This is a genomic window from Burkholderia sp. A9 (assembly GCF_000801975.1).
The window spans coordinates 1-54,860 of record NZ_JSZN01000025.1; the positions used below are offsets into that span (position 1 = coordinate 1).

43 protein-coding genes and 1 pseudogene are annotated in these 54,860 nt (G+C 63.1%); 10 read left to right on the forward strand and 34 right to left on the reverse strand.

The annotated features are described in order from the left end of the window. Positions 1-153: 153 nt before the first annotated feature. The 9 genes from PI86_RS11865 to PI86_RS11905 all read right to left on the reverse strand — a co-directional run bounded on the left by PI86_RS11865 (position 154) and on the right by PI86_RS11905 (position 12,803). Positions 154-387 carry a flagellar transcriptional regulator FlhD gene (locus PI86_RS11865; protein WP_039322359.1) on the reverse strand — a complete coding sequence of 78 codons (234 nt, stop codon included), beginning with the start codon at positions 385-387 and terminating at the stop codon, positions 154-156. Between the two features lie 203 nt (positions 388-590). Beyond that, complete coding sequence (locus tag PI86_RS11870; RefSeq protein WP_039322362.1) at positions 591-5,054, reverse strand: cellulose synthase subunit BcsC-related outer membrane protein; 4,464 nt, start codon at positions 5,052-5,054, stop codon at positions 591-593. A gap of 1 nt (position 5,055) precedes the next feature. Beyond that, positions 5,056-7,425, reverse strand: coding sequence for a cellulose biosynthesis cyclic di-GMP-binding regulatory protein BcsB (gene bcsB, locus PI86_RS11875; RefSeq protein WP_442854576.1), 2,370 nt, complete (start codon positions 7,423-7,425; stop codon positions 5,056-5,058). A 125-nt stretch (positions 7,426-7,550) separates the two neighbouring features. Next, on the reverse strand, positions 7,551-9,734 hold the full coding sequence (gene bcsA / locus PI86_RS11880) for a UDP-forming cellulose synthase catalytic subunit (protein ID WP_052319434.1): 2,184 nt from the start codon (positions 9,732-9,734) through the stop codon (positions 7,551-7,553). After that, on the reverse strand, positions 9,731-10,510 hold the full coding sequence (gene bcsQ, locus PI86_RS11885; protein WP_039322369.1) for a cellulose biosynthesis protein BcsQ: 780 nt from the start codon (positions 10,508-10,510) through the stop codon (positions 9,731-9,733). The genes bcsA and bcsQ overlap by 4 nt, the downstream gene beginning before the upstream one ends. Beyond that, positions 10,507-10,926, reverse strand: coding sequence for a cellulose biosynthesis protein BcsP (gene bcsP / locus PI86_RS11890; protein WP_039322371.1), 420 nt, complete (start codon positions 10,924-10,926; stop codon positions 10,507-10,509). Before bcsP ends, bcsQ begins: the two co-directional genes overlap by 4 nt. A gap of 33 nt (positions 10,927-10,959) precedes the next feature. Then, positions 10,960-11,427: a cellulose biosynthesis protein BcsD gene (bcsD, locus tag PI86_RS11895; RefSeq protein WP_039322375.1), complete on the reverse strand. Its 468-nt coding sequence runs from the start codon at positions 11,425-11,427 to the stop codon at positions 10,960-10,962. A gap of 240 nt (positions 11,428-11,667) precedes the next feature. Further along, complete coding sequence (locus PI86_RS11900; protein WP_039322378.1) at positions 11,668-11,901, reverse strand: flagellar transcriptional regulator FlhD; 234 nt, start codon at positions 11,899-11,901, stop codon at positions 11,668-11,670. A gap of 707 nt (positions 11,902-12,608) precedes the next feature. Next, complete coding sequence (locus tag PI86_RS11905; RefSeq protein ID WP_039322448.1) at positions 12,609-12,803, reverse strand: flagellar transcriptional regulator FlhD; 195 nt, start codon at positions 12,801-12,803, stop codon at positions 12,609-12,611. A gap of 406 nt (positions 12,804-13,209) precedes the next feature. Between PI86_RS11905 and galU the strand changes: the two genes are divergently transcribed. Then, a complete protein-coding gene (gene galU / locus PI86_RS11910) occupies positions 13,210-14,094 on the forward strand; it encodes a UTP--glucose-1-phosphate uridylyltransferase GalU (protein WP_039322381.1) in 885 nt (294 codons plus the stop codon). 99 nt (positions 14,095-14,193) lie between these two features. Continuing rightward, a complete protein-coding gene (locus tag PI86_RS11915; RefSeq protein ID WP_039322384.1) occupies positions 14,194-14,775 on the forward strand; it encodes a phosphatase PAP2 family protein in 582 nt (193 codons plus the stop codon). Positions 14,776-14,839: 64 nt separating this feature from the next. On the opposite strand, the gene PI86_RS11920 is transcribed toward PI86_RS11915, so the two are convergent. Both PI86_RS11920 and PI86_RS11925 read right to left on the reverse strand, forming a co-directional pair. After that, the gene (locus PI86_RS11920; protein WP_235362744.1) at positions 14,840-16,297 is read right to left on the reverse strand and encodes a hypothetical protein; all 1,458 of its coding nucleotides are present in this window, start codon (positions 16,295-16,297) and stop codon (positions 14,840-14,842) included. A gap of 75 nt (positions 16,298-16,372) precedes the next feature. Further along, positions 16,373-17,395: an acyltransferase family protein gene (locus PI86_RS11925; RefSeq protein ID WP_052319435.1), complete on the reverse strand. Its 1,023-nt coding sequence runs from the start codon at positions 17,393-17,395 to the stop codon at positions 16,373-16,375. Between the two features lie 146 nt (positions 17,396-17,541). On the opposite strand from PI86_RS11925, the gene PI86_RS17125 reads away from it, so the two are divergent. Beyond that, positions 17,542-18,225 (forward strand): hypothetical protein, encoded by a 684-nt coding sequence (locus PI86_RS17125; protein WP_152608101.1) that lies wholly within the window; start codon positions 17,542-17,544, stop codon positions 18,223-18,225. Between the two features lie 58 nt (positions 18,226-18,283). Here PI86_RS17125 and PI86_RS11930 read toward each other — a convergent pair whose 3' ends face one another. The 13 genes from PI86_RS11930 to PI86_RS11985 form a co-directional block, all read right to left on the reverse strand. Continuing rightward, complete coding sequence (locus PI86_RS11930) at positions 18,284-19,648, reverse strand: glycoside hydrolase family 71 protein (RefSeq protein ID WP_039322390.1); 1,365 nt, start codon at positions 19,646-19,648, stop codon at positions 18,284-18,286. A 37-nt stretch (positions 19,649-19,685) separates the two neighbouring features. Next, on the reverse strand, positions 19,686-20,945 hold the full coding sequence (locus PI86_RS11935) for a hypothetical protein (RefSeq protein ID WP_052319436.1): 1,260 nt from the start codon (positions 20,943-20,945) through the stop codon (positions 19,686-19,688). Further along, positions 20,933-22,033 carry a glycosyltransferase family 4 protein gene (locus PI86_RS11940; protein WP_235362745.1) on the reverse strand — a complete coding sequence of 367 codons (1,101 nt, stop codon included), beginning with the start codon at positions 22,031-22,033 and terminating at the stop codon, positions 20,933-20,935. Before PI86_RS11940 ends, PI86_RS11935 begins: the two co-directional genes overlap by 13 nt. 37 nt (positions 22,034-22,070) lie before the next feature. Further along, entirely contained in the window at positions 22,071-23,165 is a 1,095-nt protein-coding gene (locus PI86_RS11945; RefSeq protein WP_039322396.1) for a polysaccharide pyruvyl transferase family protein, read from the reverse strand. Next, complete coding sequence (locus tag PI86_RS11950; protein ID WP_235362747.1) at positions 23,152-24,204, reverse strand: glycosyltransferase family 4 protein; 1,053 nt, start codon at positions 24,202-24,204, stop codon at positions 23,152-23,154. Before PI86_RS11950 ends, PI86_RS11945 begins: the two co-directional genes overlap by 14 nt. A gap of 181 nt (positions 24,205-24,385) precedes the next feature. Continuing rightward, positions 24,386-26,611 carry a polysaccharide biosynthesis tyrosine autokinase gene (locus PI86_RS11955; RefSeq protein WP_039322458.1) on the reverse strand — a complete coding sequence of 742 codons (2,226 nt, stop codon included), beginning with the start codon at positions 26,609-26,611 and terminating at the stop codon, positions 24,386-24,388. 27 nt (positions 26,612-26,638) lie between these two features. Then, positions 26,639-27,076 carry a low molecular weight protein-tyrosine-phosphatase gene (locus PI86_RS11960; RefSeq protein ID WP_039322399.1) on the reverse strand — a complete coding sequence of 146 codons (438 nt, stop codon included), beginning with the start codon at positions 27,074-27,076 and terminating at the stop codon, positions 26,639-26,641. Positions 27,077-27,127: 51 nt separating this feature from the next. Beyond that, positions 27,128-28,213 (reverse strand): polysaccharide biosynthesis/export family protein, encoded by a 1,086-nt coding sequence (locus PI86_RS11965; protein WP_152608102.1) that lies wholly within the window; start codon positions 28,211-28,213, stop codon positions 27,128-27,130. 167 nt (positions 28,214-28,380) lie between these two features. Beyond that, positions 28,381-29,760, reverse strand: coding sequence for an undecaprenyl-phosphate glucose phosphotransferase (locus tag PI86_RS11970; RefSeq protein ID WP_039322402.1), 1,380 nt, complete (start codon positions 29,758-29,760; stop codon positions 28,381-28,383). 372 nt (positions 29,761-30,132) lie between these two features. Further along, positions 30,133-31,107, reverse strand: coding sequence for a GlxA family transcriptional regulator (locus PI86_RS11975; RefSeq protein ID WP_039322405.1), 975 nt, complete (start codon positions 31,105-31,107; stop codon positions 30,133-30,135). 657 nt (positions 31,108-31,764) lie between these two features. Beyond that, on the reverse strand, positions 31,765-32,031 hold the full coding sequence (locus PI86_RS11980; protein ID WP_039322408.1) for a hypothetical protein: 267 nt from the start codon (positions 32,029-32,031) through the stop codon (positions 31,765-31,767). 347 nt (positions 32,032-32,378) lie between these two features. Next, positions 32,379-33,161: a hypothetical protein gene (locus tag PI86_RS17350; RefSeq protein WP_161792367.1), complete on the reverse strand. Its 783-nt coding sequence runs from the start codon at positions 33,159-33,161 to the stop codon at positions 32,379-32,381. Between the two features lie 81 nt (positions 33,162-33,242). After that, entirely contained in the window at positions 33,243-34,295 is a 1,053-nt protein-coding gene (locus PI86_RS11985; protein WP_052319437.1) for a helix-turn-helix domain-containing protein, read from the reverse strand. A gap of 2,157 nt (positions 34,296-36,452) precedes the next feature. Between PI86_RS11985 and PI86_RS17740 the strand changes: the two are divergent. After that, positions 36,453-36,650, forward strand: a pseudogene (locus tag PI86_RS17740) (DNA topoisomerase IB); the annotation flags it as partial. Positions 36,651-36,693: 43 nt separating this feature from the next. On the opposite strand, the gene pqqE reads toward PI86_RS17740, so the two are convergent. From pqqE to PI86_RS12015, 6 genes are all read right to left on the reverse strand, one after another. Continuing rightward, entirely contained in the window at positions 36,694-37,812 is a 1,119-nt protein-coding gene (gene pqqE, locus PI86_RS11995) for a pyrroloquinoline quinone biosynthesis protein PqqE (protein ID WP_039322467.1), read from the reverse strand. 7 nt (positions 37,813-37,819) lie between these two features. Continuing rightward, the gene (pqqD, locus tag PI86_RS12000) at positions 37,820-38,101 is read right to left on the reverse strand and encodes a pyrroloquinoline quinone biosynthesis peptide chaperone PqqD (protein ID WP_039322415.1); all 282 of its coding nucleotides are present in this window, start codon (positions 38,099-38,101) and stop codon (positions 37,820-37,822) included. Then, a complete protein-coding gene (gene pqqC, locus PI86_RS12005) occupies positions 38,098-38,817 on the reverse strand; it encodes a pyrroloquinoline-quinone synthase PqqC (protein ID WP_039322418.1) in 720 nt (239 codons plus the stop codon). The genes pqqD and pqqC overlap by 4 nt, the downstream gene beginning before the upstream one ends. A 2-nt stretch (positions 38,818-38,819) precedes the next feature. Further along, positions 38,820-39,743, reverse strand: a complete 924-nt coding sequence (gene pqqB / locus PI86_RS12010) for a pyrroloquinoline quinone biosynthesis protein PqqB (protein WP_039322470.1) — start codon at positions 39,741-39,743, stop codon at positions 38,820-38,822. Between the two features lie 64 nt (positions 39,744-39,807). Beyond that, on the reverse strand, positions 39,808-39,882 hold the full coding sequence (gene pqqA / locus PI86_RS16525; protein WP_006410019.1) for a pyrroloquinoline quinone precursor peptide PqqA: 75 nt from the start codon (positions 39,880-39,882) through the stop codon (positions 39,808-39,810). A 291-nt stretch (positions 39,883-40,173) separates the two neighbouring features. Continuing rightward, positions 40,174-42,192 carry a sigma-54-dependent Fis family transcriptional regulator gene (locus PI86_RS12015; RefSeq protein ID WP_039322421.1) on the reverse strand — a complete coding sequence of 673 codons (2,019 nt, stop codon included), beginning with the start codon at positions 42,190-42,192 and terminating at the stop codon, positions 40,174-40,176. Positions 42,193-42,536: 344 nt separating this feature from the next. Here PI86_RS12015 and PI86_RS12020 point away from each other — a divergent pair, with 344 nt between their 5' ends. Then, positions 42,537-43,529, forward strand: a complete 993-nt coding sequence (locus PI86_RS12020; RefSeq protein ID WP_039322423.1) for an alpha/beta fold hydrolase — start codon at positions 42,537-42,539, stop codon at positions 43,527-43,529. Here PI86_RS12020 and PI86_RS12025 read toward each other — a convergent pair. The 4 genes from PI86_RS12025 to PI86_RS15700 all read right to left on the reverse strand — a co-directional run bounded on the left by PI86_RS12025 (position 43,514) and on the right by PI86_RS15700 (position 47,934). Continuing rightward, positions 43,514-45,814 (reverse strand): TonB-dependent receptor, encoded by a 2,301-nt coding sequence (locus PI86_RS12025; RefSeq protein WP_039322473.1) that lies wholly within the window; start codon positions 45,812-45,814, stop codon positions 43,514-43,516. The genes PI86_RS12020 and PI86_RS12025 overlap by 16 nt on opposite strands. An 89-nt stretch (positions 45,815-45,903) precedes the next feature. After that, a complete protein-coding gene (locus PI86_RS12030) occupies positions 45,904-46,332 on the reverse strand; it encodes an ExbD/TolR family protein (RefSeq protein WP_039322427.1) in 429 nt (142 codons plus the stop codon). Further along, positions 46,329-47,048, reverse strand: coding sequence for a MotA/TolQ/ExbB proton channel family protein (locus PI86_RS12035; RefSeq protein ID WP_039322430.1), 720 nt, complete (start codon positions 47,046-47,048; stop codon positions 46,329-46,331). The genes PI86_RS12030 and PI86_RS12035 overlap by 4 nt, the downstream gene beginning before the upstream one ends. 10 nt (positions 47,049-47,058) lie before the next feature. Continuing rightward, positions 47,059-47,934, reverse strand: coding sequence for an energy transducer TonB (locus PI86_RS15700; RefSeq protein ID WP_235362748.1), 876 nt, complete (start codon positions 47,932-47,934; stop codon positions 47,059-47,061). A gap of 640 nt (positions 47,935-48,574) precedes the next feature. Here PI86_RS15700 and PI86_RS12045 point away from each other — a divergent pair. From PI86_RS12045 to PI86_RS12065, 5 genes are all read left to right on the forward strand, one after another. After that, positions 48,575-50,302, forward strand: a complete 1,728-nt coding sequence (locus tag PI86_RS12045; RefSeq protein WP_039322433.1) for a methanol/ethanol family PQQ-dependent dehydrogenase — start codon at positions 48,575-48,577, stop codon at positions 50,300-50,302. Between the two features lie 75 nt (positions 50,303-50,377). Then, a complete protein-coding gene (locus PI86_RS12050) occupies positions 50,378-51,646 on the forward strand; it encodes a c-type cytochrome (RefSeq protein ID WP_039322436.1) in 1,269 nt (422 codons plus the stop codon). A gap of 75 nt (positions 51,647-51,721) precedes the next feature. Beyond that, entirely contained in the window at positions 51,722-52,039 is a 318-nt protein-coding gene (locus tag PI86_RS12055) for a high-potential iron-sulfur protein (protein WP_039322439.1), read from the forward strand. Between the two features lie 16 nt (positions 52,040-52,055). Further along, positions 52,056-53,915 carry a sigma-70 family RNA polymerase sigma factor gene (locus tag PI86_RS12060; RefSeq protein WP_039322479.1) on the forward strand — a complete coding sequence of 620 codons (1,860 nt, stop codon included), beginning with the start codon at positions 52,056-52,058 and terminating at the stop codon, positions 53,913-53,915. A gap of 250 nt (positions 53,916-54,165) precedes the next feature. Then, positions 54,166-54,860 (forward strand): AMP-binding protein (locus PI86_RS12065; RefSeq protein ID WP_039322442.1); only part of this gene is annotated, 695 nt, incomplete at its 3' end.

Below are 54,860 nucleotides of genomic sequence, written 5' to 3' on the forward strand. Positions count from 1 at the left end.
TCGGTTGCGTGCATGGAAAACCGTCGGACTGTCGGGCCACCGCGTGACCGCGCACTTCGTCAGGGTTCAAGATGCCGTGAGGCTGCGAGTACGGACCTGCGATCGTTGACGAAGTCGTCCCGATGCCGTGGCGCGAACCGTCGCTCGGCGGATTCACGCGCAGCCTGGCGCGCACTCGTCGCGAAACTCGCAGAACAGTTTGCCGCGCGCGGCGAGGTGGTCGATCTGAGCCAGTGTCAGCGCGGCGATTCGCGATGCCGTCCTTTCCGAGATGCCCAGTTGTCGCGTGGCCTCGTCCCGGTTGGCGAGGAGCAACCACTTCGCAAGCATGAGATACGATCGATTGAATTCGGTGATCGCATCGGAAATATCGTGTAGTTCAGCCATGATTGGTTCTGAGTGGCCGGCGCGAACGCTTTGCCCGGACACGTTGGTTGGGCACCCGCCGGATCGTCGATGACACACTGTATGTCGCGAACGCGCCGACGGGCCGACAAAGCTCTGAACGGATCCGCCAGCACGTGTATCGGTGAGATCGCCGGCGTGCACTTGGTTTTGCATGGAACCGCCATCGCTGCATGCGAATCCGTTCAGTCGGCTTCCGCGAGATACGGCGACGTGAACACGCGCGGCGGGAACAACGGCACACCGCCTTGCGGCGTGAAGCTGTAACGGAGATAGACGGCCGCCGTCCACTCGCGATACTGATACGCGTTGCCGAACGATGCCGCCCCACCGACGACCAGCTGCGGGGCGACCTGGTATTCGCCGCGCGCGGCGAGCGCATAGGCAACGCCCGTCTTGCTGCGTGCCGGATACACGGCACCGGGGTCCAGCCCAACCGCTTGACTGGCGGCGGCGTTCGCTGCAGCTTGAGCCTGCATGCCAGGGTCGAGCGGGAAGTACAGCACCGCGTTCTGTCGGTAATGCTGCACGCCGAACGAACCGTTCAGATCATAGGAAAACGCACCCGTTCGTCCCGCATACTCGACCGGTATATTCAGGATCACGTATTGCTGAGGACTGAAATACCCGCCCTGGCCATACGTGAAATACGACTGGTTCTTGCTGAAGCGCATCCACGTCGCATTGACGCCCACCGTAAGCGTCCGGTCGGCGTCGCGCAACAGGCGCGTATAGGCGCCGCCGCTCCCCTTGCCGGCGACGTTGCGTTCTACGTGATGGCCGTCGTAGTAGTCGAACTCGCCCGCGACGTACGCGCCGCTGGTGCCGTCGTCCCAGCTCAGCGCGCCGCGTGCGCCGCTGCGCGTCACGCCGCCCCACTTGAGGCCGGCACTCGCATCGCGTGCGCCCGCGAACGAAAGCAGGCTGTCGGTCACCGCACGACGCGTGACGGCCAGTGAGTAGGCCGCCCGATCGGTTAGGGCACCGTTGTAGCGCACGCCACCAACCATATCCTGGTACGGGAATCCGACGGGCGTCGCGCCAATGTCGGCCTTCAATTGCTTGCCTTCGTAGCCCACGGAGAGACCGACGCCGCTCGCCGTTTGAGAACCCGGCGAGCCGCCGCCGGCCGCCGTCGCGAGCCCCGCGCCGAAACGCGCGAGGGTCGGCACATCGGTGCTCGCGTTGGCGCCGTCGAGCATGACGGGCGTGGCGGTCACGATAATGTGACCGTTGCCCGCCTTGATACGCCCTTCCAGTGGCGCCTCGATATCGGTGAGACCCGACAGCCCCGCTTCGCCCGTACGATTTCGGAACACGAGGCCGCCGGCCGCCGCGCTGGCCTGCTCGCGGTTCACCTGGGCAAGCTCCGACGCGACATCGAGCATCTGTCCGTTGGCGTCCGCGTCCGCACGCGGCTGCGGCGACCGGGCCGCGGTATCGCTGTTCGGATAGCCAGCCGGTGGTTGCGGGATATAGCGAGACGATACATCGGGCTGCCCGTATGACGATGCAAGAACGGACGATGGCGCAGCGGGGGCCTTCGGCCCGCCGCGCGACGGCCGGCTCGTCCTGGAGGCAGACGTGGACGCCGCTGGCAACCCGGTCGTCGCCGCGGCCCGCGACGCGGGCGACATCGGCCACGGCGTGGCGACGTAGCCGGCACAGTCGTCGTTCGAATCGGCCTGCGACACGCATTCCGTGGACGCCCCCGCCGGCGGTACGTAGGCGGCAGGCGCCCGGGGTCGATAGCGCCGCGCGGTCGCAGGCCCACCCGATTCGCCCGCGCCGCTGGCCTCCTGGCCGTAACCGCGGGGATCGCGCGCGACTGCCTGCAGCGGCATGGCGGCCGGCACCATGCGCGCTTCCGGCACGGCAGACGGTGTGACGTAGGTCGCGGGCGGCGCGGGAGGCATCGTATAGGGCACGGTGGGAGCAGAAGAAGACGGGGTGGGCCAGGAAGGCATGCCCGGCAGCGGCGGTACCGCGGCGCCGGCGCCGGCGCCGGAGCCGGGCGACGGACGCACGACATCGACGGCGGTCTTGCCTTCGAACGGATTGGTACCGGGCAGCGGGTTCGCGCCGATGCGCCGCATCGCGTCCTCCCAGCCGCGCGGAATGTTCGACCGCGCCGGCTTGCTGCTCGGGGGCGGCGTATTGGCGGCCAGCAGCGCACGCTGCAGATACTGCGCGGCGAGCGAAAGATTCCCCTCCTCGCGATACAGGCGGCCGGTCGCGGCAAGCAGCCCGGCGTCATCGGGCGCAATACGCAGCGCGGCGGCCGCGAACGCTTCACCGTCGCGCCATGCCTTCGCGCTGCTCGCCGCATAGATTGCCGCGACCAGCAATCCCGCATCGTCGGGTCGGCGAGCCAGCGCGACCCGATAGCATTTCAGCGCGTTCGGCGCGTCGCCGGCCGACATATACAGCCGCGCGAGCGCGGCCTGGAGCTCCGGACTGTCGGGCATCGCGGCCAGCCAGGGCGCGATGACGGCGTAGCCGCCGGCAAGGTCGCCACCCTGGCGTACCGCATCGGACTGGCGCACGACGATGTCGAGGTTCAGGCGATCGAAGTCGCCGCGCTGCGCCGGAGACAGCGGCATCGCGGCGAGCCGGCGCATCGCGTCGCCCAGCAGCGCATCGTCGCGGACGGCCAGCAGAATCCGCGCATATTGCAGCATCAAGCCGGCGTTGTCCGGTTCCCGGGCCAGCGCATGCTGCACGATCCGGAGCGCACGCGACATGTCGCCGGCTGCGGCATAGCCCGCCGACAGCTGCGCCGCGAGTGCCGGCACCGACTGACCGATTGCCTCTGCATCGTGCAGCACGCCGAGCGCCTGCGCGCGTCGGCCCTCGCGCACCATCCGTGTCGCAAGGGCAACCTGCTGGCCCACCCAGAGGCGGTGTTGCAACGTCGTCATCGCCGCTGTCCGTTGCGCGGGCGCGATGCGCTCGAGCCGCTGCAGCCCGATGCTCCAGTCTTGCGTCTGCTCGGCCAGCAGCGCACCGGCATAGAGTGCATCGGGCATGTCGGGCCGCTCGGCCAGCAATCCGTCCATCACGCTGCGTGCCGACGCGATCGCACCTTGCCGCACGTACACGCGTGCCAGATCCAGCCGCAGCCACGGATCGTCCGGGTTGCCCGCGAGCGCATCCTCGAACAGAGTGCGCGCCGCGCCCAGGTCACCGCGCGCTTCGGCCTGCCGTGCCTGCGCCGCCTCGGCCGTACGACGCAACCGGTCGAGGCCGCCGGCCTTCGATTGCTGCTCGGCGCTCAGTTGCGTCGCGAACTGCAACGCTTCGTCACCGCGCCCCTGCGCGGCCAGCGCGCCGACCAGGCCGCGTATCGCGTCCGGATTGTCGGACTGACGCCGCAGCGCCATCCGGTACGCCTGCTCGGCACCCCGCGCATCGCGATGCTCCAGCAGTGCGTCGCCGAGCAGCACCTGTGCCGTAACGTTCGACGGGTCGGCAAGAATCGCGCGCTCGAACAGCGCTTTCGCTTGCACGAAGTCACCGTTGCTTTGCGCACCGAGCGCCCCGCTCGTGTAGGACCAGTATGTCGCACTGTCGAGCGCCGAGCGCCAGCGCGCCGCATTCCCGCCTCGCGACGCGCGCTCCAGATCGCTGCGTGCCTGCGCGAAGCGCTCCTGCTTCAGTTCGACGATACCGCGACCGCCCAGCGCGTCGCTGTCGTTCGGCGACGTGTCGAGCACGGCATCGAAGCGGGCCCGCGCGGCATCGAGCTCGCCGCGCTCGAGTGCCGCGAAGCCATCCCCGATCGCGCGGCCGCGCGCTTCGTTCGACGCACCTCGCTGATCGCCCTCGCGCCCGGTTTGATCCTGTCTCACCATGCTGTCGTAGCGTGCCTTGACCGGCGGATCGTCAGGCACCACCTTCAGGTAGGCAAGATAGCGCGCCTGATCCGACGGCCTTGCCGCGAGCCAGAGCAGCGCCTGGCGCCAGCTCTGGCGCGCCGCTTTCCCGACGTTCCCGTCGGCGGACAACTGCTCGAGCCGCGCGACACCGTCGCGTCGCGTCGCGTCGCGATAGGTCAGGTGTTGCGCATACGCGAGTGCATAGCGCGGATCGTCGGGGTTGTCCCGCGCGAGACGTTCCAGGCCGCGCCGCGCTTCGCTCCATCCGCTCGGCGTGGCCGCGAGTGCCTGGAAGTACTCGAGCTGCAGCGCCGGCGAGGACGGCGCGCCTTGCAGCGCACGCTGATACTGTTGCGCAGCCAGGGTGCTCTGTCCGGTTTGCGCGAGGCGACGGGCGTCAGTGAGCTCGCCGCCCCGCACGCTCGTGTCGCCCAGGCGTTCGCCAAGCTCGTCGGTTCGCGCAAAGCCGGGGGCGACACGGCGCAACCGTTCCAGGTAGCCGCGCGCGCCGTCGACATCGTGGCGATCTGCAAGCACCATGCCCATGCCGAACAGCGCATCGGGCTGATCCGGATCGACGCCCAGCACCTTCTTCCAGGCCTGTGCCTCGAGGTCGCCTCGACCGTGCGCCCGCCAGTATCGGCCCTGATCGACGAGTACTTTCAGCGGGTCATTGCTGGCGGCAACCGCGTGCGGCAGTACAAGCGCGAACAACAGACTCGCGACACCGCCCGCGCGAGCGCCTCGTCCGCGTAACCGTCGGTCGCGCATGTCACTCCTTCAGCCGGCGCGCCGCACGCGCACGCAGCAAACGATAAAAGAGCGCCGCCGCAGCGATCGCGGCCAGCACGCTGAACAGCGCAAGCAGCAGCGGACGGGCCGACAGGACCCAGCGCAAGTAGGTGATCGGCGGCAGCGCACCGACGTGGTACGACGTTCTGTCCGACGCCACCGTGACGGTGCGATCGCGAATCACCACCATCGCGCCCTGGATCGCCGTGAGGAGGTCGTCGTCGAGCAGTGCGCGGCCGAGCACGTCGTCCGCATGCCCGGTCGCGCTGATCAACGCGACGGCGCTGCGTGTCTTGCGCAACGGCGACTCGAAGCCGGCAATCAGCGCGCTCGTGCCGTCCGAGACGATCGAGAGGCCGGCACGCACGCGTTCGCGCTCGGCGCCAGGCGAGTGCGCTACTTCGCCGCGGCCGAAGACGTCGCCGCCATGATCCGCGGCGAATGGCATGCGCGCTGCCCAGCGGGTCAGCAGAGGCTGTGTGTCCGGTGCACCGAGAATCAACAGGTCCTTGGACGCGAGCGCGCCGACGCCGCCGGCATCCGTCACCGTCACGCCGCTGACCGGATAACCCGTCGACGCGCCCATACGGCCCATTGCGAGCAGGTACAGCCCGTAGACATCCGGGGTCGGCTCGGCCGGAAGCACGACGGCCGTGTCCGACAGGTCGGCCATCCGCGTGAACGGGAAGCCGCTGTTTGCGAACGCGGCGAGGTCGGGCAGCGCCTTGTAATGCGGAAACGACGACACGTCGATCGTCGAGTCCGGGTCGATCGAACCCTCGACGTTCTGCAGCAGCCGCCCCGTGCATTTGCCCATATCCGGGATGTCATAGAAGAAGTGCAGCTTCAATTGCGTACGCGGCGTGAGCAGCGGCGGCGGTACGTGCAGCGTCGTGCGCTCGATGCCGCTGCCGACGAATGGCAGGTAGCGACTCAGGTTCCAGCGGGATCTATCCGCTGCCGGGATCGGCAGCGCCTTCACGAACGTGTCGCCGACACTCAGGTTGAGCGACGAACGGTCTGCGCGCAGAGTCGGCGTGTATCGATAACGCAGGCCGATCGGCGCGCCGCCCGTATCCCATGTGAACAGATCGGGGGCTACGCGCAGGTCGATCCGAACGGCGCCCGCATCGTACCCGGACACGGTGAGCGCGCGTTCCTCGGCCAGTTCGCCGATCCGCACCGGGCGGGTCGACGACAGCCAGTTCGGCGCGTCGTACGGCACGCGCGGCGCGACGTTCGCGAGTCGGCTCACCGCGGCGCGCGTGCCCGCAAGCGTCTTGCTGCCGAGCGCGAGCGCAAGCGCGGCCGCCTTCACTTCGCCCGGCGTTCGACCGAGCACCAGCAATAGCTGACCATGGGCAGGCGCCCGCCGCTCGGCGAGCGCCAGCATCGGTCCATCGATGGCCGGCACCGTCACGCCGTCCAGACGATCGTCGGCCGTCGCAAACACGACTGCATTGCCCGATTCGGGCAAGCCGCCTGGCCGGGCCGGGAACTGCGCGCCGCGATACGAGGCCAGCGCGCCGAACCACGAGGCGACGATGCCCGCCGCCTCCAGCGTCTCACGCGACGATCGCGCGGCGAATACGAACGGCAGCTCGAGCCGCCGTACGTCCCGCGAATCGAAGAACGGCGCGGGCAGGACGCCCAGCTCGGGCCGGCCGGGCAGCGCCGCATAGGTCAGGTCGAGCCGGCTCGCGTTGCTCACCGTCGACCAGAGCGAGGAGCTGGCAGGGTTCTCGCAGCCGTTCGTGTAATGACCGATCAGCTGAACATTCAGATGGTTGTATTCGGTGACGAAACGCGGATCGATCGACACGTCGCGCGCAACCGTCATCCCGGCTTGAGCGGCCGGCAACGGCAACGTCGCCGCCACTTCGCCGTTGACGAGCACCTTGAGCTGCGACAGATCCTGCAGCAGCGCGGGCGAGTAGCTGTAGACCAGATGCAGCGTCGCGCCCGTGACGACCTCGTCGCGACGCACCGAGAACGCGACGCCGTTCTGGCCGTCCGTGCCCCGCAACTGCAGGGGATCCCGCGCCCCAAGATCCGCGAACGTCAATGCCTGGCGTCGGCCGCCGGGCACGAGCGTGCCGGGGTCGGCCGTGGTCGGCAGCACGCCGAAGCGGCGGCGCTCGGCGTCGGCCGCCGGAACCGGCTCCGCGAGCAGCGGCGGTCGCGCCGTGGCAGGCCCGACGGGTACGGCCGGCGACGGCGGAGCCGCATCGCCCGACGACATCGCGCCATCCGCCGCTCGCGTCGCGCCGGGCGGCTCCATCACCGTGGCCGATGCCCCGTTGCCCGACGCGATGCCGGCCGCCATCGCCCAGAGCAGGATCGACAGCATCTTGCGCGGCAAGCGCGCGTACCCGCCGACAGGAACAGGGACCGCGGTGACCGCACCCCGCGAAATGCACGCCATGCGGCGCGTGCTGCCGCGCTGTCGCGACACCCACGTCATTCTGTCTGCCCTCACGTTATTGTTCTGTCGTTGTTTCGATCGCCGCGCCGGTGCGTGCGCATATCCGCGTACAGGCGCGCGGTCACGCGAAGCAGACCATGCACGCCGACCTTCGCAAGATGCAGGAACGCACGTGGCGGCGAATCGGACCGGCGGCCGTCCGTCCAGTCGACCCAAGCGTCCGCGCGGGCAAACGTCGAACTGACAAGATCGAACTCCTGCTGTTGCGACAGGCTCTCGAACCGGATGCCGACACGTCCCGGTTCGACATATTCGATCGTCCCGGGAAAGGCATATCCGTCGACGCCGCGAAACAGCGACACCGTCACCGCTTCGCCGCCCGCAATGCGGGCATCGCCGGGGACCGCCACGCCGACGCCACCCTCCGAGTAGTCATGTGTTTCGCATGCCAGGGTCCGGCCGTTGGCGAAGCGCAGCATGACCGGAATCCGCGCCGTGACGCGATGAGAAACGCGGACCTGCCGACGTTCGTTCGCCGCCGCGACGGCCAGGCCCAGAATCAGGATGTTGTAGGCCGTCCACGCCAGGTTGAACGCCATGGTCTGGACTTCACCGCCGCCATGACGGTTGAGCGAGAGATGCACGACGCCCATCGCGAGCCCCAGCACATTCAGGATCACCAGGCTCAGGTACGGTTTCGAAACGGCCCAATCGAAGTAGCCCCGATCGATTCGCCCGCCCTTGGCCGTCACATTGAACTTGCCCAGCCGGGGATTGATCAGCGCGAGCAACGTCGGCAAAGCGATGTAAGAGGCCAGGACCGCCTCGTAGACTTCGGCCCAGAACGAATGCCGGAACCGGCTTTGCATCCGAGAGTTCGTCACGTTCGCATGGACGACATGGGGCAGCGCATAGAGCGCAAGCATCGTCGCGGAAGCATGGATCACGTGTGCGTCGAACAACAGGAACGACAGCGGTGCAGTCAGGAACACGAGCCGCGGGATTCCGTAAAAGAAATGCATCATCGCGTTCAGGTAGCACAGCCGCTGGCCCAACGTCAGTCCGCGCCCGAACAACGGGTTGTCGATGCGGAATATCTGCGTCATGCCGCGCGCCCAGCGGATTCGCTGGCCGATGTGTCCGGTCAGGCTCTCGGTGGCCAGCCCCGCCGCCTGCGGGATCGCAAGATAAGCGGTCGTATAGCCGCGGCGATGCAGCTTGAGCGCGGTGTGCGCGTCCTCGGTCACGGTCTCCGTCGCGATGCCGCCGATCTCTTCCACCATCGAGCGGCGCAGCAGCGCACACGACCCGCAGAAAAACGTCGCGTTCCAAAGATCGTTTCCGTCCTGCACCAGGCCGTAGAACAGTTCGCCTTCGTTCGGCACCTCCCTGAAAATGCCGAGGTTGCGCTCGAACGGGTCCGCCGAAAAGAAGTGATGTGGCGTCTGAAGCATTGACAGCTTCGGATCCCGAATGAACCAGCCGAGACCGATCTGCAGGAACGAGCGCGTCGGCACATGATCGCAGTCGAATATCGCGACGTATTCCCCGTCGGTGATCTTCAACGCTTCGTTGAGGTTGCCCGCCTTTGCGTGGCGATTGTGATCGCGTGTCGTCCAGCGTACGCCGACGGACTCGCAGAATGCCCGGAATTCCGGACGACGCCCGTCGTCCAGCACGTGGATCGACAATTTGTCGGCCGGGTAGTCCAGCGCGAGCGCCGCATAGATGGTCGGCTTGACGACGCTCAATGGTTCGTTATACGTCGGAATGAGCACGTCGACACTCGGCCAGTGCACGCGCGACACGGGCAACGGCAGCGGCTTGCGCCCGAGCGGCCACGCGGTCTGGAAGTAGCCGAGGAGCAGCACCGCGGCCGCATAGACTTCGGCCGCCGCGAGCAGCGCGCCCCACACCGCTTCAAGCGGATGCGACCACACCAGGGTATCGGACAGTCTCCAGTACATGTACCGGCCGGTGGCCGCCACGGACAACACGATCATGACGAGCGTCGCATAGCGTCCGTCCAGACGCCGGAACACCAGGGAACACGCGATGCAGCAGGTCGCGAATACGAGTTGCCCGACGTTGTCGAGCGGCACGGTACACACGACGTACAGCGCCAGAAGTGTGCATGCCGCCACCGGCAGAACGACGAACCAGTTGCGCCCGGGCAACGCATCGACGAACCGATCAACCGCCGAGGGTCGCGCGGCATCCCCGCGGGCCCTCAAGCGGCGCTCCGCGCGGTGTCACGCCGATCGAGTGCGCGCTCGAGCCACGCGCCGCACGCGTTCAGATCGGCAGCAGCCTGCGAACGCGGGTCGTAGCGATTCACGGTCATCCGGCATGCGAGCGATTCCGCGACGCCTTCATCTGCGTGAATCACGCCACCGAACCGTGTCGTGCCGAGACTGTCGCGCAACACGCGCAGCACATCGCGGCCCAGTTCGCGGGACTGATCGACCTGATTGACCACATAGCCGTCGCCCGCGAAATCCGCGCGGGTCGCAGCATAGGCGTCGAGCATCCGCCGCATCTGCGGGATCGACGCGTACGAGGCCGCATCGGCGAGCACGACATTGAGCACGAAATGCGCGGCCGTCAGCGCGGCGCGCATGTACACCGACGTGCCCGGCGGCGTATCGACGATCACGATGTCGTCGTCGCCGAGCCCGCGCGCCGCGAGCCCGTGCGCGAGCCAGGACGGATCGCGGTCCAGCACTCGCTCGAAGCGGCGCTGATCCGTTTCGCTTACCACGCCGAACGGCAATACCGTGATCCCTTCCACGACTGCGGCCGGCCACGCCAGTCCGTCGAGCCCGGCGTGGGCTAGCCCCTCGGTCATTTCGAGCGGTACGCCGAAATGCAGCTTCAGCGCATTCTGCGGATCGAGATCCACCACGCTCACGCGCCGCCGTTGCGACGCCGCCATCACGGCCGCGAGGTTCGCCGCCAGCGTCGTCTTTCCGACGCCCCCCTTTGCCGAAGCGATCGTGACGATCTTCATGACCGGCCCATCCACGGCGACGGCTTCGTCGGCCCCTCTCCCGCCGCCTCGGTCCGCAGCCGCTCGAACAACCGAACCAGCGGCGCCGACGGACCCTGCACGCCCGTACCGTCAGGTGCCGCCCGCCTGCCGACCAGCTTTTTCAGCGAACCGGGCGGTTGATCTCGCCTGTCGGCGTCCGGCGCGGACACCGCACGCGTGTCGGTCATCTCGATACTGCGCAGGCCCAGCCCGTTGTCCGGCGGCCTCTGGTCCGGCTGCCCGTGCGGCTCGTTCGCGCGCAACTCGACACGGCCGAGCAGCGGCCAACGCGCGCGCGCCGCTTCTGCATCCGCTTCGGCACGTACTTCCTGATAGCGTCCGGCGTCACCGCCAAAGCGCTTGAACAACGATTCGATATCCCGTGAGGTCGACATAGCTTGCTCATTTGTTATCGCGAAAATGCCGGTCTACCGGGTCGCTCTGTTCTTTGCGCGCGCAACGCGCAGTTCGATCCGCGAGTCGTCCGACGGCGCAACGTCCTGCACCACGCGCAAGCCGGTCGCACCGACGCTATCGAACCAGCGCTGATAAGCGCCTTGCAGGAAGGCAGAGGACCATCCGAGATGACCGTCGCCGAGCGCGCGCAACGGCGCGGCGAAATGGACGATGCGCAGGAATTCGTGTTCGTCGGACAGTTCGGCGTAACCCCACTGCACGTCGCGCCAACGAGCATTCAATGCATCCGCGAGATCGTCTGTCGACTCGCAAGGGCCGAGCGGATGTGCGGCCGCGAAGCGCATGCCGACGCGCGACATCAATTGCCTCAACTCGTCTCGATCGAGCTGATCGGTGAATTCGCCTGCCAGTGCCTCCAGGAATCCGCGCCATTGATGCGACACCTGACGCTCAAGAAGATGCTCCAGAATTCCCTGCATGGACGACGTATTCCCGGTGAAAAACAATGATCGACGTGCCCGCATCGTGTGCTTCTCGTGCGGGCATCGTGGCAACGGCGATTTTGCGCATCGTATCGAATCCGGTCAGACGAATGGGACGCAATATCTAGCCGAAAAACGCCAAACTGGCAGACGTAACCGACAGTGCGAGCCCGCAACCTGATATCAGACAGTATTCGCGCGCAACGTGACGCATGAAACAATCGAAATGTCGCCGGATCAGGCCCGGCCGGGGGACGCCTCGGCGCGGAATTCGCAGAACAGTTCGCGGCGCTCGGCGAGCATCTCGATCTGTGCCGGCGTCAATGCCGCGACGAGCGATGCCGTCTCGTCCGACATGCCCAGTTGTTGTTTCGCTGCTGCGCGATCCACTCGCAGCAAGCGCTGTGCAAGCGTCAGGTATGAACGGTTGAATTCCGCAATCGCGTCGAAGATATCGTCCTGTTCGGGCATGGTCGTTCCTGTTTTGGGACGGCATTTGCATTCAACCGGCCGCAGGGCGCGTATTTGCAACGCCCGGAGATTTCGACCACGCACTTTACGTGTCGGGCACCTCGATGGGCGGACAAATCCTAGAAGTAATCCGCCAGATCGTCGGATTCTTATATTCCCGTTCGCGAAAACGCGGTAATTGGGCATACCTGTCCGGCCGTATTGCCAAAAACGGCGCGAGAAGACATCGATGTTCTGCTATGCAGCCCGCATCACGCGCTCGCGCCAGAAATCGCCGCGAGCGCCGAAAATCCTGCTGCACCATCCGGTGCCGCCCCAGCACACCGGAAACCCGTACGCATGTCCCGGCCATCGGCCTTCGCGCCACACGGGTTCCGCGGGAGGATCAGTACATGGAAGCCTGACACCGGCCCCGCCCGGGCGCTGCCGTTGTTCGGATATCGTCAGGATGTCTACGGTCAAATGCATCACGGTGGCTCCACTATCACCCTTCTCTTTGGCAATCGCGTTTCAACGCAAAACAATATCTCGTTCGACTCTTATTCTTTCTTCGCGTATAGCGGGACCGTGACACGCTTCCGTCCATGCATGCGGGAAATGTGACTGCCACCCGCCGCGGGCCACCGTCGCAATCGGCGGCCATGCCGCCGATCAGGGTTGCGATTTCACCGGCGGGGGTTGCGACGAAACGGCGCCGGCCTTGCCGACTAAGGCTGCGATCGGCGGCCGACCAGCGCTTCGATCTCACTTGGTGTCAGCGCGATGATCTGTAACGCGATCTGGTTCGAGATGCCCAACTCGCGTGCCGCCACCTCGCAATCGATCTTCAACATCTGCTGCATCAGTTCGAGATAAGCAGGATCGACTGCTCCCAACGCCCGGCAAATATCATCCTGTTCCATCGTCCCTCTCTCCCGATCACACGCCCGTGAACTCAAAGTATCGGCATACGCACGCATTCGCAAAATTCATTCGGATTCCGGGCTTTCCGCGTCACACCGTATACCAACCGAGCGATCGCCTGCCGACAAACGACAGCCATAATCCGCTATATAACGCCGAACCGGCCACATGCACACCGTTTCAAAATAATTCTTGCTGCAATGCGCGGTCTTGCAATCAACCTGTCGGATTCGCCCAAGATTCAGTCGCCGCTTCATTCCCGAATACACCTAGGATTTCCCGAATTGCACGCACGCGACCCTGCAATTGCGTCCTGTGCAACGTCGAATATTTTGTAGCGCCCGGACACCGACATCGGACATCGACGTTGTCCGCTTTTCATTCCGAACCCATGGAATTACCACTATGTTGAACGTGACGAAAGCCGTCTTTCCGGTCGCCGGCCTGGGCACCCGATTCCTGCCGGCCACCAAGGCGAGCCCCAAGGAAATGTTGCCGGTCGTGGACAAACCATTGATCCAGTATGCGGTCGAGGAAGCGATCGAAGCGGGCATCACGGAGATGATCTTCGTGACCGGCCGCAGCAAGCGCGCGATCGAGGATCACTTCGACAAGTCATATGAGATCGAGGCAGAGCTCGAAGCACGCGGCAAGGACAAGCTGCTCTCCCTGGTGCGCAGCATCAAGCCGAGCCATGTCGACTGCTTTTACGTGCGCCAGGCCGAAGCGCTCGGTCTGGGGCACGCCGTCCTGTGCGCGGAGAAACTCGTCGGCGACAATCCGTTCGCCGTGATTCTCGCCGACGACCTGCTCGATGGTCCGAAGCCGGTGCTACGCCAGATGATCGACGTCTTCGACCACTACCATGCGTCGGTCATCGGGGTCGAGGAGATCGCCCCTGAAGATTCAAAATCCTATGGCGTGATCGACGGCAAGCGCTGGGAAGACGATCTCTTCAAGCTGTCCGGCATCGTCGAGAAGCCCGAACCGGCGAATGCGCCGTCGAATTTCGGCGTGGTCGGCCGCTATGTGCTGAAGCCGAAGATCTTCGAGCATCTTCGCGGGCTCAAGCCCGGCGCGGGCGGCGAATTGCAACTGACCGACGCGATCCAGTCGCTGCTCACCGATGAACAGGTGCTGGCGTACCGCTACGACGGCACACGCTTCGATTGCGGCAGCAAGCTCGGGTACCTGAAAGCGTCGGTCGAGTTCGCGCTGCGGCATCCCGAAGTTGCGGCCGATTTCGAGCGGTATCTGCTCGCACGCATGTCGGAACAGCTCGTCGTCTGACGCCAATCGTGCGCTGCGGTGGCGCGCGGCGCGCCGTGTGGCTGGTTTTTCACGCCACGTGCGATCGAATACCTCCGTGTCGTCCAGCGAGGGCCGTAAATGTGGCTCGCCATCGGCAACCTCGGTGACGCGGCGCTGACGCTGCCGCTCGCCGCCGTCTGTTTCATGTGGCTCACGCGCTCGCTGTACGGCTGGCGTATAGCGCTGTGGTGGATCATGCTGCTCGCCGCCGCGATGTTCATCGTCGGACTGACGAAGATTCTTTATGCCGGATGCGGGTCGCCGATCCAGTCGATGAACTTCCGCGCGATCAGCGGGCATACGATGCTTGCCGCGACTGTCTGGCCGATGGCGTGTCTGGTGATGCTGCACGACGGGTGGAACGTTCGCCCCGGCCCCGCGCTGTTGCCGGGGCTCGCCCTCTCCGCGACGATCGGCTTTGCACGCGTACGCGAGGATGCGCATACCGCGTCGGAGGTGATCGCGGGCTGGATGCTCGGTGTGCTCGTTACCACCTTGTTGCTGAAACGGTGGACGGACGCACCGATCCTGCCGCCAGCGCTACGCCCGCTCGCACAGGCTTCAGTGCTTGCCGTATCGGCCATCGCCTACGGGTATCACGCACCGATTCAGACGGCTATCGAGATGGTTTCGCCAGCGCTCTGCGCCAGATTCATCTAGAATCCGGCGCCCTCCTCTTATCAAAACTCACTGGAAATCCATCATCGATTTTCACGTCCCGATTTCACGAGGCGGCTGCCGGCTCCGATGCGATCTCAGCCTGCGGCATTGCACGCGATTGACGGGACGATTGCAACGCATACGCCATCGGCAGACCGAATAGCAGAACCCATCGCACTACGTAATACACGATCACATTCGAATCGAACAGGAAAAATAGAAACGGTATCGGCCAAATCACTGCCCGAAGAGGCAACCATCTTTCCGCCTTCCGCCCGATCCTGTTGTGCAGCACCAGGAGCATGGCAGGAATGACGAATGACAACATGTAACCAACAATGCCGAAATTGACGAGAAATTCACCAGGCATCCCGAACAGGAGGGTCGTCTTTTCCATTGTCGTCCGCTCGACATTGCGCACGATGTCACTCTTCTCCTTCGCGAAAGTGTCTGGCCGGTCGCCCCACAGCGCACTCGGCACGACCGATGCGACCGCGCCGACGAAGCTTCGCCCCATCGCGAGTTCAAAGGACGGCTTTTCTACCGTATCGATCGCCAGAATCTGCACGTCGAATCGAGAGAGGTCCCGAAAGAAAAAGGAACTCAAAGGCCCCATGCTGAGCTCCAACCCCCGCTGCTCCGCAAACCGTTGTGGCAGCTTTGCGAGGTCGGAATAGCCGAGACCCAACTTCAGCGGAATCAACAGGATACCGGTCAGCGCGACGGCGATGCCGAACAGGCGCGCCTTCCGCGGGTTAATCCTGTTCACGAACTCGTGGTAGATGAACAGCGCGAAGACGAGCACGAACACGATCCCTTGGCGACTCCCCGCCACCCCCGAAGACAGCCACCCCAATACTCCGAGCTGGACGAAAGCGATCGTCGTGATCAGCACATTTCTGCGTCGGCGAAGCATCAGGCACACGAAGACCCATAGAGGAGACGTATTGGCGAGAGCCTGAATCACACCGAGCCCGCGAAACGGATCGTAGTCCGTTCCATTGCTTTCCACACGCGTGTCGTAGAGCTGTGCGATGTGCGAATAGCCGCCAAGCTTGACGTACATGAACGCCAGCGCGCTGAGAGATAGGCATGCGAACAAGTACGCGAGGCCACCCACTCGCATGACCGGCCTGACCACCCGGAACCATGGGGCGAGTTCTCGACGGCGCGCAATCAACATCAACTGGACGACGAGGACACCCCCGATGCTGAGAAAGAACCATAGCATGACCGCGACGCTGTCTTGCGGCAGCAGTTTGAGGTAGATTTCGTCACCGGCGAGCAACTGCCAGAGCGGGAAAATACCGAAAAAAAACAGCAGGAATATCCGGAACCAGCGCACCGTCTGATTGACCGGTCGGATCGATGCGATCGCCAGCAGCAGCGTGCAGTTCAGAACCACGATGAACCCATGTGCACGCTCCGTATAAACGATCGCAAAGATGACGGTAGCCAGCAGGCCGATCATCAATGTGATGCCGACAGCCCACAGTCCGCTGCCGTGTTCACGTGCAATCATGTTCGCCCTCGTCGATTTCATTCTTTCCGTCCTCTTCGCAGCAATCGCTCTCACGTTCCGGATTGCTTCATCCCATCAAACACGCGAACTGCTCGCACCGATCGATCTATCGAAGACCGATCGTGTGGCACTGTTCAAATTCAACTCAAGCACCCGATGGCAAGCATATCCAACCCCAATTGCAGTCAGAGAGAGAAACGCGCATGACGCCACCGTGCCGACATGCACGCCACTGAGCGCAAGCAGCTTCGACGTCGCTGCCAGCACGAACGGGTGTGACAGATACAGCGAGTACGATGAATCACCCAGTGCCTTGGCAACATGGCCGACGAACGTACCGGATACGCGCCGGCTGAAGCGCTCGAGCCCCATGAAACCGGCCGACATGAACATGTAGGGCAGGCCGTACACCAGAACTCGGTTTTCCACGCTCGCGATGCCATCGAAGTACGCCAGCAGTGCGGCACCCAACGCCATTACAGCCACATCCACCACGACACTTCCTGAATACCGCTTCACGTACTGGAATGCAAAGATGCCCATCATGAACTCGAGGAGCAGCGGATGCGTAGCGAATTGCACGAACGGATTCCCAGTCGGAAACAGCCTCCCGGCCAACGGCAACGAGACGAGCAAGCCGCACACCATCGGCAACCGGATCTTGCGCGGAAATGACAACGTCGACGCAAAGATCAGATAGAACCAAAACTCATAGCTCAGCGTCCACCCCGTCTGTATCAGGAATTTCTCTCCGTTTGGTATCAACGTGAACGAATTGACAATCGACGTTACGCCGCCGCTACTGTTCACGAGCGCGTGGCTATACAGGTAGATCGCGAGCGCAACGGCGGACAACACCCAGTACAGTGGGATGATTCTCAACACACGCGCCTTCAGAAATTCGAATGCAGCAACACGTCGACCGTCGGTAACGTGACACATGATGAAACCGGAGATGATAAAAAATAGATCGACACCGGAACCGCCGAACTCCCAGCTCGCATTCGAACCTGAAAGCTGGCCTTGCTTGTGAATCACATGGCAAACGACCACTAGTACCGCTGCAACGGCTCGCAGATACTGAACTGAATACAGCATGTCAAATCCTCGTTATCCTGAACGTTATTCCATGGAGAGAGAACGTCATTGCTTCGCCTCTCACGGATGTCGCCGGCACCCTGAACGTTGGTGGATGAATCCGCTGCTCCGCCAGTCTCGAACTGGTATCCGAATTCAGACTTATCGTGGCCGATCTCGACGAATCCACCCCTTTCTTCGAACTATCCTGCTATTGTTTTCCGCTGCATCTTTCGATTAATGACACTTCGTTATCCAAGGTAATTTCCATGAACCGTCTCGTCCTACTTTTCGCGTACCTCGCTCTTTCCAGCACGTGCACATACGCCCAATCACCGCATTTTTTTATCGCCGGGCAATCTATGAGAGATATCCAGCCTGACGCGCCCCCCAGATTCGGGACGTATGGAAACAGCACCACATTTGGTTCATCGAGCAAGTTTTCATTAGCACGTGGTCTTGGCCGTGTGCTCGCCCGCAATAGCGAAAACGGTCCGAGCAGCATGTCCGGTCTAGGCAACTCACCCGGAGCCAATGCGATGTCGCGCCTGTCCGTCCTTAACGCTGCCAGCATCTATGGGCGGCACGACGGCAACCAATCAATGCTTGTTCCGTCTACGGCAGGCGCATTCGCCGTAACGGGCGTCACTACCACATACCTGCAGGGTGCGCGTACCAACATACAATCGAGATTGCCAGCATCCCGTTCGATCAGCCGAAACGTCAGCACCGCAATCGCACCAAACGCGAACGCCGCACTCAGGCAACACGCGTCAACCTTCGAGGTCTATCCGTATCCGACGTCGAATTCCGCCGTCACGGTTTATCCAATGCCGGGTGCCGTCAACTGAGAACCACCGCCGCACTCCCGAAATCCGATAACTCAGGTGGCAACCTCGGTACCAGGATCTACTGCAGGTCGCCACTTGCCCATCCGCTGTAGTAGTTGTATCGACTGCTGAAATCGTCACGGGTGATCGCCAATTCTCCCGCCGCATTCACGACGCTCCGGCCGTCGCGTTCGATCGAAAAAACCGGTACGCCCACGACACTTCCGACATCGACAAACGAAATTCCTGCGCGAAGCGGACGTCGCTCGATACTATCCGTCTGCCTTATTGCCAGCATTGCCGGACGTGTCAGAAACACCGTGACGAAAATGCGGTCGATCAGCCGCTCTTGTGGCATCTTCGGTGCAGCCAGCACATTTGACGCCACGAAACTTATTCCCGGATAGTTGACGGGCGTCGGGTGCAGTCGATAGAAGAAAAAAATTTCGTCGCGTACGATCGCAGGACGTGTCCCGCTCTTGAACCATTCGATGAAATAGCGCGACGCCTGCAGATACCCTTCATGATTCAGAATCGGCCCGAACCGTTTGTCGTAGACAACCTCGGTTCTCGCGGCACCAACGGGCGCAACGTAGGTCGATTCGGCCCAATCGTTCCACGTCACGATCTGAACCCAAGTCGCATTCGACTCGATCGCTGCGCGCCACTCTCGAGCCATTCCTGCAAATCCATGTGATTCAAACGCTCGATAGTTCGTACCCTCTGGCCTGCCTCGATAGTAGGGTGTGACAGGCGCCATGAAGCGCTTTCCGCTTACTCCCAGCGCTGCGGCCAACGTCCGCGTCGAGCGATCGATCAGCGCCGGATCGCCTGCCGCCCCGAAATAGAAGAAGCCTTCCGCCGGCCCGAGCCGTCGAACGATTTCTGCTGCCTCATTGGCACTAATCTCGCGCTCACCGGTACTCGGAACGAAATGCGGGATGAAATAGACACCAAGCGCTCTTGCGGTCTCGATCATTGACCGGCACCTCTCACCGTACTTTCCGCCAAGCGCATACGATGACACCACAGGTCTGCCGTCGATTTTCCACTGCGCACGGAGTTCCCGAACAGTAGAGACGATGTCCTCGAGTTCATCCTGTGCCTTGCCGTCTGCGGATACGAACAACTTGAACCGCCCATCGAATCTTTCTGCGGCCGCATAAATCGTCAGAGCTCTCGCCTTGTAGTACGGCTCCGACGCGTTCCATCCGCCGCAATTCAACGCGAATCCGTCGATTCCCGCGCTCAATGCATCGCGGATTTCACTCTCGTATTGATCGATGGTTGCATCTTTACCACCCCTTGGCCATGCCAGCATGTAATGCGCAAAGACTCGGCGGCCGACCGCCTCCGACACTGCGCTGAACGGCACTGCATGACACGAGGCCGGAATGCCGAGTCCGGCAACGACACTTGCCTTGATGAAAGATCGCCGCTTCATTCAATCTTGCCTCATTCTCGATTCAAAAGGCCGATCGTCATGCCGTGACGGATCGTTCGCCGACTCGGATCAACAGAAATGCCGATGATAGGAGGATGGCAAATGAGGCGATGCCGACGCCGCTGACCGCGCCCCCGACACCCATTTTCCACCCGAGTAACGAAACGGCACCCAACGTGACGATAACCTCCATCGAAGACATCTTGACGAAGGCCGTCTTGCTGCATGCATACAAATACAGCGATACGATCCTGCAGAGTAAAACCAGCAATGCACCCGACAGTACCGCAAACAGAAATCCCCATTGCGCCGTTTCGCTCCCGAGAGAACTGGTCGGGAAGAGTTTCACCTTCAACAATCCGTAGGATGCCGCAATCAGAATCGCGATCGATACGATCGCACACAGCGCCAGCCTTCGGCGGACGGCGTTCTCACGGAACGCTTCGGCGACCACAATCCAGCTTCCGTGCATCGCCAGCGACAGCGACTGGCCAAAATTGAATGCAAGATTATTGATGCTCTTGACGGCGCGATATAGGGCCGCGCCAGCCGGCCCGACCAGCACCGATACGATCAAAACATCAACATGCTTCGCGCCCGAAAAGATGGCGTTCGCATACCAGCTACTCAGCACCTCGTCACGTGCATGAGAAAAGAAATGGCGATACCAACCGAATATGCCACGGTTGTCCTCAGCACGTTGTGGTTCAACTTGTCCGGCGACGCTCCTCCGAAACCATAGATAGCATCCGAGCAGCATCGCGCCGTAAGCAGCCTCGATCAGCAACAGGAAGTCGGGAAGCAACGGCCTCCAGTCGCGGATTTCGATCAACAAGATCACCACGGATACCCGCGACAGGGCAGAGACCGTCGAAACGACGCAGACCACGATGCTCTTTCTGAATATCCGGAAAAATCCGAGCGAGAAATGCGACAGGCCATAACACGCAGGCGCCAGGACGAGCATAACCGGCCAATGCGGAATGATGATAGTGTCTGATCGACCCAATACCCAGCACGCAATGCAGAACAGCATCGTCGATGCCGTTGCGCTGATCGCGTCCAGCCGAATGAGGCTCGCGAATCGCGCGCGGATTCGTTCGATGGTGTAAATTCGCGACGAGCCGAAATTGAACGCATCGATCGCCACATACAGCAGCGCGAGAAGTGCGTACGATCTTCCCAGCAGCACTGGATCGAGATGGTGCAGCGCGAGCGTCACCGCGACGAAATTCCCGAGTGCGGGCAACCCCGCGCTCGCCGTAACATAGATGAACTCGCGATTCACCGCACGCATTGCTTCACCAGGTAGTTGCAGTATTCGTCGTAACTCGTCTGCAGAGCAGTGTACGAAAATGCCGATGCAAGTGCGCTTTGTCTAATGCTCATTTCGAATAGCCACCCCCGGTTGCGTGCAAGCCCACCAATCCGGCGGACGAGTTCGTCGACGGATCCGGGCTCGAACATGTCCTCTGCAGGAAGCACTTCCGGAATGCCACCTACCGTAGTTGCCAATGCCGGCGTACCGGACGCCATTGCTTCGAGCATCGCCCGCGGCAATCCCTCCTGGAACGACGGCAGCACGAAAAGATCCTGTTGGCTGACAATTTCACGAACCGTATCCGACGACACCTGACCGCTGAAGTGCACGATATCGCCGATCGCCAAGGAATCGGCCAGTTCCTCGAACCGTGCGCGGAGTGGGCCGTCACCGACCAACGTCAATTGGATCTTCACACCTTGCCGCAACAAGCGTGAGACAGTCTCCAGCAGTACGGCATGGCCCTTGCTGTGATTGTGCATCATCGCGACATTGACAATCCTCAGCGCGCCAGTAGCGCTGAACGTCTCCAGATCGCGAACCGAGAACGACGAGTCCGGCAGATAGACATCGCTAAACCCGAACGGTTTGCTGTCAGGTCCCGCTGGATATTTTGTCTGCAAGTAGGCTCGCGTCACATATCGGACTGAGCGCGCATGGCGTACGGCGAACCGGGTCGCCCGACAGTGAATGCTTCCGGCAATTTTTCGCAACGGATGGTCAGATGCCCCGTCCTTGAAATAGTCCTCCGGATCGGCCACGACTTCCACCGAGAATTCTTTGCCCGATACCAGACAAACGAGCATGGAAATGATCGCGATATTTCCGGGAAAGCGGATCACGAGCGTTTCTGCATCTCGGACTACGCCAAACACACGAGCGAAGAGTCTGGGCAAACTCGCCAACAATGCTCTGCCCCCCCGATTCTCGCCAACCGTGACGAACGACACTCCCGTGCCCGTCACCACGGATCCCACCCGCCTGGAAGACGGGAATGAACGTGCGACAATGCGCACATCCTCGAAGGCGTGGACAAATCGCCTGGCGAACTTCTCGTATCCCATGTGAGGACTTAAGATTTCCGTCCCTACGCGGGCGAAATTACCGTCCATAATGAACGTGATTGAATTTCTCGACTTCACGGCGAATCCTTCCGGTCATTTCCTTGTATCGGCCTACGTCGGCTTGTTCCATATGGCGCCAGTACTCGGTATCCGTTTCTGCGAGCTGCCGGGCCAATGCAGCAACCCTGTCTGGATCGAAATCGCTCGCGTGAAAGACAAATCGGGACAAGCCAAGGTCCGCGAACGCCGACTTGCCCTTGCGCTCGTATGCGATGTGGACACTGGGCACACCCGCAAGAATGCTTTCGAGACTACCGTGCAGTCTCACCGAGATCACAAGCGGACGAAGATGCTCGATGGCGTCCTTCAACTGGGTCGCCTCACCAATGCCGAACTGTTCGCGATAGAAGACGTCATCGCCATTTCCCCTTCCGCTACTCTGTAATGCGAATTTCGCATCGGGAAGCAGTTCGACAAGCCGCCGAATGTTTGCGAGATACTTTCCCCGGTAATCTTTTCCCTTCAGATCTCGGAATACAAAGCAGATGGGACGGTTGCCGCCGAATTGCTCCGGGGCTGCGTCCATACTTCGCTTAGATTCACCGATCTCTAGTACGACAAGATCGCCGATACGTTCGCTGTTCGGATGGCCGAGTTCGGCCGGGCTTTTGTCGTCACGCAGGAATATGAGGTCGACGTTTCGCCGAACCAGCCGCGCCAGTAGCTTGCCCGCGAGGGATTCAAAAGGACCGACACTTTGCGGCAGATAGATGGAGATGGATCGGCGGTACAACGCGGTACACAACAGCTGACTCCCGTGCGCCAGAAGCGATTTCCAACCCTCACTGCCGTAGGAAGCGCGCAGGTAACCGCCACCGACACCGAAAAATATCGTCGCGCGTGATGTTCCAGCCCGTTGGACGGAGTCGATCAAGAAGTGCTTCCATGACCAGATCCTGATCGCTGCATCGTCGAGATAGTCTCGAAACGACCTCGGATCGAGGCAAACAACCGTCACGATCCCGACGATTCCGGCGTCGCGGATTGCCTTCAGGCTCAGTTTGACGAGCAACCCATCTCCGCTGTTTCTCGAGCTATAGGCGTGAAGCAGGTAGACGTCAGGTGTTTTCATAGGTTTGCATCAGCGATTTGAGAAAGCGATCGATTCGGAACGTCTGCTCGAACACGTGACGCGCGTTTCCGCCCATCCGTCGACATTCCTCCTCGGTCAACCGGTTCAGGTTTTCAGCGAGACATCGTCCGCTCAGATCTCTCAAAATGATTCCGTTGTAGCCGTGGATCACCTGTTCTGGCAGTGAACTCTCACCCGACACTACGATCACCTTCCCCGCCCGCATGGCTTCGATCGGAACGAGCGCCAATCCCTCCCAGCGCGACGGAACAATCACGACGTCCATCTCCCGCATCGCAGACTTCGTAGATGCCGGATCGAGCCAGCCGTGATATGTGATCTTCGATTCGCCTCCCCCCGATGGTGCAACACCGCCACGAACAGCCATTCCATAGACATGAATCTCGAGGTTCGGCTTCAGGTCCGGTATCGCATCCAGCACGATGTCGAATCCTTTTTGATAATCCAGTCGTCCGAAATAACCGACACGTATCTTCGAGTCGCTGGGAGACGGTAACGAGCCTGCTGGAACAGGAGGCTGGTAATCAGCAGCGATGCCCGTGTAGATAAAATCGATCTTCGACATCGGCAACCCGTAGCGGCGAGCCGCCCGCAATTCGTCGAATGACATGCAAAGAATTCGCGTACATCGATTCGCCAGACGACGCTCAATCGTTCCATAGACGAACTTCCGTACAAGCGAAACGTCCTTCTTCAAAAACGCCCATGCGTGCGGCGTATAGATCACCTTGGCACGCTCATATCGGTGCAATCGCACATAGAGGCCCGGAAACGTGCTATGGCAATGAATGACGTCCGCATCCAGCGTCCGCAACACGTTCCTGATACCGGACGCGATCTTCATGATGCGAATTGGATTTCGGCTGGATCGATAATTGATCAACCTGAGACCAAGAATATCTTCAGGACTGGCGATATTCTCCTGGTCGCATAGCAAGATCACTTCATTACCCAGCAATATTTGCTCGCGCATCAACGCGCTCACATAGCTGGCTATTCCACCAACCCAGGTTTCCACGACATGAACTATCTTCACGGATCACCACGACATGCTATCGATATATTCACTTCGTCAATCCAATTAAAACAATTAATTAGATGACGATTCTCATATGGCATCGGCGCAGTAGCGTCCTGCCCGACGGTATGGTCGAGAGACCGTGCTGATGGCGCCTTTGACGGAATCTCTATAAACTCCGTCAACGACGCAAATCCTTCGCATTAGATGCGTAGTCGTACTGTACGTATCGATACGCACCGTATTTCGATCGATATCCAAACGCGCGGGCATCGACACCATTGAAGACGACGCCCCTCAAGCGAGCCGAAATTCTGTCTAGCATCTTCGCCGCCTCGGTCAATTCGCTGATGGTCGTCTGCTTGAACCGGGCAACCAAGAACGTAGTCGCACAATGCGGTGCGATGATGCTGGTGTCAGACACCGCAAGCACTGGCGGCGTATCGAGAATGACCAGGTCATAACTCGCGCTCATTTCATCGAACAAACGAATTGTGCGCTCGCTCAGCAATAGTTCAGACGCCTGCGGCGGGATGGCTCCCGTACTGATGAAATCCAGCCCATCAGAGACATTCCTGTGAATCACCTCAGGCAAGGTCTTCTGGCCTGAAAGCAAGTCCGAAAGCCCGCCCTCACGTTTGACGCCCATGTACTCGTGCAGATGTCCGCGACGCATGTCGGCGTCGACAAGCAGCACGCGGCGACCGCCAGACGCGATGACAGCCGCGAGGTTCGAGGCGATGAACGATTTTCCGACGCCCGGGCTTGGCCCCGTCAACAGCAGACGATTATTCTCAGCGTCGAGCGTTGCAAATCCGAGTGCTGTCCGGAAGCTCCTGAGAGATTCGATCGACGGCTCATGCGGACTCTCGTCCGCAAGCAGCATCCGGTGTTTCTCATCGCTAGAGCTCAGTTCGCGCTGTGACTGCGAGAAAGGAATCGTTCCGTAGACGCTCAACCCCGTATTGCGCTCGATGTCTTCCGAGTTCATCACACCACCATACAGCGCCTCGCGTGCAACAGCGGCGATAACCCCGAGCATTAGCCCCATGATTGCGGACAGCACGACTACCATTGGCTTACGCGGCTTCACTGGCTCTTCCGGCACGCGAGCGTTATCGACCTCCCGTACGTTGCCTACTTTCCCCGCCGCTACGAGCTTGAGCTGCTGAACGTTGTTCAGCATGCCGATGTAAAGATCATTATTGACCTGTACGTCGCGCATCAGCCGCAACTCGTCCTGTTCAACATTCGGGAATGTCTGCATCCGGCTCGACAGCTCGCCAACCTTCGCCTTCATGTTCGCTATTTGTCGATCGAGCGCCTGCACTGCCGGATGACCATCTGCGAACCTCGTAGCCGCTTCTGCGCGCTTTTGCTGCAGATCGAGAAGCGCTGCCTGAGATGTCACGCTGTCCTGCAAGTACGCCTGAGCTTCAATGCCGAGGTTGAACGTTCCTCGCCGATTACGCATCGCGTTATAACGGGTCTCAGACAGCTCGAGATCGCGCTTTATTTTCGGGACGACACCCTCCAGAAAGGCAAGCGATTTCTCCGCCTCGGCCGATTTTCGCTTGATGTTCTGGGCGACGTAAGCGGACCCGATCGTATTGAGAATATTCGCAACGTCATCGGGGTCCTTGCCTTGTAAGGACGCGCTGATCACGTTGCTCTGTTTTCCGACTTCCTCGATGGTCAGATCCTTCTGCAACTTCTCGAGCGTCTTCAGTTTGGAGTACCTGACGATCTTGAAAGCCGCGCCCGGCACGCCTTGGATTCCCGCAATCTTCACCACGAACGAGCCAGCACTTTGATTAGATTCGACGCGTTTCCCGATCTCTCCTTCGATCGGATGATCCAGATCCGATTGATCCACTCGGTAGCGGCCGTTCGGCAGCACCGTCAGCTTGAACGTGCGCTCCAGGAATTTCGATGGCACATCGAAAGTGTCAACGTCGATCGATTCCGTGCCCCAACAGAATCCTCCGATGCCGAACAGACCCGGGGTCGGCAGTCTGTCCGCGCGAGATGCGATTGTTGCTCCGATAAGCGGAAAGTACGAGGGTTTCGCGTCGATATACAAACGGAGGTTTTCGACAGCGTTGTCGACGACCATCCGAGAACCGAGAATTTCAATTTCCGCAGCAGCTTCGGTTTTGACGTCGAAAAGCGACGAGATGTCACCAAGCAGACTCGCCGCACTCCCCGGACTTTCCTCGACCTGAATCAGGATGTTGGATTCATATATCGGGCTTGCCAGAAACGCATATGCTGTTCCGATGGCTAGCACAATAGCTGCCACACTCACGACCAGCCACCGATTGGACAGAACGAGGTCGAGATAGCGGACCAACTCCGATTCGTCGTCGAAATCCGTATCTACAACCCGGCTTGAGGATCTATTCATTATCACGGCCTGTTCATTTTTCATTGTCTATCGCAACGCTTTGATTCGTGGCACCCAGGCTTCCACACCTTTCTGGATCAACGCCAGCGAGTATCGAAATTCGGAGATCGGCCGTCTGTATGGATCCGGGACGTCGATCCGATCCTGTTCGCAAAGCCGAAAGATCTTTCCGAACGTCGATGGATATCGTTCGATTACCTCCCTCTTTTGCCTATCGTCCATAACGAGAATCAGATCGGCTCGACTTGTCATTACCGCGGTTAGTTGTTGAGCGCGATGCGCCGAGATATCCGTACCAGCCTCTGCCGCCACAGCGATCGCCGAAATGTCCGCCGGCTCCCCGACTAATGCCGAGATGCCGGCCGAAGTCACGGAAATGTCCAGCAGCCTTTCGCGGAGCAATCCCTCTGCAATCGGACTTCGGCACACGTTGCCGATACACACAACCAAGATATTTCGAATCATCCCGGCACTCCGCCTATCCATGTCGCACGCGCACGCTCGAATTTACCCGCGTCATTTGGTGACGATGGCAGCGGTCAACCCAGCATTCACCGCAGGAAGTAACAGGCTCAGCACACGGCTGAATCTGACCAGGCTATTGCCATCGACATAGACGATATCCTTCGGCCGCAGTTCGAACTGGTTCGCGAGCACCATCGATACCGGCGATCTCGCATCGAGGTGGAAGACCCGCGGCACGCTACTTTTCGTTTTACGAATAACATAGATTTGAGCAGCATCCGCAGTCGACGAATTGATGCTGCCTGCCTGCGAAATAGCGTCGCTGATCGATAGCTTCCCGTTCTGGAACGGTATGGCCGTCACTGGCTTGTTGACTTCGCCGAGCACGTACACGCCGTTTTCGTCTCGTGGTGCTACGCGCAAGACATCGCCTGATTTCAAAAGAATTTCCGAAGGGTTTTCGCCTCTCGACAGTGTCGACGAAAGGTCGAGCGGATACGTCACGCCATCCCGGACAAGCGTCATGCGGCTCTGGTCGGCAGCCGCGGTAAATCCACCGGCACGGCTGATCGCCTCGTAGAGCGTCATTGGCACATCATTGATCTGCTGAACGCCGGGTGCATGCACTTCACCGTCGACATACATCTGCTTCGCGCGATATGACGCTACGCGTACGGTCAATTGCGGATTGATGAACACCATCGACAGCTTGGCACGCAACACGCCGCGCAACTCATCGACTGTCCGACCGACAGCCTGTGTGTCGCCAATGTACGGAAACTGGACGTTGCCATTACCGTCAACGACAAAACCCTGTGTAGGATCAGCTGTACGAGTAACATTCTGTGGCGACGTTCCAAGCGCCGCCGCGAGTTCCGGATGATCCCAGACAGTGATCTGAAGAACATCGCCTATCCCGAGACGATACGGAGTCGACTTTGCCAACAGTGACCGACTCCGCTCCGCATCTTCAGCAGCGTCTGCTTCCCGCAGTTTATGAATAAGAGTTAGATCAATGTTGGAAATCGGCACCTCGATCTGACTGGACGGCGCTGACGGCGCATCCCCCGCAACCGGGAGCGTAGGCGTTCCGTTCATCTTCATACCAGGAGCGACCCCGCAAGCCGAAAGCGCCATGCAAAGCACAACTTTCGACGTCCAGCGGACGAAACGGCATTGAACATCCGATGCTGCTCGGACAACCGAACTTAGTCTCAATTCCACCACCTCAATTTGTTGCAGAAGACTTAATCAACATTCCTGAACTCTAGACCGTTGGCATTGCATCCATTCCGCGCTTTCTATCAGTAGGCGTGCTTGCTCATGAATCCGTGCACGATCGTTTTAAAGACAATCTGGATGTCTAAACCAAGAGACCAATTGTTCAGGTAATAGAGGTCGTGATCGACACGTCCCTGCATTTTCTCGATTAGGTCCGTTTCTCCACGATATCCGTTGATTTGCGCCCAACCAGTGATTCCCGGTTTGATCCGATAGCGATGGATGTATCCATCCACAATCTTCCGATAGAGCTCATCGTGCTCAATCGCGTGCGGCCGCGGCCCGACGACCGACATCTCGCCACGCAGCACATTCAGGAATTGCGGCAACTCATCGAGGCTCGTCCGCCTGAGAAAGCGCCCGACACGCGTAATGCGGGAATCAGTCTTCGTAGCCTGCGTCACCACACCGGTCGCTTCGACATGCACACGCATTGACCGGAACTTGAAGATCTTGAATTCGCGTCCGTCAGCGCCCTTGCGGAACTGCCTGAAAAAGACGGGCCCGGGCGACGACAGCTTGACTGCGATCCCGATCATCACCATCAGCGGCATCAGTAATAGCAGCGCGATCGCGGCGAACAGACGATCGAAGATTTCCTTCTGGAGCACCGCGTGGCGCGGCAGCGGGGATGCGACGAGGTTGATCGCCGGCACGCCGACCAGATCGATCATCGCGCCGTCGAACAACGCGACGCTGCGCACATCCGGGATGAAGCGGATATTCACAAGTTCGTCGACGAACTCATTAACAAAGCGCAGCATCGTCGCCTCTTCTGACAGCGGCAATGCGAGCCAGATCTCCTGCACGCCGCTGTCGCGCACGTGCTTGGCAAATTTGTCGAAATCGCTAAACGTCAGAACGCGCGCATGCAACGCGTCCACAACAGGACGCAAATCTAAAATCGCGGTTGCTCGGAATCCGCTGGCCAGGGAGTCATCCAGTTTCCGTGCCACGTGATGGCAGTGCTGCCCGTAGCCGACCACCGCGACACTACGCAGATTGAGACCGGCATGGCGCACACCCCGCAGCGCCGTATGCGTGACGACACGTAACACAATCAGCGCGCCACCCGTGATCGCGGTCCAGTAGACGAACCACAGCCGCGAGATGGCGTCCGCTCGATGCAGAGAAAACATCAGAATGATCCCGCACGCCTGCACGACGAGCCATGCGAGCGAGACCTTCCCGATCAACCTCAACATCGAACGGCCGCGCCACGATTCGTACACGCCGAACGTCGGAAACAGCACGAGTGAAGACGCAATGGCAAACATCACGACGGCACTGCCGAAATGATTGTCGGCCGCCGTTAGAAAACGAAACTTCGAAGCCACGAGCGAACCCACGACTATCAGCACGACATCGAGAAGACGTGCCAGCAACCCTTGTAGTCCGAGCATTTTTCAATCCTCCGTCTCAATCCGAGTCATGCAAATCACTGGTCATTCAGCGACACCCGGAGGTGTTGTCGAGGCGAACGATGTCGTTTTCGCTGAGATACGATTCCAATTTCACTTCAATGATCTCGAGTTCCGGCGACAGCTGCGCGTGGATGCGGATCCCAAACCCATTCCCGTTCTCGACGCAACCGCGTCCGAATCCATCACCGCATCGTTGGCTCCGACGACGACCCTAGTTCTTTCGGATCGGTCCCGTTTCGCCGCACATTATTTCTGCGTATTTCGCGATACATTCTGGAGTCCTATTCTCTTTCTGGATAATTTCGAACCAAAATTAAACCCGTTCTTCCGCCGAAGCTCATCCAGCCTTTCCTACACCCCTCGTTCCGTCTCGTTCGAGCGTGCGCGGAACCGGTATTCCGAGGGCGTCACGTCGAGGTGTCGCCGGAAAATCTTGGCCAGGCGATCCCCATTCCCCCATCCGCATTGCCGCGCGATCGTGCCGATCGGCAAGTCGGTTTCCATCAATAGCTGCACCGTGCGCTCCAGGCGGACCTGCAGCAGAAATTCGGATGGCGTCATTCCGATTTCCTGCTTGAAATGCCGCAGGAAGTTCCGCTCGCTCATTGCAGCAACACGCACCGCATCGCTGACGGATATGGCTCTTCCACAGTTCTTCCGCAACCAGCTCGCCGCGGAACGGACCCGGTCGACAGGCGCGCCATTGCGCACGCCACCATGCTGCGCGGCCGTTTCGAATGCGTCGTTCAGCGCGAGTCGTGCCGCAATTCCACGCACCGCATCGCCGCCCAGGTCACGTTCGATGAGCGCCAAAGCTGCTCTTGCCGGCTCGTAGCCACTGCAACCGACGTGCACGGCATCCATCGCGTCGATCGCGGTCGAATCCATTCGCACGGCATCGATCAACATCCTGCCTTCGCCGATCGTCTCGACCATGCCTGCCTTCGGCAGCACGATCCGCAACCAGTCAATCACCCGAGCGTCGCGCGCCGCGCGCCGCGCACCTTCTCCGCCTGCAACGAAGAGCGCGTCGAATGCGTGTGCCGATCCTGAATCGCATGCAAATGTCCGCACGCTGATGGCCGACGACCAGACGATGTTTCCACCTTTCGACGAATAGAAGCGAATGTCGTACAGAGGATTCCCGGTCGCGCGCGGCGCATAGATTTCATTGGCTACCTCGAACACCTCGAACACTGCGCCCGCCGCAAACAACGAGAATCCCTCGAAGACGACAAAGCCGATATCCCGATTCTTGCGTGACCGCTTTCCTCCAACATCTACTGCCGCCTCATCTCCCGAATGATCGACACTCGTGTGCGTCATAGCGTGCTCTCGGACATTCAGTCCAACAAACTTCTTCCGTTCTGGATCGATGTTTTGCTCCGTTGCGACGCATCATACCGACGGCGCCGAATGGCGTTTAAACGCTGGCCGATTCGAACAAACAGTCGTCGGATTAGTCTGCGGGATTTCCCTGATCGGCCAAATGTTGGCGGTTTCTGACTACCTCGTCGCAGCGGAATGGATGACGATGAACCTGCAGAAACAGCCGCAATCGCAACACAGGCGAGGGGTATGCGACGATGGCGATTCTGCGATCGCAGCGTCGTGGTGTGCGCCGCTAGTGGTTAGTCGCTCGGCAAGGTGCGCGCCGCCTGCGTGCATGGATCACGGTGTCGTGCGATGTGATGCGACATGATCCTGCATCGGCGGGATCACCCTTGAACTAGCCGATTCGGCGTCGGGAGCACCGACAACGCAGCGGCGCAACGCGATCAGGGCCGGTCATGAATTTCCTGCGTCGATGCGCCATATTCGGCCATGAGCACCGCACCAAGCCGACTAGCCAGGATCCGCCATACCGGTGCTCGCCGACGACGCGATGCAGCAATCCGTGCGTTCAGTTTCTTGTGTTTTTCGAGCTACGGACGGTTGATACTCGCACCAGCCGCATGGCGGTGCACACGCGAAGCGTGTCGCCTACGACATCACCGCGCTTGCAATGAGAGACGCGACAGCTGCCGGTAGCGCGAACATGGCTGACAGCGCCATTTTTTTCAAGATTCGTGCTCGCGCCACCTCACGCGAGCCCCGGGCTCGACGCGACCGAAATTCGAGCAGCAGTAGAGCCTGCCCATGTCGCGCGCCGGCCCACATACCCGACGCAGCGCTGAAGATGAGATAGACGAGAACCCACATGAAACAGATCCTCGAGAAGATCAGAAGAGCGACGTTCATATCGGCCATGCTCCGTTGTCGGCAAGGTCTCGCGCATCAGGATGTGCTCGATTCGATGCCGCTAGCGTACATTGCAATGCAGCATGTCGGACATGACAATCACTCCGTCGATTCCGCCAATCGGTTACCGTGTGTTTGCTACCAGTAACGCGTGTCGCCGGACGCTACCCGGAAGGAAGGAACGCTGCGACCTCAGGTTATGAAGCCAGACGCACGACGGATCCGCGGCAATCAGCCTGGCTTCCCATTCTGAAAGCATGTAGATTTCGATACTGTTCGTACTGCTTCTTAACTCGCGATTCAGTACGACACGTATCGTCTTGCTGGTCCACGATTCGAACGACGGCGAAAGACACTCACCGCACGTGCCGTTCGACCCGTGAGGAATAAAAAGGCCTGCGCGCGAGACGACCGCGCGCAGGCAAAATTCCGAGGAGAAATCCGGGGTGAAAGTGTCTCCTCGAAAGGCCAGACCAAAGACTAACGTCGAATCTACTGTTTCGAAATGAGATGGCGGCTTCGACCACGATCATGGCCGAATGAAATTGTATCGATGCACGCGCATGCGCTTCTCGGGATGCATTGCGCCGTAAATTCAGGCTCTCTGGGGCAATTGGCGGATTGCTTCGATGTTTTGGCCGACGAGCGTCATCGCGGCCCGCCATGATGAAATACATGCAGACGGACATCCACCGGTCGTGCATCGACAAAGCCCGCACGTCTTGCCGGTGGCTGAGTTGCATTCGAGCGCGGCACGATGCCCGTGCACTTCGACAGACTTCCAGGAGACGATCCGCATGGTTCCGCCGGACACGTTCTTGCGCGCCGTCGATGCACCCCCGCGCGTTGCGATTGACCTGATCATCTCGAATGGCGATGGCGCCCACCTGCTCGGCCACCGAGTCAATCGTATCGCGCACGACAAACTCGGATGCAGCAGTCTGGAACAGGCCGATATCGAACTTATCGGCATCTATGACCGCATCTATGAAGACAAGCTCGGCAGCGAGCCCGGCATCTCGACGCATGATGTCGTGATGGGACGCGAGCGCCGTGGCAAGTTCGACCTCGTGTCGCTGCCGGATGCCCAGCACACCGCATACCGATGGGCGACCGCCGACGCGATCATCGTCGATCAAACGATTCGTCCGAAATCGAGCATGCGCCGCGCCCGGATACAAATCGGCAGCACAACGCCGGGCATCATGCCGGCGGACATTTCATCGAGACGTCGTACCGTTCTGCCAATCCGAGCCGTCCACCGGCGCGAACATTTTGTCGCGAGCGGCCGCTCGATACTCCGTCGGCGACATCGACAGATGCTGGCGAAAAAGCTTTGCCAGTCGGTCCCCGCTACCAAGTCCGACGCGCCGCGCGACCTTGTCCGCTGGCAAATCCGTCTCGACCAGCATGGAGCACGCCTTTTCGAGCCGCACCCGCAGCACGAACTCGGTTGGCGTCACGCCAATTTCGTTCCTGAAGCGCCGCAGGAAATTCCGCTCGCTCATCGCGGCAGCCTGAGCTGCATTTGCGATCGAGATGCGATTCGCGCTATTGACCCTGAGTTGATGGGCGGCCGCGCGAATCAGTTCGCTGGCTCGTGCCTCCTGCACCCCAAACAGGACACTCGCGAATTTTCTGTTCGCCCCGGGCATCATGCATGCGACGATCTCTTGCGCGATTTCGTAGCCCGCATCGCGCACGACAATCGACAACGCGGCGGCGAACATGCCTTCGTCGTCATCGCCAGATGGCTCCGAATCGCCGGTACTACAGGCAGCGAGCGTCGCTTGCATTGCGTGTGGCACGGCCTCCGGACCTTTCTGGTTCAGGCGAATCCCCGTCAGCATTTCGGCGCCGCCGCTATTGCCCTTGACCACGCGCGCACGCTGATGGACATGCTGCAGCCAGCCGATGAACTGATCGTCGAGGCCGCTTGCCCGACCCTGGCCGCCGAGCACGAACATAGCCTGCACACTGCTCGCATCGAGCGGACGAGGCGCGTCCGTCCAGATCTGTACGCCCGACGACGAACGAACAGCGCCACCATGACTGGAGTAAAGCCGTAATTCGTAACGGTCAGCAAACGCGGTGTTGACACGCTCGAGTTGATTCGCAAGTTCAAATACGGCGGCCAGCCTGCCCATCTGCATAATGGAAAATCCGTCGAGCAGCAGGATGATTACACTATCCCGCCGCCGACCGATGCTTCTTCCCCGATCACCACTCACTCTCAACCCCGTTATCGTTACATTCGGCACTGTTTGCATCATCTCGGCCCTTAACAGTTTTTTACATTTTCTGCAGCGCATCATATGCGGCTAAATCTGTGGCCGTACCGTCAGTGTCCGATCTCGCCTCACTGTTGACGGAATCCATCAAGGCAGCGATGTGGTACTAATTATTTGTTGATAATCAAAAAAGGGGGAGGAGCGCGGCGACACAAGGTCAACCGAACTTGATCTGGATCAATTGCTGAAAATATTTTGCAATATAGGGCGGAAGGCGCCGATCAATCAATATATGCGTGCCTGCCACCCGAACAAGAACGTGTATTCCATTCTTCACAAAACCGACTGGATTCAAGTACAGCCAGGAATGGCAGCGTTCGTCGCGCCGGGAGACCCCGATAATCATATTGAGGGTCCGGACAACAGACGCACACTGGAGTGTGCTCGGCCGAATAATCGCCTGCAAGCCGCATCATATATGCACGGCATAGAAGATCACTAGATGGAACGCAGTTTAACGTTTGCGTGAATTAGCTGTAATTCCTATGCATGATTTACGATAATGTTTCCATTGACCGACCATTTGGTCAGATCGATTGACACAGGCACCGAATCGTAACATACCGTAACATCGAAATCGACGTTTTTTGGCACATTTGAATAAACCACACCTCAATTGTGGTATTAGCAGCGCCCTCGACCATACGAAGCGCATTGCCATCCTGAAACGGGACCGCGTCCCGCTCGCGAGATGCTTGTGCGCGACATACCCTGTTCGCCTACGGGCCTGCATGCACCCATCACGCGGTCGATGATGAAGCCGCGGTGCCCGGAACGGCGTGCGGCCTCGCGTACGACGACACATGAATCGAACATCTCGGCCGCGGTCAAAGCTGATGTCTCGCGCACCGGATAAGAACACGCAGGATCAGCCAGGTACAAGTTCCGTTGAGGCGACCGCCTCATTCAATAAGTAAAACGAACTATCTCTGGGATCAGCTGCACGGCGTGTACATTGATGCGCGATACATCGCGCAGCTCATCGAATGACCGCACTCGATGAATCGAATCCCGGTAACGCGATCTCAACCGCAATGATCGTTCGTGTCGCAAGCCATCGCTGAACGTGATTGGAGCATGCGACTAAATCATTCCCGATCAACTTGTGCGCCGATCAGCGATTATCTGTTCGGCATATTTTCTTATTTTCGACCGATTGAGCATTCATTCTTCGACATCCGCATCCGATTTGTTTAAGACATAAAACTCAGATTAAAAATTCACCTCCTTATAGACAACATCATCGCAACAAACGGCAACCAATTCGGCCGACACTATGCCACTAATCGATCGATGAGACACCATCATCGCAAGCCGATGCCGACCTTCGAATCGGCTACACATCCCTTACACAATGCTTTTTTATCAACACCACTCCGCCCCGTCGAAAAATTTCTCCAACCTCGCAAGCATGCCTCCACAAGAGCCAATGCACGAAACGGGCAACACGCCCGTGTAGCAAACCCGAACCGACTGTGCGCTGGGTCAATCCCAATACGTCAGCAATCAACTTCAACACCTCACATCAAATGTAAGAAGTCCGATTCAATCAATCCACCGATGGACTACTCCCACATACGCCCGCTTCCTTTCATTTATAAAACAATAGACGGTCACCCTCTCAATTCACTCAATTTCATTCAAAAACACCACCAATACTATTCGACCTGAAAAATCAAACAACATCGTTTACCACCTTTAAGAAAATTCGAACTTATAGCTTTGCGCAAAGATGTCCGATGCGATCTACTTCGGTTCATTTGAATTCAGAGATGCTTACAAAAGTAGAACCGACGAATCACACAATTCTTTCGATCCTGACGATTGCGTCGGTCGCGACGGCCGGCTCGGTCCATGCACGGACGAGCGTGACACAGTTCGGCACGATCGCTACGCCGCGCGCGCACGTGAATAACACCGATGGCGGCAAGAATCTTTGGGCGCTCGGCAATACCAGAGCCAGCAATCTGTCGGCAGCCGTTGGGGGCTCAAAGGCGTGGAAAATCCTGGCCATTGCCCGGCCGCGATCTTCCAATTGGAAAACGGCTTCAAGCCGAGGCACGCGCGTTCGTGCAGGCAATGCGGGAGCGTCTGGACGCGCTGGATCTGCAGGCGATCGAGCGACTCGCCGAGGCGCTGATGCGGACCGTCACCGACATCTTGCGCAACACGCCGGCCGTGTGCGAGCGCTGCTACAGCGATCCGGTGGTGCTCCAAACGTTCGAGGCCGGGATGCTCGCAACGCTCGCGGTCGCGCGCAAGCCGAGCGGGCTGCGCCCGGATGAAGCTGCGTTCGTGGCGTTGCTCGAGCAGGCCGCACGCCACCTGGCAAATCGGCCCGGAAAGCGACGCGAGTCGTCCGATGCCGCTATACGAAACGTCAGCGCGTCATCGAATTGGCCACGCTGCGAAACACCAACGGCTGCTCATCCTCCCGCCCTGCCCGTCGCGCGAACTGCACGGCCTGTTCGACCCGGCCGTGATGCGCGGACTTCGCGCAGACCGGATCGGCCTCCGCGGGATCGCCGGCCAGCAGGTACGCCTGACACCGGCAGCCGCCATGATCCTCATGCCGCTCGTCGCACGTGCGGCATGGTTCGCGCATCCAGCCATCGCCGCGAAACGCGTTGAACGCATCGCTGTAGTACCAGATGTCCTTCAGCGAACGGTCGCGCACGTTCGGCAGCACGAGGCCGGGCAGCGAGCGCGCGGCATGGCACGGCAGCGCGGTGCCGTCCGGTGCGACGCCGAGGAACACCGAGCCCCAGCCGTTCATGCAGGCCTTCGGACGCTGCTCGAAGTAGTCCGGCACGACGAACAGGATCTTGCACCGCTCGCCGACGAGCTTCCGGTAGCGGTTGACCGTTTCCTCGGCTTCGCGCAGCTGTTCGGCGGTCGGCATCAGTTGGTCGCGATTCAGCATCGCCCATCCGTAGTACTGCGTATTGGCGAGCTCGAGAAAGTCCGCGCCGAGATCAAGCGCCATCTCGATGATCTGGCCGACATGCGGCAGGTTGTAGCGATGCAGCACGCAGTTCAGCACCATCGGATAGCCGTGCGACTTGATCAGCCGCCCGACGCCGCGCTTGAGATCGAAGGTGCGCGTGCTGGTCAGGAAGTCGTTCAGCTCGCGCGTCGAATCCTGCAACGACAGTTGGATATGGTCGAGCCCGGCCGCCTTGAGCCGGTCGATGCGCGCGGCATTCAACCCCACGCCCGACGTGATCAGGTTCGTATAGAAGCCCAGCGACCGTGCATGCTGGACCAGCACTTCCAGATCGCCGCGCTGCAGCGGCTCGCCACCGGAAAAACCGATCTGCGCCGCGCCGAGCGCGCGCGCGTCGCTGATCACCGTGCGCCACGCGTCGGTATCGAGCTCGGCGCCGTGCGTCGCGAAGTCGACCGGGTTGTAGCAGAACGCGCAATGCAGCGGACAGCGGTACGTGAGCTCGGCCAGCAGCCACAGCGGCGCGGACGGACGGGGCGGAACGGGTGTCATGTCCATGTCAGTCGAGCCAGCCGCGCAGTCGCGCATGATCGAGGAAGCGGTAGACGTCCGACGCGAGGTCCGACGTGCTGAACAGCCGCTCGAGTTCGTCGATGATGTCGTCGAGCTCGCGTGTGCCGTCGCAGCGCGCGAGGATCTCGCCCGCACTCGGGTTGAGCCGGACCATGCCTTCCGGATACAGGAGCACGTAGGCATCCTGGGCCGCCTCCCACTGCAGGCGGTACATGCCCCTCAGCGAGGGGCGCAGCGGCACGCCGCTGATGGCGTCGGTGGAGTTCATGCTGGATAGGCCTTTTCAATCGCATCGAGAATCGACCACAGCACATCCAGCTTGAACGACAGGATGTCGAGCGCGCGCCGTTGCGCGTCCGGGGTCGTGAAATGGCTCAGTGTCACGGCCAGCCCGTGCTCGACATCGCGCTGCGCGAGCGGCACGCGGCTGCGGAAATACTGCAGCCCGTCCGCCTCGATCCACGGATAGTGGGACGGCCAGCCCGCGAGCCGGTCGAGATGGATCTGCGGCGCGAACATCTCGGTCAGCGACGAGCACACGGCTTCCTGCCACGGCGCACGCCGCGCGAAATTGACGTACGCGTCGACGGCGAAGCGCACGCCCGGCAGCACGTGTTCGAGCGACCACAGCTCCGCGCGATCGATGCCGACCGCCTCGCCGAGCCGCGCCCAGGCCTCGATCCCGCCTTCCTGGCCGCCATGACCGTCGTGGTCGAGAATTCGTTCGATCCACAGCCGGCGCGTGTCGCGGTCCGGGCAATTGGACAGGATCGCCGCGTCCTTCAGCGGAATGCTGACCTGGTAGTAGAAGCGGTTCGCGACCCAGCCGCGGATCTGGGCCGGCGAGCACGCGCCGGCGTTCAGGCGCCGGTTGAACGGATGATGGATGTGGTAGCGCGCTTCGAGCGCGCGCAGGCGCGCCTCGAACTCCTGCGCACTCCAGGGCGTCGCGTGCAGCGCCGCGGCGGAAATCGGTGCGTTCATGGTCAAACCTCGAATTGCATGCCGTCGTGAGCGACCTCGATCCCGTGCTCGCGCAACTGAGCGCGCTGCGCGGAACCGGGGTCGAGAATCGGATTCGTGTTGTTGATGTGCGTGAGGACCTTGCGCGTGCGCGCCGGCAACAGTTGAAGCCGGTCGATCATGCCCGGCCGCGCCGCGTCGCCGCACTGCGCGAGATGCCCCATGTCGGCCGCGTGCTTCGACGACAGGCCGAGGTCGATCATCTCCGTGCCGGTCCAGAACGTGCCGTCCACCAGCACGAGATCGGCGTCGCGCATCGCGGCGCGCACGCCGTCGTCGACGTCGGCGAGCCCCGGTGCGTAGAACGCCTGCCGGCCGGTCGCCGAATCTTCGATCAGGAGTGCGATATTGTCGCCCGGCACGCTCGCCGTCCGACGCGGCGAATAAGGCGGCGGCTTGCTGTCGACCGCTACGGCGGTGAAGCGAAGGCCGCCGGCGCCCGGTATCGCGAACGGTTCGCCCGGCGCGACCGGGTGAACGTCGACACCGCAGTAGTGGCCGAGCAGCGGCACGAGCGGCAGCCCGGTCGACAGGTCGTCGAGCACCGGTGCGCTCGCGTACAGCGGCAGCGGCGACGTGCGCTCGCGCAGCATCAGCAGGCCCGTCACGTGATCGATCTGCGCGTCGCACAGCACGACGGCGACGATCGCGCTGTCGCGGATCGCGCGGGACGGCTGCAGGTCGGGGGCGGCGCGCAGTTGCGCGAGAATGTCCGGCGACGCATTCACCAGCACCCAGTCGATGCCGTCGCCGCTGACCGCGATCGACGATTGCGTGCGCGGCGCGATGCCGTCGGTGCCGGCCCGCGCGCGACGGCAGTTGCCGCAGTTGCAGTTCCATTGCGGCAATCCGCCGCCGGCGCCCGAGCCGAGTATCTTGATCTTCATCTGCATGTGCTCCCGGTGCCGCCCGCGTCGTGTCCGTCGACGCAGGCGGCACTGCGCGCGTCGATCAGCGGTTGGCGATGTACATCGTGATTTCGAAGCCGAAACGCAGGTCGGTATAGGCCGGGGTGGTCCACTGCATGATGTGTCTCCTTGTGAGTTGGTGAGTCGAAACAACCGCATCGATCGAGCGGCCGATACCAGTTCAGCAAGGAGCGTGCCGGGACGCGACGGGTGTCCTGCAACGGCGTGCGTGGGCGCGCGACGGCCGTCGCGAGGTCACGACAGCGGAATTCTTTCAATTGCCATACGAAAACATTTCATCGACCGTCAGGTGACGGTGCGCGGCATGTTCACGCGGCGTGGCAGGTGTTGAATCCTTGAACACCGGGTGTTGCAACCTGACACACCCGGGTGACAGTCACGGCGGCCGTCAGGGTTCGTCGGACTGGTGCGGGTCCGGCCCGGCGGCCGGCATCTTGCGGTAGATCGTGTTACGCGACACGCCGAGGGCGCGCGCGGCCGCCGACACGTTGCCGCCATGACGCGCGAGCGCGGCCGCGATCGCGGACGCCGCCACGTCCTGCAGCCGCGCGTCGCAGGACGCCGGTGCGGGGGCGAACGCGGCAGCTTCCGCGGCAAGCGGCGCCGGCGCCGCACAACTGCTCTGCGCCGTCGGTGCACCGTCGCGCCGCACATCGTCGAAGAAATCGTCCGGCAAATGCTCGCAGCGGATCTCGCAGTCGTCCTCGACCATCGCGGCCGCGGTGCGCAGCAGGTTCGCGAGCTGCCGGAAGTTGCCCGGCCACGCGCAGCGCTCGAACAGCGCCATCACGTCGGGCGCGACGCTCAACGGCCGGCGGCCGGGGCCCGACAGCGTCTCCCGCTGCAGCATCTTCTGCACGACCACCGCGAGGTCCGTGCGGTCGCGCAGCGGCGGCAGGCGCACGACGAGACCGTTGAGCCGGTAATACAGATCCTCGCGAAAGCGGTTCTGCGCAATCATGTCGCGCAGGTCACGGTGCGTCGCGCAGATGATAGCGATGTCGACGCCGATCGCCTTCGTCGAGCCGAGCGGGTTGACGATGCGCTCCTGCAGCACGCGCAGCAGCCGCACCTGCAGCGGATACGGCATGTCGCCGATTTCGTCGAGAAACAGCGTGCCGCCGTTGGCCTGCAGCAGCTTGCCGGTCGCGCCCTTGCGCCGGGCGCCGGTAAACGCGCCCTCCTCGTAGCCGAACAGCTCGGATTCGATCAGCGTCTCCGGTATCGACGCGCAGTTGACCGCGACGAACGGGCCGTCGCGGCGCGGCGAGTCGTTGTGGATCGCCTGCGCGAGCAGCTCCTTGCCGGTCCCGGTCTCGCCGGTGATCAGCACCGGAATGTCCTTGCCGATCACCTTGCGGACCTTCGCGATCACCGCCGCCACCTGTGGGTCGCCGGTGTCGAGGTAGCTGAGCCGCGACAGGCTCGCCGCGCCCTGCCCGGCCGGCGGCCGCGCGACCGGCGCGGCGCCGTCGTGCACTTCGGCGGGGCGGCTGCCCTCGGCCCGCGACGCGCGCCGGAACTGGACGCGCGCGCAGACTACCGCGCCGTTGCCGAGATTCAGCGACACGTGCGGCTCGGTGCTCGCGCGCATCCGGTCGATCAGCTGCGCACTCGTCACGTCGAACAGCGACGCGAGCGTATGCGCGCGCAGCGCGGCGAGCGGCATCCCGAGCTGGAACTGCGCGCTGCGGTTGGCCGACAGGAAACGGCCGTCCGCGGTGAACGCGACGATGCCCTCCATCAACGTCCCGAGGAATTCGGGGCGGCCATGGAACGACACCTGCAGCGTCTCCTGGAAAGTCGTCGTGAACAGGTGGTTCTCGATCATCTGCACCGACATCTTCGCGAGCGCCATCGTGTGCTGGTGATAGCTGCGGTGGTCGCCCGTCACGTCGAGCACGCCGATCGCGTCGCCGTACGGATCGAGAATCGGCACGCTCGAGCAGGTCAGGAAATGATTCGCGGCCAGGAAATGCTGGTCGCCGTGCACGACCATCGGGCACAGCTCCGCGAGCGCAGTGCCGATCGCGTTGGTGCCCTGCCGGCTCTCCGCCCAGTTCGCGCCCGGGCGCAGCGCGACCCGTTCCGCACGCCGCAGGAAGTCGTCGTCGCCGATCGAATGCAGGATCAGCCCTTCCGCATCGGTCAGCACGATCATGCTCTGCGTATTGACGATCTGTTCGTGCAGCGTCTCCATCACGGGCATCGCATGCACGCACAGCACGCGGTTCTGCTCGCGCTTGAGCGCCAGCGCGGTGCCGGACAGCAGGTCGTAGTCGGGACGTGCCGACGCCTGCAGGCCGAACGTCTCGGACCGCTCATGGGACTTCTGGATCGTCGGCGCCGGCCAGCCGGGCGCATGCGTAGCCCGTGCGTTGGCCGTCGGATGAACGTCATCGCGCATTGTCTCCTCCGGGGATCCCTCCGGTCAGTTGCCGGACTCTATGTCACAGATGCAAGCAAACATCGGGCCACGAAAGGGCCCATGCGCGAACCGGGTGCGGCGGGTCGCCGCTTCTCGCAGATAGAAAGGCAAATGCAAGCAACAGGACCCCACGTATTTCGCGCGGGGTAATGCGGGAGGCTCGACGCACGCGCCGACGAAAATCGGTCCTGCGCCGCCACCCGGGCGAATCCCGATCTTTCATCACTGGCGCGATTCTGGCTTCATCATGTCGGAAGGCGGCCGCCTCACACCACGCGGTCGTTCCCGGACGCGCGCCGCCGTTCCCTCTACTCGCTGCCGACATGACGCAACCCTCAGACCGATTCCGCATCTCCACCGCTCGGCCCGCGCGCCGCGGCCTGTCCCGCGACGGGTGCACGATCGCGTGGAGCGAAGCCGGCAATCCGCTCGGTGATCCGGTCGTCGTGCTGCACGGCGGCCCCGGCAGCGGCAGCCGGCCCGCGGTGCTGCGCCTGTTCGACCTGACGCGCATGCGCGTCGTGCTGGTCGACCAGCGCGGCGCGGGCGCGTCGACGCCGCGCGGCGGCCTGCGTCACAACAACACGATGCGGCTGATCGGCGACCTCGACGCGCTGCGCGTGCAGCTCGGGATCGAGCGCTGGGGCGTCGTCGGCGGATCGTGGGGCGCGGCCCTCGCACTGGCCTACGCGGGACAGCATCCGTCACGCGTTACCGGTGTCGTGCTGCGCGGCCTGTTTCTCACGTCGTCGCGCGAAGTGCGCGGCCTGTTCATCGGCGCGCGCGCGCAGGCGCCACGGGAATGGCAGCGCCTGACGGCCGCCGCCGGCACCCCACGCGCCGATCGGCTGATCGCATGCTGCGCGCGGCGTCTGCAACCGGGCGCCGGCGCCGCACGGCAACGCGCGATCGCGCTCGCGTGGAGCGCGTATGAAGACGCGATCCTGACGGGCCGGCCGGCCCGCACGACGCGCCCGACGCAGCGAACCGTCGACCGGTTGATCGACAAATACCGGATCCAGGCCCATTACCTGCAACACCGGTGCTGGCTCGGCGAGCGCCGCCTGCTCGCGCTGGCGCGACAGGCCGCGCAAGCCGGCGCGCCGTTGCATGCCGTGCACGGCACGCGTGATCGCGTGTGCCCGGTCGACAACGTCGATCGTCTCGCGCGTGCGGTGCCGGCCGCCGTCGTCGAGCGCGTGCCGGCCGGGCATCTCGCGAGCGACGATGCGCTGGCGCGCGGCGTCGCTCATGCGGTGCGCGAGATGCTGAGCGTCGCGACAGACGCGACGCCGCACGCTCAATCCCACGCATAGCGCGCGCCGACCCACGCGCCGCGCGGCGCGCCCGGCCCGACGAACTGCTCGTTGACCGGATTGAGTCCGTCGAAGGAATGATTCGGGCCATTGAAGAAGCTCTGGCCGAGCATCCCGAAGCTCGCGTAGCGCTTGTCGAGCAGGTTGGTGACCGTCGCGAACAGCTGCAGGTGCTTCGTGACTTGCCAGGTCGTGTCGAGGTCGATCAGGAAATAGCCGGGCACCTTGCCGTTCGCGTCCTGGTTGTTCTCGTCGCCGCGCGCGAACACGCCGCTGCGATATGTGAGGTTGGTGCCGATGTTCCACTTCGGCGTCGCCGCATAGTCGAGCCGCAGCTTCACGGTGCTGGACGGAATCCCCGGGATGCGGTCGCCCGAGCGGACGACGATGTTGCCGTGCGCATCGGCGCTCGAATTGCTCGCGCTGCTTTCGGTCCATGTCGACCGGTAGCTGGCGTCGACGTAGCTGTAGCTGACGCCGATGCCGACCGGCCCGAGCCGCGTGTGTCCGGCGAGTTCGAAGCCTTGCCGGCGCGTCTTGCCGACGTTCTGGAAATAACCGAGCGTGCTCGCGCCGCCGTTGCTGCTGATGAACTGGATGTCGTCGTCGAGCGTCGTGTCGTAGACCGCCGCGCTCCACGTCGTCGCCTGGCCGACCCGGCCGCGCGCGCCTAGTTCGATCGTCTTCGCAATCACCGGCTTAAGCGCGGGGTCGGCGAGAAAGTCGTTCGGCAACGAGCACGGCGCGGCCGGATCGGCGCACGCGAGCTCGATCGCGGTCGGCGAGCGCATCCCTTCGTTGTAGGTCGCATACGCGGTGAAGCCCGGGACCGGATTCCACGTGACGCCGACGGCCGGGTTGAACCGCGAGAACGTATGACGCGCGGTCAGCAGCGGCTGCAGGCCGCTCACGTCCTCGATGGCCGCCCGCGACCAGTTGTAGCGTCCGGCCAGCGTCAGCGACCATTGTCGCGTGAGCGCCAGCGTATCGTCGAAGTAGACCCCGTAGTTCGCGTTGCGCGTCTTCGCACGCGTCGTCTGCGTGAAGTCGCCGATGCCGACCGTCGCGCGCGTGTCCGTGAACGCGGCATCCTGCGACGACTGTTCGAAACCCGAGTTCGCGAGGTCGGCGGACGCGCCGACGACGAACTGGTTGTCCATCCCGGCCAGCTTGCCGAGCAGCGTCAGTTGCAGGTTCGCGCCGTAGCTGTCGGTCGTGATCACCGAGCGGTTGTTGGTTGCCTGCACGGTGTCGATGGCGCCGCTGTCGTCCACGCTGCCGAATTCGTTGTTCACGTTGCTGCTGATATTGGTGTTGCGGTAGTGCCGGTAATAGACGTTGCCGCTGAGCTGCACGTGGTCGTTGAACGAATGGTCGCCCGACACGGTGACGTATGCGGCACTGTTGCGATTCAGGTCGGGATACGTATAGGCTTGCGCGCGATTGTCGAGAAACGAACGCGGAATGGTCTGCGAGCCCTGCAGCGAGTTGTCCGCACCGCCGGCCGAGACCGACAGCGTGGTATCGGCATCCGTGTAGCGCAGCTTGCCGAACCCCTGCCGCACGCGGCTCGCGTTGTGGTCGGCCCAGCCGTTGTCGTTCGTGACGTTGCCGGTCACGTAGTAGTCGAGGTTGCTGCCGATGCGCCCGCCCTGCTCGATCTGCGCGGTCTTGCGCCCCCACGAACCGGCCGACACCTGCGCGGCGCCGCCGGGGCTCGTCTTGCCGTTCTTCGTCGTGATCGCGAGCGCGCCGCCGAGCGTATTGAGTCCGTAGGTCGGGTTCGAGCCCGGGATCAGCTGCATCGTGTCGATCGCCGCTTGCGGAATGAGATCCCAGTTCACGACATCGCCGAACGGTTCGTTCACACGCACGCCGTCGACGAATACCGACAGGCCCTGCGGCGTGCCGACGACCGGCGACGCCGTGAAGCCGCGGTAGTTCACGTCGGTCTGGTACGGGTTGCCCTGGGCTTCGCTGATGTCGACGCTCGATACGTTCTTCTCGAAGTAGTCGGTCAATACGCTGCCGTGCTGATGCGCGACGTCCTCGCCACGCATCGTCTGGACGTTGGCCGGCACGCGCGACAGCGGCGTGCCGATGCCGAGCAGCGGCGTCGTGCCGACGACGACGACCGGCGCGAGCGTCGGCGCATCGACGGTCGCGGCCGGCGCGACCTGCGCCGACGCAGGCGCAAGCCAGCCGCCGACCATCCCGCCGAAGCACAGCGTGACGCCTGCGCGGCGGGCGACGCGGCGACGCTTCGCCACATCGGGTTCCTTCATCTCCATGTCTCCTCTTTCCTTTTCTTTATGTATTCGTGTCGTTGTCCGCCACGATGCATCGACCTCGATCGCCGCTTCGGCCGGCCGGTTTATCGTGCCGCGCCGGCTTCCCCGTCCGCCGTCGCGATCGCGACATGCGCGACGTGCGCGCGCCCGATCGACGCGATGACGGCAGCGACGGCGCCGAACGATTCGTTGCGGTCGGCGTGCAGGCTGACACTCGTCCGCGGGTCGTGCGCGACGCGTTGCGCCAGCACGGATTCGACCTCGGCCGAGGCGGTCGGCCGGCCATCGATGTAGATCGCACCGTGCGCGTCGACAGTCACGGTGACGACCGCGGCACGCGGGTCACGCGCCGCCGCGGCCGCCTTCGGCAGGTCGACGCGGATCGCATGCGTCATCAGCGGCGCGGCGACCATGAAAATCACCAGCAACACGAGGACGACGTCGACGAGTGGCGTCACGTTGATCTCGCCGAGCGGTTCGCCCGCCTCGGCTTCGCGGTAATCGGACTTCATACGGCCGCCCGGCGCGCGCCGCCCGCGTTTCCGGCTTCCGGTATCGCGGCATGCACCGGCGCGTCGGCCCGGAACTGACGCCGTTCGGCAAGCGCGATCAGGTCCTGCCCGAACTCGTCGAGCCCGGCCGTCACGGCCCTGAGCCGGTGCAGGAACAGGTTGTACGCAACGACTGCCGGAATCGCGACGCCGATACCGACCCCGGTCGCGACCAGCGCCTGGCCGATCGGCCCCGCGATCGCGTCGATGCCGTTCGTGGCCGACGCCGCCATCGATTGCAACGTGTGGACGATGCCGAATACGGTGCCGAACAGCCCGACGAACGGCGCGACGTTCGCGATCGACGCGAGCACGGTGAGCCCGCGCTCGAGCGGCCGCTGCTCGCGCCGGATCTCGCGCGCGAGCGTGCGTTCGAGCATGTCGCGGCGATCCCACGCGACGAGCGTGGCCGGTGCATCCGGTTCGGCCGCTTCAAGATCGCGCAATGCCATGCACATGGCGCGCTGCACGCGCGCGTTCGGGCTCGCGGCCGTATCGTCGTCGGCCGGTATCGCCAATGCCGTGCGATCGCTTCGGCCAGTGGCGAAGCGGCGGTTGCCGATCGCGACGCGCACGTACAGCAGCGCCTTCGCGACGATCAGCGTCCAGGTGAGCGCCGACAGCACCGCGAGGAGCGCGAACGCGCCAACGACCGCGTAGTGGATGTAATCAGACATGACGGATTCCTTAGTTTCCGAGTTTGAACACGACCGGCACCCTGACCCAGCCGTCGATCGATTCCGCGCCGCGCTTCGCCGGTACGAAGCGCCAGTCCCTGACCGCCGCGACGGCCGCGTCGTCGAGCGCATCGTGTCCGCTGCTTGCCGACAGCAGGACCTGGTCGGGCAGGCCGCTCGCGAGCACGTGCACGTTCAGGAACGTGGTGCCTTCCCAGCCGCGTCGCTGCGCGACGTCCGGGTAATCGGGTGCGGGGTTGTGCAGATAGGCAGCCGCGAAGCGCGGCGCGGTTATGGGTGCGGATTCGGCCGCGGGCGGTGCGGCGGGGGCCGTGCGTACGGGCGCCACCGCGCTTTCCGCCGAAGCGTGTGCAGCGGCCGGCGGTGCCGGTGCCGGCAAGGCGCGCGGGCCCACATTGTCCGGCCGGTCGACTGCGGCAGCGGCGGTGGTGACGGGCGAGCGCGCAGGCTTTGCATGGTCGACCTGCCGAGGCGCCGGCAGGTTCGCTGGATTCTCCCGGTGCGCAACCGCATCGCGGCTCGCATACGCGTGCGCCGGCGGGACCGACGGCGCGACCTCCGCGCGACGCGGCACGCCCGGCGCGGCAACACGCGCGGATGCGCTCGCGTCCACCTCGACGTCGAGCGCACGGGGCAGCATCGGTCGCAGATCGGGCACGAATGCATGCCAGAGCGCGACCATGATGGCCGCATGCGCGGCGAATACGATCAGCGCGACGGCGTGCAGCGGTTCGCGTGTGCGCGCTGCCTGCGGCGTCTCGATCGTCTCCAGATACGGGCCGGCAGGCGCGACGCCATACGCGAGCGCGGCCACGCGGCGGCGAGCGGACCTGCGAGTAGCCTCAGACGAAATCGGGACATGCATGGCGGTCTCTCGCTGCGCGGAATCGTTCCCGTTTCGAACCGCAAGAAGCATGCCGATGCGCACATCGCCTGGTCGGCTGCAGGTCGAAGCCGCCACGCGGCCACGCACCTGTTGCAGTTCGTGCCACCCCTGTTGCACCTGTGTCAATCTGGATCAGTGGCACGCTGTTCAAGCCGCCGTGCACGTGATCGTCGCCCGGATCGATCGAGCATCCCGGTGCGCGTCGTCCGCCGCGATGCGTCAGTCGCATCGGATAACAGAATATCGGATTCGTCCGTCGTCGACGATCACCTTTCCGCCGTCGCATCTCGACGCGCTCACGAAGCACACCTGGAAGAGCGTCGCCATTCGTCACGCACCGCGCGCCGTGCGTCGCGCGCGCCGCACCCGCCCGCGCACTGTCATCTTTCGCAACACTCCGCCCGCGGCTGTCCCCGAACGCAACAGGCGCGGACCACCCACGCCGCCGCACCGGCGTCGCCGCAGCGCGCGCAATCGGCCGCTGTGCCTTGCGTGGCGCGGCTCGCACCGCAGTGGCATGCGATTTGCGTAACTGGCTGCGCACTGGACCCGGAACCCCACCCCGCCGGCCCGGCCATGTGTTGGCCGCGGTGCGACCACAATGACTCAGGAGACAACCATGAAAAAACTCTCGGCTTCGACGAGCCGACTGGCAACGATCGGCATCGCGGCAGCAGCAGCCATCGTCTTGAATCCCGGCCTGGTGGACGCCGCCGCGGATTATCCGGCCGTCACGTACCAGCGGCTCACGGACGCGCAACGCGATCCGGGCTGGCTCACCTACTACCGCACCTACAACGGCCAGGCGCATTCGCCGCTCAAGCAGATCGACCCGTCGAACGTCAAGCAGCTCACGCAGGCGTGGAGCTACAAGTTTCCGGCCGAGCTGAAGCAGGGCTTCGAAGCCACGCCGATCGTCAACGGTCGCTACCTGTTCGTGACCACGCCGAAGGACAACGTGTACGCGTTCGATGCGGCCACCGGCGCGCAACTGTGGAAATACGAGCCGAAGCTCGGAGCCGAGTCGTTCAAGACCGCCTGCTGCGACGTCGTGAACCGCGGCGTCGCGCTGTACGGCAAGAACGTCTACGTCGCGATGCTGAGCGGCGAAGTGGCCGCGCTCGACGCACAGACCGGCGCACTGGTATGGAAGAAGCAGATGTTCGAACCGGGGCTCGGCTACGCGTTCTCGCTCGCCCCGCTCGCGCTCGACGGCGCGATCGTCGTCGGCAGCTCGGGCGGCGAATACGGCGCACGCGGCTTCATCGCGGCGCTCAGCCCGAACGACGGCACGCTTCTGTGGAAGCGCTTCACGATCCCCGGCCAGGGCGAGAAGCACGCCGATACCTGGCCCGACGGGATGCAGGCGCACGGCGGTGCACCGGCCTGGCTGACCGGCACCTACGACGCGGCGACGCGCACGCTGTACTGGGGCGTCGGCAACCCGGGGCCGTGGCTCGCGGACCTGCGCCCGGGCGACAACCTCTACTCCGATTCGCTGCTCGCGCTGGACCCGAAGAACGGCGACCTCAAGTGGCACTACCAGTATACGAAGCACGACACCTGGGACTATGACGGCGTCAACACGCCGGTGCTCGCGACCATCAAGTACAAGGGCAAGGAACACGACGCGATCATCCACGCGGACCGCAACGGCTACTTCCACGCGCTCGACCGCGACACCGGCAAGCTGATCTACGCGGAGCCGTTCGTGCGGGCGACGTCCGTCACCGGCTACACGGAAGACGGCGCGCCGATCCAGGATCCCGCGAAGTACCCGAAGGTCGGCACGACGATCGACACGTGCCCGAGCTTCCTCGGTGGCAAGAACTGGTGGTCGGTGTCGTACGACCCCGAGCGCCATCTCGCGGTCGTGCCGTCGCTGCATGCGTGCATGAGCCTGTCGGGCAAGTCGGTCAACTACATGGAAGGGCTGCCGTATCTCGGCGAAGGCTTCGAAATCAAGCCCGAACCGGGCAGCGAAGGCTACGGCGAACTCCAGGCGATCGACGTCAACACCGGCAAGAAGGTGTGGAGCCACTGGAGCAAGCTGCCGTGGAACGGCGGCGTCGCGACGACCGCGAGCGGCCTCGCGTTCAGCGGCTCGCTCGACGGCCACCTGTACGCATTCGACGTGTCGACCGGCAAGGTGCTGTGGGAGAGCCCGAAGCTCGCGAGCGGGATCATCGCGCAGCCGTCGGTATTCGAAGTCGACGGCAAGGAGTACGTCGCCGTGCTCGCCGGCTACGGCGGCGCGAATCCGATCTGGGGCGGCCCGATGGCCAAGGCGGCCGACGACGTGCCGCGCGGCGGCACGCTGTACGTGTTCGCCCTCGACCGCGGCTGATCGTTACCGGCCGTCCGCATTGCGCCCGCGCCGCCGGCGCGGGCGCCCTCTCCGCTTTCCAACCGAGCGTACATCATGAACATTCGACTTTCCCGCCTCGCCGTGGCCTGTGCGCTCGCGGCAGGCACGGCGCTGACCCCGGCGCTGTCCGCCGCCGCGACGCCGGTGCGCGTCTGCTCGCTGCCCGGTACGCCGACGGCCGCGCTCGACAAGGCCGTCGCGCGCGAGGTGTTCCGCACGGCCGGCATCGCCGCGACCTTCGCCGCGCACGACGCCGGCGGCAACGACGACGACGGCGTGTCCGCGCACGAACTCGCCGGCATCCTCGAACACGATTGCGACGTGCTCACCGGCTTTCCGCGCTCGGCCATCGCCGACGCGTCCGACACGAAGCTGCTGTTCTCGCAGGGCTATCTGCGCTCCGGCTACGTGAGCGTCACGCGCCGCGACGCCACCGCGCCGTCGACCGACCGCGAGATCGTCGCGGCCACCTACGCGAGCCCCGCGCAGCTGATCGCGGTCCAGCAGAAGAACGCGCGCTTCGATCTGGAGAACACGTCCGAGCAAACGGTCGCCGCCGTGGCGAGCGGCCGCGCGCACCGCGCGATCGTCTGGTATCCGGCCGTCGTCGCCTACCAGGCCGCGCATCCGAAACAGGCGTTCCGCATCGGTGCGACGTCGTCGCCGTATGCGGACTGGCAACTGACGTTCGCGTTCGCCGCGCGCTCGGCCGCGCTGCAGCAACGCATCGACGCGGCCCTCGCGCGCATGAAGCAGGACGGCCGGCTCGCCGCGCTGACCCGCAAGTGGGCGCTGCCCGGCAGCGCGCTCGAGGCGCACGAGTCGCATGAATCGCGCACGCCGGCGCGCTTCCTCGACGGCGCGACGGCATCCGCCGGCCGCGCGACCGGCGGCATCCTGCGCGCGCGCGGCGTGCCGGCCGGCGGCGGCTTCATCCGCGTCGGCGCGAGCACCGGCGATCCCGCGCCGGCGTTCGACGCCGCGCAGGCCGCGCATGGCAAGGAGATCTACGGCAATGCATGCGCGAAGTGCCACGGCGCCGACCTCGAAGGCGACACGGCGCCCGCATTGAGCGGCCCGTCGTTCGCGCCGCTGTCGCATTCGCACCTGACGATCGGCGGCGTGTTCGGCTACATGGCGACCAACATGCCGGCGGATCAGCCGGGCAAGCTGAAGGACGAAGAATACGCGGACGTGATGGCCTTCCTGCTCGCATCGAACGGCTATGTCGGCGGCAAGACCAAGCTGACGGCCGATACCGCGCGCGCGTCGACCGCGCCGCTCGTCGCCGGTCCCGCCGCACACAAGGACGCCAGCCAGTAACACCGGGCAAGCAGCTTCGCCACACGACGCGGGCCGCACCCTTCCACACGATTTCATCTTCACCAGGAAACGACCGTGACGCACCCGACCTCCCGCAGAACCTTCATCGTCAACACCCTCGGCCTGTGCGCGGCACTCGCCGCCGCGCGCCCGGCATTCGCGGCGCCGCCGCTCGTCGACGAGAACGACGCCGCCGCGAAGACGCTCGGCTATCGCGCCCGTGCCGCGAGCGTCGACGCCGCGAAGTTCCCGAAGTACCAGGCCGGCGACCGCTGCGCGAATTGCCGCTTCTACAAGGGCGACGCATCGGACACCGCCGGCACGTGTCCGATGTTTGGCGGCAAGTCGGTCGCGGCGGACGGCTGGTGCAACGTCTATGCCAAGCGCGCGTGACGCGGCGCGCGACGGGATGCCGGCGCGGCGCGCCGCGGCGCCCGCGGCCGGCAGCGACGACGGCGCGCCGCCGCACGCCGTCGCGCATCTGCACGCACTGATCGCAACCGGCCTGTCGCGCGGCTTCGTCACGCGCGGCGACATCATCGATGCGCTGCCGGACGACGACGCGAACGACAGCGGCATCGATACGGCGGCCGCGGTGCTCGGCGAACTCGGCATCGCGGTGTGCGACGGTGCGGATACGTCAGGCGGCTGGACGCTCGAGCGCTACTTCCGCCCCGCGCCGCCCGCCCGCGCATGGGTCGACGGCGCCGGCGCCCTCGCCGCGGCCGACCTGCTCGCACCGCGCACGACCGATCCGGTCCGGCTGTACCTGCGCGAGATGGGCTCGACGCCGCTCCTCACGCGCGACGAGGAATTCGCGCATGCGCAGCGGATCGAGCGTGGCCGCGCGGCGTCGGTCACGGTGCTGTGCGGCGATCCGGATGCGCTCGACGCGCTGGTGGCGATCCGCACCGAGATCGCGGAATGCCGGGCCGCCGCATCGACCTACGTGATCTTTCTCGACGACGGCGTGCGCGACGATGCGACTACCGCGGACGCAAACACGCACGCGGGGGCCTCACCGGCCGCCACCGGCGAACCCGCGCGCGACGACGACACGCCGCCGGAGGATTCGGCCTGGCGCGACGCAGTGCTGGCGCGGCTGGCCCGCATCGATGCCTTCGCGCATGGCATCCGCGCGGCACTCGCGGCCGGTGGCACCACTTGTTCCGCGTACCGCACGCAAGTCAGCGACGCCGCCGCGCTGCTCGGCACGCTGCGCCTGTCCGCGCGCGCGCTCGAGCGGATGAGCGAGCCGTTGCGCGCCCGCGCACGCCGGCACGGCGCGTTGCGGGGCCGGCTGGAGCGGCTGCTGGCCCAAGCGGGTGCGCCGCCGTCGTTCGCGCGTGTGGCCGACGACGACCATGCCGGCTGGCTCGCGTCGTGCATCGCCGCGCATCCGTGCTGCGAGCCGGTGCTGACACGGCACGCCGCCGCGCTCGTCGATGCGCGCGACGCGCTTGTGCGCGGTGCCGGTGCGCCGGAGCTGCCGCCCGGCGCGACCGCGTCGCTCGATGCACGCCTCGGTGCGATCGAACGCGCGATGCAGCCGGCGCGGACCGGACTCTTCGATGCGAACCTTCGCCTCGTCGTGTCGATCGCGAAGCGCTATCCCGATCGCGGCCTGCCGTTCGCGGACCTGATCCAGGAAGGCAACATCGGCCTGTTGAAAGCGATCGAGCGCTACGACTACCGGCGCGGCTTCCGGTTCTCCACCTATGCGACCTGGTGGATCCGGCAGGCGATCACGCATGCGCTCGCCGACCTCGGACGCACGATCCGCGTGCCGACCCATACGGTCGACGCGCTCAACAAGCTGACGCGGATTGCGCGCGACCATCGGCAGCGCGCGGGCACCGCCGCGACGCCGGCGGAACTCGCCGCGCACATGGGCGAGCCGGTCGAGAAAGTCCGCGACCTGATGGCGATCGTGAAGGAACCGGTGTCGGCCGACGTGCCGGTCTCGCCGGAAGGTGACATGACGTTCGCCGACGTCGCGCCGGACGTGTCGACGCCGTCGCCCGAAGACGCTGCCGGCGCCGCGCAGTTGCGGGACGCGATCGCCTGCGCGATCGACCGGCTGCCGCCGCGCGAGGCGATGGTCCTGAGGCTGCGCTACGGGTTGCACACGGACGAAGGATGCTCGCTGCGCGACATCGGCCGTCAGTTGAACCTGTCCGCCGAACGCGTGCGGCAGATCGAGGCATCGGCGCTCGCCCGCCTGCGCGCGTCCGACGGGCTCGGCATACTGCGTTCGTTCATCGCATAGCACGCGTCCGGTCGGCGTCGCGCACGCCGATCATCGTTCGCCGTGTTGTCACCTGCAACACCCGCTGCTGCATTTCGACGCAACGCACGCCACGGAAACGACGTCGCGCGTTCGATCCGACCATGATTTGCAGTCCATAGCGAACTGCGATCACCGCCCGGCAACGCGTACGCACGCGGTGCCAGCCGGTTACCGGCGCGATTGGCATGCAAGTTGCGTTTCTACCGTCACGCCCCACCCTACGATTCCCATGGAGAACACCTTGACCGCCCTCGTATCGATCCTTCAGGAGCGCCGGATCTTCGAACCGACAGCCGACACGCGAGCGCGCGCGACCATTTCCGGCATGCCGGCCTACCGTGCGCTGGCCGCCGAAGCCGAGCGCGATTACGAAGGCTTCTGGGGGCGTCTCGCACGCGAGGGCCTCAGCTGGCACAAGCCGTTCACGAAGGTGCTCGACGAGAGCGACGCGCCGTTCTACAAGTGGTTCGACGACGGCGAACTGAACGCGTCGTACAACTGCCTCGACCGTCACGTCGAAGCCGGCAACGGCAAGCGCGTCGCGGTGATCTTCGAGGCCGACGACGGCACCGTCACCCGCGTCACCTATGCCGATCTCCTCGCGCGCGTATCGCGTTTCGCGAACGCGCTGAAGAAGCGCGGGATCGGCAAGGGCGATCGCGTCGTCATCTATATTCCGATGTCGATCGAAGGCATCGTCGCGATGCAGGCTTGTGCACGCATCGGCGCGACGCACTCGGTCGTGTTCGGCGGCTTCTCCGCGAAATCGCTGAACGAGCGGCTCGTCGACGTCGGCGCGGTCGCGCTGATCACGGCCGACGAGCAGGCGCGCGGCGGCAAGACGCTGCCGCTCAAGAGCATCGCCGACGAAGCGATCGCGATGGGCGGCTGCGAAGCGGTGAAAAGCGTGATCGTCTATCGCCG

Coding starts and splice junctions, on each gene's coding strand:
- PI86_RS11865 (WP_039322359.1), bottom strand. CDS start 387: ATGGCTGAACTACACGATATTTCCGATGCGATCACCGAATTCAATCGA.
- PI86_RS11870 (WP_039322362.1), bottom strand. CDS start 5,054: ATGCGCGACCGACGGTTACGCGGACGAGGCGCTCGCGCGGGCGGTGTC.
- bcsB (WP_442854576.1), bottom strand. CDS start 7,425: ATGCTGTCGATCCTGCTCTGGGCGATGGCGGCCGGCATCGCGTCGGGC.
- bcsQ (WP_039322369.1), bottom strand. CDS start 10,510: ATGAAGATCGTCACGATCGCTTCGGCAAAGGGGGGCGTCGGAAAGACG.
- bcsP (WP_039322371.1), bottom strand. CDS start 10,926: ATGTCGACCTCACGGGATATCGAATCGTTGTTCAAGCGCTTTGGCGGT.
- bcsD (WP_039322375.1), bottom strand. CDS start 11,427: ATGCAGGGAATTCTGGAGCATCTTCTTGAGCGTCAGGTGTCGCATCAA.
- PI86_RS11900 (WP_039322378.1), bottom strand. CDS start 11,901: ATGCCCGAACAGGACGATATCTTCGACGCGATTGCGGAATTCAACCGT.
- PI86_RS11905 (WP_039322448.1), bottom strand. CDS start 12,803: ATGGAACAGGATGATATTTGCCGGGCGTTGGGAGCAGTCGATCCTGCT.
- galU (WP_039322381.1), top strand. CDS start 13,210: ATGTTGAACGTGACGAAAGCCGTCTTTCCGGTCGCCGGCCTGGGCACC.
- PI86_RS11915 (WP_039322384.1), top strand. CDS start 14,194: ATGTGGCTCGCCATCGGCAACCTCGGTGACGCGGCGCTGACGCTGCCG.
- PI86_RS11920 (WP_235362744.1), bottom strand. CDS start 16,297: ATGATTGCACGTGAACACGGCAGCGGACTGTGGGCTGTCGGCATCACA.
- PI86_RS11925 (WP_052319435.1), bottom strand. CDS start 17,395: ATGCTGTATTCAGTTCAGTATCTGCGAGCCGTTGCAGCGGTACTAGTG.
- PI86_RS11930 (WP_039322390.1), bottom strand. CDS start 19,648: ATGAAGCGGCGATCTTTCATCAAGGCAAGTGTCGTTGCCGGACTCGGC.
- PI86_RS11935 (WP_052319436.1), bottom strand. CDS start 20,945: ATGCGTGCGGTGAATCGCGAGTTCATCTATGTTACGGCGAGCGCGGGG.
- PI86_RS11940 (WP_235362745.1), bottom strand. CDS start 22,033: ATGGGATACGAGAAGTTCGCCAGGCGATTTGTCCACGCCTTCGAGGAT.
- PI86_RS11945 (WP_039322396.1), bottom strand. CDS start 23,165: ATGAAAACACCTGACGTCTACCTGCTTCACGCCTATAGCTCGAGAAAC.
- PI86_RS11955 (WP_039322458.1), bottom strand. CDS start 26,611: ATGAATAGATCCTCAAGCCGGGTTGTAGATACGGATTTCGACGACGAA.
- PI86_RS11960 (WP_039322399.1), bottom strand. CDS start 27,076: ATGATTCGAAATATCTTGGTTGTGTGTATCGGCAACGTGTGCCGAAGT.
- PI86_RS11965 (WP_152608102.1), bottom strand. CDS start 28,213: ATGGCGCTTTCGGCTTGCGGGGTCGCTCCTGGTATGAAGATGAACGGA.
- PI86_RS11970 (WP_039322402.1), bottom strand. CDS start 29,760: ATGCTCGGACTACAAGGGTTGCTGGCACGTCTTCTCGATGTCGTGCTG.
- PI86_RS11975 (WP_039322405.1), bottom strand. CDS start 31,107: ATGACGCACACGAGTGTCGATCATTCGGGAGATGAGGCGGCAGTAGAT.
- PI86_RS11980 (WP_039322408.1), bottom strand. CDS start 32,031: ATGGCCGATATGAACGTCGCTCTTCTGATCTTCTCGAGGATCTGTTTC.
- PI86_RS11985 (WP_052319437.1), bottom strand. CDS start 34,295: ATGATGCAAACAGTGCCGAATGTAACGATAACGGGGTTGAGAGTGAGT.
- pqqE (WP_039322467.1), bottom strand. CDS start 37,812: ATGACACCCGTTCCGCCCCGTCCGTCCGCGCCGCTGTGGCTGCTGGCC.
- pqqD (WP_039322415.1), bottom strand. CDS start 38,101: ATGAACTCCACCGACGCCATCAGCGGCGTGCCGCTGCGCCCCTCGCTG.
- pqqC (WP_039322418.1), bottom strand. CDS start 38,817: ATGAACGCACCGATTTCCGCCGCGGCGCTGCACGCGACGCCCTGGAGT.
- pqqB (WP_039322470.1), bottom strand. CDS start 39,743: ATGAAGATCAAGATACTCGGCTCGGGCGCCGGCGGCGGATTGCCGCAA.
- PI86_RS12015 (WP_039322421.1), bottom strand. CDS start 42,192: ATGCGCGATGACGTTCATCCGACGGCCAACGCACGGGCTACGCATGCG.
- PI86_RS12020 (WP_039322423.1), top strand. CDS start 42,537: ATGACGCAACCCTCAGACCGATTCCGCATCTCCACCGCTCGGCCCGCG.
- PI86_RS12025 (WP_039322473.1), bottom strand. CDS start 45,814: ATGAAGGAACCCGATGTGGCGAAGCGTCGCCGCGTCGCCCGCCGCGCA.
- PI86_RS12030 (WP_039322427.1), bottom strand. CDS start 46,332: ATGAAGTCCGATTACCGCGAAGCCGAGGCGGGCGAACCGCTCGGCGAG.
- PI86_RS12035 (WP_039322430.1), bottom strand. CDS start 47,048: ATGTCTGATTACATCCACTACGCGGTCGTTGGCGCGTTCGCGCTCCTC.
- PI86_RS15700 (WP_235362748.1), bottom strand. CDS start 47,934: ATGCATGTCCCGATTTCGTCTGAGGCTACTCGCAGGTCCGCTCGCCGC.
- PI86_RS12045 (WP_039322433.1), top strand. CDS start 48,575: ATGAAAAAACTCTCGGCTTCGACGAGCCGACTGGCAACGATCGGCATC.
- PI86_RS12050 (WP_039322436.1), top strand. CDS start 50,378: ATGAACATTCGACTTTCCCGCCTCGCCGTGGCCTGTGCGCTCGCGGCA.
- PI86_RS12060 (WP_039322479.1), top strand. CDS start 52,056: ATGCCGGCGCGGCGCGCCGCGGCGCCCGCGGCCGGCAGCGACGACGGC.